A 54,829-nucleotide genomic window follows, 5' to 3' on the forward strand; every position below is an offset into this window, starting at 1 on the left:
AAAGTTGCGCCGCATGCATCGATGGTTTGTCGATCGTCTTGCCTTTCGCGAACTCTTCCGCGAACTTCTCATGCTATGAGTTTTTCAGGACTGGCGTAGGTAGTCTTGGGAGCAGCACATGCATAACGATGAAGATCTAATGGCATCGATCATAACGAGAGCGGCGCGTCTAAAAGAGCGTGGGCTGGGGACAATTAACGTGCTGCATGTAGCACAAGAGCTGCATGCGCTTTTTCCTCATTGCTCCGAAGTTGAGATCAAAGAGAAAATCAAAGAAGTCTTTCGGGCAGAAGGCATTCGCTGCATCGACAAGCTGTAGCCCTACTCCGCGACATGGTGTCCGGCTACCCAAATAGAATCGGGCACATGTCCGGGTGTTGGGAAAATGAAAACCGGGTATCAAGCCATCGCCCACATGCCGCACGAAATATATTCCACGATGCTCTCGCCTGTGCGAGAGATTCGGCATCGATTGCCTGGAAGGACATCGCTCTCGCCTATGACACTCGACGATCAACCCCTGTCGCTCGGTTCCAAGCCCCTCGCTGGCCCCGCCCTCTCTGCCTTCTTCGACCGTGATGCCGTCGCCGTCGCATCCGATCTCATCGGCGGGCGCTTTGCGGTCGCCGGCATTGGCGGACGTATCGTCGAGACGGAGGCCTATCGGCCCGATGATGAGGCTTCCCATGCCTATCGCGGTCCGACGCCGCGCAATGCGGCCATGTTCGGGCCGCCGGGCCACGTCTATGTCTACCGCTCCTACGGCATTCACTGGTGCCTGAATTTCGTCTGCCTGACCGGAAGCGCGGTGCTGATCCGGGCGCTGGAGCCGGAGAGCGGTATCGATGAGATGATCAGGCGGCGCGGCATGGCCGACATCGTCTCGCTGTGCAATGGGCCGGGAAAGCTCTCGCAGGCGCTGGGCATCGATATCGGTTTGAATGGCCTGTCCCTGGATAAGCCGCCTTTCTCATTCTGGCTTTCCGAGCCGGTGGCGATCGTTTCCGGCAAACGCATCGGGATCACCAAGAATATCGATCCGCTGTGGCGGTTCGGCGCCGCGGGCTCGCGCTTCGTCAGCCGCCGCTTTCCCTGATCGGCGAATGAAATGGCCGCCGGGGTGGTGCCCGGCGGCCTTGCTGCCGCACAGTGAAACTGGAAAGACTGCGCGGCTATTCTATCGCGACGCTGTGATCGACCGCCGGGGGCGCCTTTGGTTTGCGCAGAAGCACAAGCAGCGGTATGGCGCAGATCGACATCAGCATCAGCAGTTTGAAGTCATCCATATAGGCGATGATTGTCGCTTGCGTCGTGATCATGCCGTCGAGCGTGGCGCGGCCGATCGCCGTCAGCGGGCTGATGCCCTGGGCGGTAGCCGCTTCGAAATGGCGGTTGAAGGGCGTCACATAGGCGGCGATGTTCGCGTGGTTGACCTGTGTGTTCTCCGTGATCAGCATCGAGACGACCGATATGCCGACGCTCGAGCCGATATTGCGCGAGAGATTGTAGAGGCCGGTGCCCTCGCCGCGCATCTGTGCCGGCAGCGTCGCAAAGGCGATCGTCGTCAGTGGCACGAACAGAAAGCCGAGGCCTGCCCCCTGCACGAAGCCGACGGAGACCAGCGTCCATTGCGAAACATCGGGCGTCCAGCCGGTCATGTCGTACATGGCCCATGCGGTCAAAGCGAGACCGAGGAACAGCAGGAGGCGCGTATCCACCTTGCCGATCAGCCGCCCCACGAGGAACATGCAGAACATGGTGCCGAGACCGCGCGGTCCCATGACGATACCGGCCGTGACGACTGGATAGCCCATCAGCGTCTGCAGATAGGGTGTCATCAGGGCGAGCGAGGCCAGATAGGTCACGCCGACGATAAAGATGAACAGCATGCTGACGGCAAAGTTCTGGTCGAGGAAGAGCCGCGGATTGACGAAACTTCGCTCGGCCGTGAACGTATGCACGATGAAGAGATAGAAGGCGCAGGCGCAGACGAGCGCCTCGATGATGATCTCGCTCGAATAGAACCAGTCGAGCTGCTCGCCGCGATCGAGGAAGAGCTGCAGTGCCGCAATGGCGATCGAGAGCATGCCGAAGCCGAACCAGTCAAGCTTGGCGAGCGCATCCAGCTTGGTCTCCGTCACATAGACGACGATGCCGAAGAAGGCGAGCGCCCCGATCGGGACGTTGATGTAGAACACCCAGCGCCAGCTGATATTGTCGGTCAGCCAGCCGCCGATGACTGGCCCCAGAACGGGGCCGACCATGACAGACACGCCGAACAGCGCCATGGCGCGGCCGCGCTCCTCGACATTGTAGATGTCGAGGAGGATGCCTTGCGACAGCGGCACAAGCGAAGCGCCGAAAAGACCTTGCAGCAGGCGGAAGCCGACGATCTGCGGCAGGGACTGCGAGAGGCCGCAGAGAACGGAAGCGGCGACGAACCCCGCAATTGCCGTCAGCAGCACGCGTTTGCGGCCGAACTTGGCCGAAAGGAAACCGGAAGGCGGCGTCATGATGGCGGCCGCGACGATATAGGACGTCAGAACCCAGTTGATCTGGTCCGCGCTAGCGGAAACATCGCCCTGAATATGCGGCAGGGCGACGTTGGCGATGGTCGTGTCCAGCGCCTGCATGATGACCGAGAGGATGACGCAGGCGGTGATCGCACCGCGATGGGCGATCGGTGCCGATGGCGAAGCGGTGGTGGCGTTACTCATGATCCTGACCGCGGGAATGGCCCAGCAGGCCGGTGACAAAATCCGGCAGGCCACGGGCATGGCCGGTGTCGACATCGGCAACGACGCTCATTCCGACGCGCAGCGGCGGCTTGCCCTGCATATCGTCGATGTTGATGATCATCGGTATGCGCTGCACGACCTTGACCCAGTTGCCGGTGGTATTCTGGGCGGGCAGCAGCGAGAAGCTCGAGCCGGATGCCGGTGCGATGCTGGCCACCGTTCCCTTCCAGGTGACGCCCGGATAGGCATCGACCGAGATCATTACCTTCTGGCCGGTTCGGACATAGGTCAGTTCCGTTTCCTTCGGGCTGGCGGCGATCCACATATGCGTGGTGGAAACCAGCGAGAAGCCCTGCTGCGCAGCCGTCAGATAGGCGCCGACCTGCAGCGAGGGAACATTGGCGGTGACGCCGTCGAAGGGCGCGCGCACGACCGTATCGTCAAGCTCGCGCTGCGCGTTGTCGACGGCGGCCTTGGCCTGCAGATAGAGCGGGTTCTGCTCGACGGGAAGGCTGGCGGAGCTCTCGCCTCCCAATTGTGCAAGCGTCGCCGCCGCCTGGGCCTGCGCGACGGATACCTTCTGCTGCGCGGCCTCCAGATTGTGCTTGGCCTGATCGAAAGCCGCCTTCGAGGCAACCGAGCTGTTGATCAGGTTCTGCTGGCGCTCGAATTCCGTCTGGTAGTACGGAAGATCGGCCTGCGCCTGTGCGATTTCGGCCAGGGATTGCTTGTAGCTCGCCTGCAGGTTCAGGATCTGGTTTCTGGCGTTGCCGAGCTGCGCCTGCGCCCCTTCCAGCGTGATGCGGAAGGAATCGGGCTTCAGGCGGAAAAGCACCTGCCCTTTCTTCACCACCTCGTTCTCGTGGACATCAACCGAAATCACGGTGCCGGAAACATCGGTGGAGACGCCGACCATATCGGCCTGGATATAGGCATTGTCGGTGGACATGATCTGTCCGCCGGTGACGTAGTAGTAGCCACCGACCACAAAGGCGACGGGCAACAGCGCAAAGAGGATGGGCCGTGTCAGTTTACGGCGTTTGCGCGGCGTTTCGGGTGGCGAGACCGAAGCGGCAGCAGCGGTTGCCGCAGCCTGTGGCGTCGGATTGGAGGACGGCGCCTCGGCTACGGGAGCCTGCTGGTGTTCTGAAGAATTTGCGTTTGCGGGTACGCGAAGCGGAGAAGATGCGTCAGCCATGTTGTATCTCTTTATCGACTGCCTTCGAACGGCAGGCGTTAATCAGGTTCGATTTCATAAGGGTAAGCAATTCGTAGAGGCGGTCGCGATCTTCCGCGGAGACGCCGTCTAACGCCTCCTTGCGGGTCTCATCGCCTATGTCGCGCATGGCGTCGATCAGCGGCCGGGCTTCCTCGCGCATATAAAGCAGCCAGCTGCGGCGATCGCTCGGATGCTGCCGGCGCTCCACCAGGCCGCGCTCGCTCAGCTTGTCGAGGATGCGAACCAGCGTGATCGGTTCGATCTCCAGCATCTCGGCCAATCCGGCCTGATGGATGCCTTCATTGTTGGCAAGATAGGCGAGCGTCTGCCATTGCGAACGCGTCAGCCCCAAATCCTTCGCGCGCTGCTCGAACCGCTTGCGAAGAAGGCGGGCAACGTCGTGGAGAACAAAGCCGAGGGTAGGTGTCGAATTCATGTGTGAGAAGCCTGCTATTGATAAGCAACCTTATAATTGTTGCTACATATAGTAAGCATCCATGCGATACAAGAGGTTGGCGATCAACAAATGGCGATAATGGAAGATGCCGCAGGGGTGTCGCAAAGATGCCGCAGTGCGACGCCAGGCCCAAGCGCAGAGGTAGGTTCGGCGGGAATGGCATCCGTGCCGGCAGCTGACGATTGAAAAACTGCGCAACTGAAAAGGCGCGGACGATTGATTCGTCCGCGCCCTTTCGTCCATTCCGCTAGGAATTCTGCGTGAAAGCTAACGCCTGCTCAGCAGGCCGATCAGATAGCCAATGCCGGCTGCGGCGGCGACCATGAAAAGCGGCTCCTCGCGAACTCGTTCGCGCAGCCGCTCCGTGATCTCCTCGGCTTCCTCCGCGACGACGGACTTTGCGCCCAGTCCCACGGCTGCTATGCTCTGCGACAGCTTTGCCAGATCTTCGCGCAACGCGGCAACCTGAGCGGCCAGATCATCCATTGCCGTCTCTGTTTGTGTTCGCGCCGAAGAGGACTGAGCGGAAGCTGATTTCGTCTCGGCCATCGTGTGCTCCTTGTGTTTAGTTGATCAATAAAACGTCATTGCACGCCAAAGGTTCCGGCACTTTTGCGCCTCGCCCGGTGATTTCCCCTCTGGCTCTTCAATTCCGGTTCGGATTGTTCTAAGGAACTCCGATTGTTTCGCCTACGGGTGAAGACTTGATGATGACGAGGTTTGCTTTCCTATGTTCGACGTGCTGAGAAAAATCGCCCAGACCTGGGTTGCCAAGGGTTTGTTGCTTCTTCTTGCGGCAGCTTTCGGCATATGGGGCGTCGAACGTTCACTCATCACCGGCGGTAACAGCAATACCGTGGTGACTGTCGGCGATCAGCACATCGATATCAATGAATTCCGCCTTGCCTATCGCCGCCAGATTCAGGCGATCAGCCAGCAGTTGCGCATGCAGATCACGCCGGACCAGGCGCGCGCCTTCGGCATCGGTCAGCAGACCGTCGCACAGCTCGTCGCCGGCGCTTCGCTCGATCAGCTCGCCGCCGACATGAACCTGGGCCTCTCCCAGGATCGTCTGGCCAAGCTCATCGGCGACGATCCGGCCTTCAAGGCGGCGAACGGCGCCTTCGACCGCCAGAAATTCGAGATGCTGCTCCGCAACAGCAACATCACCCCGGACGATTACATCAAGGAGCGCAGCAAGGTTGCGATCCGCAGCCAGATCGTCGAAGCGGTGTCGAACGGTTTCGTCGCGCCGAAGGTTCTGGTCGATGCGGTCAAGCAGTATCACGTCGAAAGCCGCAGCATCGATTACCTGCTGCTCACCAACGCCAACATCGATCCGGTCAAGGCTCCGGCCGACGACGTGCTGTCGAAGTGGTTTGATGGCGTCAAGTCCAAGTATCGCGCTCCGGAATACAGGAAGTTCGCCTATGTGAAGCTGCAGGCCGAGGATCTTACCGATCCGGCGAGCGTTTCGGACGACGAGCTGCGCGCCCAGTACGACAAGCGCAAGGACAGCTTCAAGACGCCGGCAACGCGGACGATCGAACAGCTGACCTTCGCCAACAAGGATCTTGCCAATGCGGCCGCTGATGCGCTGAAGACCGGCACGACCTTCGACCAGCTCGTTTCCGATCAGGGCAAGAAGCCTTCCGACGTGCTGCTCGGCACCTTCTCCAAGGATCAGGTCCCGGACAAGACGATCGCCGAAGCCGCCTTCACCGTCGCCAAGGATGGCGGCACGACGCCTGTCGTCGACGGCTCGTTCGGCCCGGTCATTCTGCGCGTGACCAATGTGAAGAACGAGACGGCGAAGAACTTCGACGACGTGAAGGAAGATATTCGCAAGCAGATCGCCCTCGCCAACGCCGCCAACGAAATCACCAGCGTTCACGACAAGTTCGAGGATCTGCGCGGCTCCGGCGTCTCGCTGCAGGAAGCAGCGTCCCAGCTCAAGCTGAAATTCGTCGCGGTCGACTCAATCGATGCGACCGGCCTCGATAAGAACGGCAACGACGTCAAGGATCTGCCGGTTCGCCAGCAGCTGCTGGCGGAGGTCTTCAAGGCCGATCAAGGCGGCAACCCGGCGCCGCTGACTGTCGGCAATGACGGCTATGTCTGGTACGACATACTGAACGTGACGCCGGATCATGATCGCACGCTCGCAGACGTCCGTGAAAAGGCCGTTGCCGACTGGACGGCCGCGCAGCAGAAGATCGCGCTTGCCGCCAAGGCAGCAGAGTTGAAGCAGGAGGCGCAGAAGGGCAAGTCGCTTGCCGATATCGCCACCCCGCTCGGCATCGCCGTCGAAAACAAGGCCAACATCGTGCGCTCGACGGACGATCCGGTTCTCGGCCGCGGTGGGATAGCCGCAGCCTTCTCCGGCCCTGTCGATACGGCCGCCAGCGCCGTGGGTGCGGATGACACGACGCAGATCCTGCTGAAGGTTACCGGCGTCAACGACAACCCGACCACGGATGCCCTGAGCAACGACGATCAGCAGGTGGCCCAGATCGCCAATGCCGCCGGCGACGACATCCTCGACCAGATGGTCGGCCAGCTGCAATCCAAATACGCCGTCACGGTCAACCAGAGCCTCGCCGAACAGGCGATGTCTCGCTAGACCCGATCGGGAGGATGGATAGTCAATGAGCGAATTGAAACCTTTCCTCGCCAAGGTCGCCAATCGCGAGGCGTTGACGCGGGATGAATCCCGACAGGCATTCGAAATCCTGATGTCGGGCGAAGCGACGCCGTCGCAGATCGGCGCTTTCCTTATGGCGCTGCGCGTGCGCGGCGAGACGGTCGACGAGATCGTTGGCGCCGTCACTACGATGCGCGCCAAGATGCTGCCGGTGGAAGCACCGGCGGATGCGATCGACATCGTCGGCACGGGCGGCGATGGCGTCGGCACGTATAACATCTCGACGTTGGCGGCATTCATCGTTGCCGGCGCCGGCGTGCCGGTTGCCAAGCACGGCAACCGCGCCCAGAGCTCCAAGGCCGGCACTGCCGACACGCAGTCCGTTTTGGGCATCAAGCTCGATATCGGGCCTGATGTGATTTCCCGCTGCATTCGTGAGGCCGGCATCGGCTTCATGTTCGCGCAATTGCACCATTCGTCGATGCGCCATGTCGGCCCGTCGCGGGTGGAGCTCGGGACGCGCACGATCTTCAACCTGCTGGGACCTTTGTCGAATCCGGCCGGCGCCCGCCGTCAGCTGCTCGGCGTCTTCGCGCCGCAATGGGTCGTTCCGCTCGCGGAAGTGCTGAGAGACCTGAATGCCGAAAGCGTCTGGGTCGTGCACGGCAACGGTCTCGACGAGATCACCACGACCGGCACGACTTCGGTTGCCGCGCTCGAGAACGGCAAGATCCGCACCTTTGAGCTGACGCCATCAGATTTCGGTCTGCCTCATGCGGATCTGGCCGACCTCAAGGGCGGCGATGGCGTTGCCAATGCGGCCGCGCTCCGCGATGTGCTGGGTGGTGCGAAAAACGCCTATCGCGACATTGCCCTTGCCAATGCCGCCGCATCGCTTGTCATTGCCGGAAAGGCGGAAACGCTTCATGATGGCATGAAGCTCGCGACCCAGTCGCTCGACAGCGGCGCGACGGCCGTCGCATTGGAAAAGCTGATCGCTGTCTCCAACGACGAAGAATAGGTTCAGGACGTCATGACCGATATCCTTCGCAAGATCGAAGCTTACAAGCGCGAGGAAATTGCCGCGGCCAAGGCCAAGGTTTCGCTCGCTGATCTCAAGGCGATGCAGGCGGATCAATCCGCGCCGCGCGGCTTTCACAAGTCGCTTCTCACCAAGCAGAGTGCAGGCATTTTCGGTCTGATTGCCGAAATCAAGAAGGCAAGCCCGTCAAAGGGGCTGATCCGCCCCGATTTCGACCCGCCTGCCCTGGCCAAGGCTTATGAGGCCGGCGGTGCGGCCTGCCTTTCGGTGCTGACGGATACGCCGAGCTTCCAGGGCGCTCCCGAATTCCTGACGGCTGCCCGCGCAGCCTGCTCCTTGCCGGCGCTGCGCAAGGATTTCATGTTCGACACCTATCAGGTACAGGAAGCCCGCGCCTGGGGTGCCGACTGCATCCTGCTGATCATGGCGTCTCTTTCCGATGACGATGCGCAACGCCTGCAGGACGAAGCCTTCGGCCTCGGCATGGACGTGCTGGTCGAAGTGCACGATGCGGAAGAGATGGAACGGGCCTTGAAGCTGTCTTCTCCGCTGATCGGCATCAACAACCGCAATCTCCGCACTTTCGAAGTCAGTCTCACGATCAGCGAGGCCTTGTCGCCCATGGTGCCGAAGGGCCGCCTGCTGGTCGGCGAAAGCGGCGTCTTCACTCACGAAGATTGCAAGCGTCTCGAAGCCGCCGGCATCACCACCTTCCTCGTCGGCGAAAGCCTGATGCGCAGGGATGACGTGACGGCGGCGACGCGGCTGTTGCTGAACGGCGAAGCCGGCATTCTGGCGGCCGAGTAACATGACAACGACGAAGGCCGGCCTCACGCATATCGACGCTTCGGGCGAGGCGCATATGGTCGATGTCGGCGACAAGGCCGAAACGGCGCGCAGTGCCACCGCCACAGGCTATGTCAAGATGAAGCCGGAGACATTGGCGCTGATCCGCGAAGGCAACGCCAAGAAGGGCGACGTCATCGGCACGGCGCGGCTTGCCGGCATCATGGCTGCGAAGCAGACGAGCAATCTCATCCCGCTATGCCATCCGTTGATGCTGACCAAGGTTGTCGTCGATATCGAAGAGGATTCCGCCCTGCCTGGCCTGCGCGTAAAGGCGACGGCCAAGCTGACCGGTCGCACCGGCGTCGAGATGGAGGCGCTGACGGCAGTTTCCGTTGCCTGCCTGACGATCTACGACATGGCAAAGGCCGCCGATCGCGGTATGGAAATCGGCGGCATCACTCTATTGGAGAAATCCGGCGGCAAATCGGGAGATTTCCGCCATCCGGGGGCCTGATCCATGAGCCTATTGCCCGTCGCCGAAGCACAAGCGCGCCTGCTTGATAGTGCTGCGCCCATTCATCGCTTTGAAAGCGTTTCGCTCGATATGGCCGAGGGCCGGGTCCTGGCCAGGGATTTGACGGCCCGCCTCACGCAACCGCCCTTCGACGCCTCGGCGATGGACGGCTATGCGCTGCGCTTCGAGGACGCGGCGACGCCGGGTTCTGAATTGCAGGTTATCGGCGCCTCCGCCGCCGGCCATGCCTTTGAGGGAACCGTGGGCAAGGGCGAGACGGTCCGCATCTTCACCGGCGCACCCGTTCCCGCGGGTGCCGATTCGGTGCTCCTGCAGGAAGACACCGGGCGACTCGACGGCGATCGCATTCGCACCTCCTATCCCTTGCGCAAGGGACAGCACATCCGTCCGCAAGGCCAGGATTTCCTCGAAGGCGAAACCGTGCTTCCCCTCGGCACCGTCATGGATTTCTCGCGGCTTACCGTTGCCGCAGCGATGAACCATCCAACCCTGGATGTCTACCGCCGGCCGCTCGTGGCTATTCTGGCGACCGGTGACGAGCTTGTGGCGCCGGGCAGCGAACCGGGGCCATCGCAGATCATTGCATCGAACACCTTCGGCATCGCAGCGCTCGCACGCAGCGCCGGAGCTCACGTCCTCGATCTCGGCATCGTCGCCGACGACAGCGATGCGATCACCGCTGCCGTCGGCCGTGCGCAGGTGGCGAAGGCAGATGTCATCGTCACGCTGGGCGGCGCCTCGGTCGGCGATCACGATCTGGTGCAGGCGACCATGGTTGCCGCCGGTATGCAGCTGGATTTCTGGCGTATCGCCATGCGTCCCGGCAAGCCGCTGATGGTCGGCAGCCTCGGCGACATGCATGTGCTTGGCCTTCCCGGCAATCCCGTTTCCAGCCTCGTTTGCGGCCTGCTCTTTCTCGAACCACTGATAAGAAAGCTCGCCTCGCTGCCGCCGATCAAGCGCGAGGGCGCTGCACGCACTGCCGTGGCTTTTGCCGCGAACGATCAGCGGCAGGATTATGTGCGCGCGACGCTGACGAAGGCCGATGATGGCAGCTGGCTCGCCGAGCCCTTCTCCAAACAGGATTCGTCGATGATGAAGGTCTTTTCGCGTGCCGATTGCCTGCTTGTCCGCCCGCCGCATGCGCCCGAGCTTGAGGTTGGTTCGCCCTCGCAGGTCATCTTCCTGCGGCCCGACCTGCTGGGCTAAGCCGGGCAAGCAAAAGCCGGGAGGTCTGACCCACCCGGCTCATATTTCTTCCGATCGATAGACCGATTACTTGACTGGCTTCTCGTGATGGCCGCCGAAGCCGGCGCGCATGGCAGAGAGAACCTTGTTCGCATAGTCGTCGTTACCGCGCGAGGCGAAACGGCCGTAAAGCGCGGCACTCAGCACCGGTGTCGGAACGCCTTCGTCGATCGCAGCCGAGATGGTCCAGCGGCCCTCGCCCGAGTCGGAAACGCGGCCGGCATATTGCGAAAGCGCTGCATCGCCATGCAGCGCGTCGGCGGTGAGGTCGAGCAGCCAGGAGGTGATCACGCTGCCGCGGCGCCAGACTTCGGAGATTTCAGCAATATCGAGATCATACTGATAATATTGCGGATGCGAGAGCGGCGCGGTTTCGGCGTCTTTCTCGGCGTCCTGCTTGCCGATATTGGCGTGGCGCAGAACGTTCAGGCCTTCGGCATAGGCGGCCATCAGGCCGTATTCGATGCCGTTATGGACCATCTTGACGAAATGGCCGGCGCCCGACGGGCCGCAATGCAGGTAGCCCTGCTCTGCCGTGCTGTTCCTGGCGGCTTCTTCCGAGCGCATCGCCGACGGAGCGACGTCACCGATGCCGGGAGCAAGCGTTGCGAAGATCGGAGAGAGATGCTGGACAGTTTCCTTCTCGCCGCCGATCATGAGGCAATAGCCGCGCTCGAGGCCGAAAACGCCGCCGCTGGTGCCGACGTCGACATAGTGGATGCCCTTCGGCTTCAGCTCTTCGGCACGGCGGATGTCGTCGTGATAATAGGAGTTGCCGCCGTCGATGACGATGTCGCCTGCTTCCAGAAGCGGAACGATCGCCGCCAGTTCCTGATCGACGATGGCGGCCGGCAGCATCATCCAGACGACGCGCGGCTTCGCGAGCTTCGACACGAAATCTGCGAGAGACTTGCTGCCGGTGGCGCCGAGCTGCTCGAGCCCAGCGACGCTTTCCGGACGCGCATCGAAAACAACCGCGCTATGACCGCCTCTCATGAGGCGCTGCACCATGTTGTTGCCCATACGGCCAAGGCCAATCATTCCGATTTGCATATGTCAGTCTCCTAGGACGGTTTTAATCGTTTGAATATTCAATAGAGATATTTCGCAGCATTTTCCAATGAACAAATGACGGGCGAGCTATGCACAAGCCAAGCAGCGTCGAAAAATTGCGCATTCACGCATCTGTGATGACGCCGACAAAAACTGCCCGCCTTTGCCAGGATCGCGCTTTGCCGCTCTCGGGGAAAGCGTCGATGAATTCCATCGAGTCGCGATCCTGACCGGCGGCACCTATGCCGGCGCTCCCGGTCTTCGTCCACATTACCACCCGAACTACTACGGCGCCTTCATTCTCGATCCGGACGGCCACAATATCGAAGCCGTTTGTCACCTTTCGGTGATGTGAGCAGAGTGCGCTGCCTTTTCACTGCACCGGCGGACCGACATAGCGAGCACGTGGGCGAATGAGCCTGCCGCTGGTCGCCTGTTCCATGGCATGCGCAAGCCAGCCCACCGTGCGCGCCAGCGCGAAGATGATCAGCGGTGCTTCTTCCGGCAGATGATAGGCATGGGTCATTGCCGTCAAAGCGAAGTCAACATTGACGCGTTCCCCGACCAGTTGCTCGCCGACATCGCGAACCCTGGCAAAGAGCGGAGGCAGCGTGAAGCAGCCGAGCAACGCCTCGCCGCGAATATCGGCGTCCGGGTAGAGCTGGTGACCGAAGGCCGGCAATGGCCGCCCTTCCGCCAGATAGCTGCGGACCGCCTCATCCACCCCGATCGCGGCAGCCCGGGCAATCAGCGAGCGCACGCTCTGCCATGCGCCGCCATGCAGCGGACCCGTTAGCGTGGAAAGGCCGGACAAGGTGGCCGCCGACAATGTTGCCCCTGCCGATGCCGTAATCCGTGCGGTAAAGGTCGAGGCATTCAGCTCGTGATCGGCAAGCAATACAAGACTGCGGCGTATGACGTCGCCAGCGTCGGGACGATTCCAGGCAGCGGCAAGACGTTGATGCAGCGGCTGGTTCCACGCGCCTGGAGCTAAGGCTTCAGCCACCGCACTGAGCACGCTTTCGGCCTCATTCTGCAAGGCTGGAAGCGAGCGTCCGAGTGATGGCAGGTCGTTTGCTATGCGCGCCGCAAGCCCCGAGAACGCAGCATTCAAGGATGGAGGTCTTTGCCGCGCTTCGCTTTGCTCGAACCGTAGCGGCCGCTTCATGTCCCAGAGCAGCAGCGCGACATCTTCGAGCGCAGCGTTTTCTGCGAGCATTGCCGCATCCCTGCCGCGATAGAAAAGCCTGCCGTTCGAAACCGTCGATAGCGCCGACGGCAATACGGGATCACCCCATTGAATGGCTTCGGCGGCCACTGCCTCGGTCTTGCGCCGGCCGGAATGACGGGCGGCCAGTCGTTTCACGTCCTCGGCAAAATAAAGGCTGCGTCGCGTATCCGCTGGATCGGCCTTGGCGCGAATGCGCCCGCGGCTGACATTGGCATAGAGCGTCTGTGATTTCGTTCCCAGCAGGTCGAGCGCCTGCTCCGCCGTCAGCCAGCTCATAGCCCCTCATATTGATCAATTACATCAAGATTGACGTCAATAGAAACAGCCACGATCTATTCGTAGAGTCAAAGGAGAACAATGATGAAAAGTGGTCTTGAAGATGTCATCGCTGCAGAAACCAAGCTGTCCGATGTCGATGGCGCTGCCGGCCGTCTGATTATCCGCGGCGTGTCGCTGGATGATCTGGTCGCGACCAGCCGCTTCGAGGATGTCGCCGCACTGCTGCTTGATGGCCTGTTCGACGAGCATATCGATGCAGCCTCCATCCGCAAGCAGCTCGGTATGGCCCGCGCAGCACTCTTTGCGCATGTGGAAACTGCCGATGCCGCTCTGCTCGCTCTGCCGCCGGTGGATGCCGTGCGTGCCTTGCTGGCACGCGTTGCAGACGGTGAGGATTTTGCCACGGCGATCCGCCTGATGGCGGCACCTGCCGTCTTCCTGCCGGCCGTGTTGCGCTTGCAGAAGGGCGAAGCGCCGATCAGGCCGGATGCGTCGCTCTCGCAATCGGCTGACATCCTGCGCATGCTGACGGGCCGCGTGCCGACGGCCGAGCAGACAGCAGGGCTCGACGCCTATCTGGTGACAATTTCCGATCATGGCCTCAACGCATCGACATTCGCCTCACGCGTCATCGCCTCGACCCATGCCGGCCTGACATCCTCCGTCCTTGCGGCAATCAGTGCGCTCAAAGGCCCCCTGCACGGCGGCGCTCCCGGCCCGGTCCTCGATATGCTCGATGGTGTCGGCAAGCCTGAAAATGCGCGCGCATGGCTGTCGCAGGCGCTCGATCACGGCGAGCGGCTGATGGGCTTCGGCCATCGTATCTATCGCGTCCGCGATCCGCGCGCCGATGCCCTGAAGACGGCGTTGAAGCCGATCTTTGCCAGCGGACAGGCGGATGCCGGGCGCATCGCCTTGGCGGAAGCGATCGAGGCGGCAGCACTGGCCTTGTTGAAGGAGCGCAAGCCGGATCGGCCCTTGGACGTCAATGTCGAATATTACACCGCGCTGCTGCTCGACGCCCTCGGCTTCCCGCGCAACTCTTTTACCGGCGTCTTCGCGATCGGCCGCACGGTTGGCTGGATCGCCCATGCACGCGAGCAGACGCTCGACGGGCGCCTGATCCGCCCGCAGTCGCGCTATGTCGGCCCGCTACCGAACGCGGCATAGGCAGGTTTCTCAACTGAGGGAACTCAAGCGGCCGCGGACTGGCGCGGCCGTGTCATCCCCTCGCGGATGTAGCGGGCAAGTTCCAGCGCCTGCGGCGTTGCATAGGCTTTCGGCAAATGCAGGTTGATCGCAAAGACCGGCAGTTCGGGCAGGCCATGCTCGACGGTGAGGATATCGAGATCGGCCGGCACGGTGGAGGCGAGCCAGGCGGTGATGGCCAGGTCCGTGCGTACCGTCGCCGTGGTTGCCTCGATATTGCCGTTCTCGAAGACCGTCCGCCAGCGCAGCCCGTCCTTGCTGAGTGCCGCAAAGACCGATGCGCGGAAGGCACAGGTATCGGTCACCATCGAGATCGGCAGCGGCACCTTGCGATGAGCGTTGCCTGCCTTGGCGCCAACCCAGACAAGCCGCTCGACGGCAAGGCATTCGCCCTGCGAAACACCATACGGTTCCTCGACGACGCAAAGGTCGATGGTGCCCTTCCCCAGCTCTTCCAGCAACTCGGGAGACGAGGCGCAAACCAGCGAAATCTCCACCTGCGGATGACGCCCGGCGTAGGATTTCAGCACGGGCGCCAGCGTTGCTCCGACGAGATCGTAGGGAACGCCAAGCCGAACGCTGCCGCGAACGGTCCTTTCCGTCATGTCGTTCCAGATCTCGTCATTCAAGACCAGCAGGCGGCGAGCATTGCCGAGCAGCCGTTCGCCTGCCTCGGTCAATCGCAATCCGCGTTTGTCGCGCTCGAACAGAGCACAGCCGAGCATGTCTTCCAGCCGCTTGATCTGCTGGCTGATGGCGCCTTGGGTCATATGCAGCATATTGGCGGCAATCGTCATGCTGCCCTGGTCGGCAACGGCGACGAAGGTTCTGATGAGGGCAATGTCGAAGTTTCGGATCATGCCGGCATTATAATTGCTAATGCCGCAATCCTTCAATATTCGATTTCATGATGCAAAAGTGCCGTCTATGCCTTTTCTCGATATGGAGAAAAGCTGGATATGACGATCGAATCCCTGCTGCCGCTGATCCTCTTCGCGCTCGTTTCCACCATAACGCCGGGCGGTGCGACGACACTCGCGACCGCGTCCGGTGCACATTTCGGATTCCGTCGCTCGATACCCGTCATGGGCGGTTTTGCTTTTGGCTTGGGCTCCATGGCCTGTGCTGCCGCTGCTGGGCTCGGCGGCGTCTTGATGGCGCTGCCGATGTTGCAGATCGCCATGAAGACGTTGGGTTCCCTCTATCTGATCTGCCTCGCCGTTCGGATCGGCAGAAGCGGCCAGCCGCGCGCGGCCGGGCAAATGGCGCGGCCGACAGGCTTCCTCGCCGGCGTCTGGATGCTTTGGCACAATCCCAAGGGCTGGGCCATGACGATGGGCGCCGCAGCGTCCTTCGCGGCACTCGCGAACAGCCCGCTGACGCTCGCGATGCTACTGGGTCTGACCTTCTGTGTGATGGCGGCGTTCTCGCTGACATTATGGTGCGCTCTGGGCCAGCTGTTTGCCCGAACGCTGAACGCGCCGCGGCAATGGCGCGTCCTCAATATCGTGCTCGCCTGCCTTCTCGTGGCCTCGATCATCCCGATGTGGCTAGATTGACGTCAGGAATGATTGATCTGTAGGGTGTCATACCCCTTAGCCTTGTAGAGCACGGTCGAGATCAGCCAGCTCAGCAGGAAAATACCGACGACGGCGAAGCCGAAATTGGCGAGATTGTCGTTCATTTCGCCGATGAAGCTCCAGAAGCTGCCTTGAAGGCCGAGCTTGTCGGAAATCAGCCCAAGCACCTCGATGCCGCCGATAAAGATGGCAACCAAGACCGAAGCGGCCGTGATCGTCAGATTGTACCAGAGCTTGCGTACCGGCTTGACGAAGGCCCAGCCATAGGCGCCCGTCATCAGCGTGCTGTCGAGCGTATCCATCAATGACATGCCGGCGGTGAAAAGCGCCGGGAAGACGAGGATGGTCCAGAAGGACATGCCCTGCGCGGCTTGAGCGGCGGAGATGCCGAGCAGCCCGATTTCGGTTGCGGTGTCGAAGCCGAGGCCGAAGAGAAAGCCGATCGGATACATGTGCCAGGAGCGCGTCACGACCTTGAACATGGGGCGGAAGATACGCGCCAGAAAGCCTCCGCCGGCAAAAAGGGCATCGAGATCCTCATCGGCGATCCTCTCCCCTCGCTGCGCCCGCTTGAAGGCGGACCATACGCCCTTGAGAACAAAAAGATTGGCGATACCGATTAGCAGCAGGAACGCCGCCGATACCGTCGTCCCGATGACGCCGCCGATATCGTGGAAGGAATCGAGCTGGTTCTGCATGGCGGCGGCGGTCGCCACAATCAGGATCGAGGCGATCACGACGATCGAGGAATGGCCGAGCGAAAAGAAGAGGCCGACAGCATAGGGCTGCTTCTTTTCCTGGATGAGCTTGCGCACGACATTGTCGATCGCGGCGATATGATCGGCATCGAAGGCGTGGCGAAGGCCGAACATATAGGCAAGCATCGCAATACCCAGCAGCGATGGCCGGTCGGCGAAGGTAACCCAGGCCCAGATCCATGCGGCAACATTGAATGCGATCAGCAGCGTGAACGTGATGACGATCTTGGCCCTCGGCCTCTCCGCGCAATCGTCGAACGGATTGAGGATCATACTTTTGTTCCCATTATGCTTACTCGCAGAGTGGCACGGAAACGGAAGCAGCGCGACAGTCAAACAACGTAGATGCGGAAGCTTTCGCAGATCGCTCGAATGGACAGACCCGGGGTGTGCCGGGTCCGCCTTGTACTCTAGCCAATTTCGAAGGGATGACCCTCATCGGCCCAGCCGATCATGCCGCCGATCATCACCTTCACGCGCTTGCCGAGCGTGCCGAGGCGCCAGGCGGCCTTGTCGGTGCCGTTGCAATGCGGTCCGGCGCAATAAACGACGAACAAGGTATCCTCGGGCCACTCCGCCATCTTCCGGGCAGTCATCTTGCCATGCGGCAGGTTGATCGCGCCGGGAATGTGCTGTTCCTGGAACATGGCCGGACCGCGAACATCGAGCAGAACGAAATCGGCATTGCCTGATGTCATGGCCTGGCGCACGTCGGAACAATCGGTCTCAAAGGCAAGCCTGCGGGCATAATGCTCGGCGATGAGGCTTGGGGATGCAGCGGGGACTTCACTGACTAGGGACATGGAACGCTCCTTCTTGGTTCGGTGCATTCATGCCCGAGCGATCCAGTTGTTGAAATTGGCCGAAATGCCATATAGCGTCAAAATCATGCCAAACTCAGAAAACTCCGATCTTCTCGGCCCGCATGTCATCACGCTGGTCTATGACGGGCTCTGCACCTTCGAATTCGGCGTCGCCTACGAAATCTTCGGCCTGCCGCGCCCGGAAATGGGCAACGACTGGTATCGGTTTTCCGCCTGCGCGATCGAGGACGGTCCTTTGCGCGCCGCTGGCGGGTTGACGGTACAGGTCGATCACGGGCTGGAAGTTCTGGCCGATGCCGACCTGATCGTCGTCCCCGGTTGGCACGGCATCGGAGCGCCCGTCCCTGCCCCGCTGATTGCCGAACTGCAAGCCGCCAGCCGGCGCGGCGTTCGCATCATGTCGCTCTGCTCGGGCGTCGCGGTTCTCGCCGCCGCGGGATTGCTGGCCGGCCGCAAGGCGACGACCCATTGGCGCTATGTCGATTCCATCGCAGCGCGCTATCCGGATATTACCGTCGATGCCGATGTTCTCTATGTCGATGAAGACCGCGTGCTGACCGCTGCCGGCAGCGCCGCGGCTATCGACCTCTGCCTCCATGTGGTGCGGCGGGATTTCGGGCCTGATATCGCCAACAGCGTCGCGCGCCGTCTGGTGGTGCCGCCGCATCGCGAAGGCGGCCAGGCGCAATATATCGAGACCCCGGTTCTGCGGCAGCGTGAGGGAGCCCGCCTGGGTCCGTTGCTTGAATGGATGCGCGAGCGCCTGCAGGAGGAGCAGCCGATTGCGACGCTTGCCGCGCGAGCCGGTATGAGCGTGCGGACCTTCCAGCGCCGTTTCGAGGCGACCACAGGTATGGCGCCGGGCGAGTGGCTTTTGAGCGAGCGGCTGCGGCGTGCCCGCGATCTGCTCGAAAAGCAGACTGCCGTTTCGCTGGACGATGTGGCCGTGGCAAGCGGATTTGGATCGCTTGCCACCATGCGTCATCATTTTCGGGAGAGACTTGCGGTCAGCCCGAGCGACTACCGCAAGCGATTTGCCGTTCTTAAGGCGCGTTGCGATCTTTCAGATCCGCTTGCTGCGCCTTAAGCCTTTCATTTGCGCATGTGGTTATCGCAAAACCGCTGCGCAGTTTTGCGCAACATACACTAAACCAGCCGGCTCTGTTCCGTCGCAGCTTCGATGAAGCTGGAGAACAGCGGATGCGGTTCCAGAGGGCGGGACTTCAGTTCCGGGTGATACTGGACGCCGATGAACCACGGATGATCCGCATATTCGATCGTCTCCGGCAGCACGCCGTCCGGTGACATGCCGGAGAAGGTCAGGCCGCAATTTTCCAGCTTGTCCTTGTAATCGACATTGACCTCGTAGCGGTGACGATGGCGCTCCGAAATATCGGTGGAATCGTAGATCTCCGAAATCTTCGTGCCCTTCTTCAACGCCGCCTTGTAGGCGCCGAGACGCATCGTGCCGCCGAGATCGCCGGAAGAGGTACGCTTCTGCAGTTCATTGCCCTTCAGCCATTCGGTCATCAGGCCGACCACCGGCTCCTTAGTGGGACCGAATTCGGTCGAAGAGGCGTTCTCGACGCCGGCCAGATTACGGGCCGCTTCGATGACGGCCATCTGCATACCGAAGCAGATGCCGAAATACGGCACCTTGCGCTCGCGTGCAAAACGGGCCGCCAGAATCTTGCCTTCCGAACCGCGCTCGCCGAAACCGCCGGGCACGAGAATGCCGTGAACCTTCTCGAGATAGGGCGCCGGATCTTCCTTTTCGAAGACCTCGGACTCGATCCACTCGAGATTGACCTTGACGCGGTTGGCAATGCCACCGTGATGCAGCGCTTCGATCAGCGACTTATAGGCATCCTTCAGTCCGGTATACTTGCCGACGATCGCGATCGTGACCTCGCCTTCAGGCGTGCGGATGCGGTTGCAGACCTCTTCCCACTGGTCGAGGCGCGGCTTCGGAGCAGGCTCGATGCCGAAAGCGGCCAGAACTTCGTTGTCCAGGCCTTCCTTGTGGTAAGCCATCGGCACGTCGTAGATATTGGCAACGTCGAGCGCCTGGATGACGGCAGATTCCCGCACGTTGCAGAACAGCGAAAGCTTGCGGCGCTCTGCTTCCGGAATCTCGCGATCCGCACGCACGAGCAGAATGTCGGGGTGAATGCCGAGAGCCTGCAGTTCCTTGACGGAGTGCTGCGTCGGCTTGGTCTTCAGCTCGCCGGCTGCCGGGATGTAAGGCATCAGCGTCAGGTGGACATAGATGGCCGTACCGCGCGGCAGGTCGTTGCCGAGCTGGCGGATCGCTTCCATGAAGGGCATGGCTTCGATGTCGCCGACGGTGCCGCCGATCTCGCAGATGACGAAATCATAGTCGTCATTGCCTTCGGTCACGAAATCCTTGATCTCGTTGGTGACGTGCGGAATGACCTGGACGGTGGCGCCGAGATAGTCGCCGCGGCGTTCCTTGTCGATGATGTTCTTGTAGATGCGACCGGTGGTGATGTTGTCGGTCTTGGTGGCCGAGCGACCGGTGAAGCGCTCATAGTGGCCAAGATCGAGGTCGGTTTCCGCACCGTCGTCGGTGACGAAGACCTCGCCGTGCTGGGTCGGGCTCATGGTGCCCGGATCCACGTTCAGATAGGGGTCGAGTTTGCGCAGGCGGACTCGATAACCACGAGCCTGCAACAACGCTCCGAGAGCCGCGGCCGCAATTCCTTTTCCGAGGGAAGAAACCACGCCGCCTGTGATGAATACATATCGCGCCATGGGAGTCACCGGATACCTTTTCACAAATGATTCCGCTAGCCCTAAAATTCGTTTCCGGAACTTTGGACGCACAAGACGGAATATAGACAAAACAAAACCGGCAGATCCGAGGACCTGCCGGGGATGATCTTTACGACCAGGCTTACTTGCCGGTCGGAACGTCGCCGCCGCTTTGTGCGGGTGCGGGCGTCGTTGCTGCCGGCGCGGTCTGCTGACCGGTTGCGGCCGGTGCCGTAACGGCAGGCTGAGTCGTCGTTGCTGCAGGCGGCGTCGCCTGCGACTGCGGAGCGACGGCACCACCGTTCGGAACGCCGCTATTGTCGGCCGGCTTTGCCGGGGTCGTTGCCGGAGCAGAACCCTTCTGGCCACCGAGCGAATCAAGGATGCCGTTGCCCTGGCCAGACGTGCTCGGGATACGGTTGAGAATATCGGTCGGGCGAGCTTCGAAGCGCGACAGCACGTTCATGCCGAGCGCGAGTACAAAAAACAGCGCGGCCAGAATGGCCGTGGTGCGCGTCAGCGCATTGGCCGTACCGCGCGCAGACATGAAGCCCGAGCCGCCGCCGATGCCGAGGCCGCCACCTTCGGAGCGCTGAATCAGCACCACACCGATAAGGGCGACGACAACCATGAGATAGATGACAAGCAGTACGGTTTGCATAGGTCCAGTCCTGCCCGCTGGCGGGCATCAAAAACAAAAGCTCGCGGCTCTTTACATGAGGCTCTCGCCTATTCCAAGTCCTTTTAAGACTGGAACTCCGGGCAAGTTGTTGCTTCAGGCGAACTGCCGTTCGAATGCGGCATAAATGGCAAGGAAGTCGGCGGCTTTCAAGCTCTGGCCTCCGACAAGCACGCCGTTGACGTGGGGAACCTCCAGAAGATCGCGCGCATTGGCGCCGCTGACCGATCCGCCATAGAGGATTCGCATGTTTGCGCCTTCCTTGCCGAAGCGCTGGATGAGCTCGGCGCGGATGAAGGCATGCGCCTCCTCGACGTTTTCCTGGGTCGGGACCACGCCGGTGCCGATCGCCCAGACCGGTTCATAAGCAACCACGGTGGTCTGCGCCGACGAGCCGTCTGGAATGGAGCCGATCAGCTCCCGCTTCAGTACGTCGAGCGTCTGGCCGCTGTTGCGCTCATAGGCAGTCTCGCCGATGCAGATGATGGCGATGAGCCCCGCATCATGCGCAGCCTGTGCCTTGGCACGCACCAGCATGTCGCTTTCCGCATGGTTCCTGCGGCGCTCGGAATGGCCGACTATGACATGGGTGCCGAAACAATCGGCGATCATTTCAGCCGAGATATCGCCGGTATGGGCGCCGCTGACCTGCTGATGACAATCCTGGGCGCCGATGGCGAGCGGACTGTCGTCGCAAAGCGCGGTCGCGACATAGAGCAATGTCGCCGGGGGGCAGAGCAGCGTATCGATTTTTTCCGATAGCGGCGCCTTGACGCCATCCGCGATCGCCTTGATCTGATCCAGGCTCGCACGCGTGCCGTTCATCTTCCAGTTTCCAGCCAAGAGCGGCCGTACGGTCTTCGTCATTCCGAGTGTCTCCCCCTTATTCCATTAGTCGGACTAACAAAAAGGAGGAGGAAAAGAAAGTTATCGAACGGGGGCGGAACCAGTTAAAATCGTTTGAAAAAATGCTTATCCGGAAAATAATCCGGTGCCGGAGCATTTTAGGATGCTTGCGGATCGACGATCCAGTTGAGCACCTTGCGCCAATCGGTCATGCGCACCGGCGTTCCGTGGTTTCCGGTTTCGAAAAGCGTGAAGCGCGTCGGATAGTGTTCCTTATAGAGCTTTTCGAACAAGGCCTGCTGACCCGCCGCGGCATAGACCGGGTCTTTGCTGCCATGCGTGAACCAGAGCGGCAGTTTTGCCTTGTAGAAGACACTCTTCGTGAAATCCGGATCGGTCACCCCGCTCAGGATCGCCATGCCCTTCAGCCGCTTGACGCTCTCGGCATCGCGGGTGATGCCCCAGCAGACGAAGCTGCCCATGGAGGCGCAGGTGAGGATGACGGGCTTGCCGCCCGACTGCTCATAGGAATAGCGGATCAGCGCGGCGACATCGGCAACCCCATTGCCGTCGAAACCCTTGACGCTCGGCGCATAATAAGTGCCGCCGTTTCTGTAGGCGAGGTTCTTCAGCCGGTTGAAATTGCCGCCGAACGTATAGTCGTTGGAGCCGAGGCGGCGGTCGCCGCCACGACCGTGGATGAAGATGACGGTGAAGGCCTGCTTCGATGCCGGACCTATGCGGGTGACATCCATTTTGCGGTCGCCGAGCTGCAGGGTTTCATCTTCCTGCGACTTCCAGCGCACGCCCGTGTCGACATAGGCCGGCTTGGCGCGCTTTTCCGGAATCTGGTCGCGGCCGTTGATATCCCGCATCTCCTGATAATCGATCGTCTGGAACGCACCGTTGTCGTGACTTTCGATAATGGTCTGATTGGAAAACAGCTCGTCCTTGAAAGGCTTCAGCATCTCGGCGGAAGCGCCTTGGGCGGTCGCCAGAAGCAAAATGCCCGAGATTGCGGACAGGATGGGCAAATGAGCTGTGGACATTCGCATGCGGATACTTCCTCCGATCGGCCATCGGGCTTGCCATTCGTCACCCGGCAACGCAAATCTCTTTCATGAATCTGCCCCGTGATGGGGCGCCATCGCTCTTGTGTGCCGTTTCTGGCAGAATCACGGTGATTCGCGAATACCGGCGACAAATGCGATAATAAAGGGGTCTGGCCCCACCAGAACAAATCTGAGCAGCTTGAAATTCTATGGACAACAGCAACGATCTCTTCTCCGGACTACCTCGCCCGCCGAAGCCGGAGGCAGCGGAAAAGCCCGATGTGAAGGTTGAAAAGCCCGCACCGGCGCCGCGCGCAGCACCGGCGACATCTTCCGCGGAAGAATATGGCGCAAGCTCGATCCGCGTTCTGGAAGGGCTCGAGCCTGTCCGCATGCGCCCCGGCATGTATATCGGCGGCACGGACGAAAAGGCGCTGCACCACCTCTTCGCCGAAGTCATCGACAACGCCATGGACGAAGCCGTGGCCGGCCATGCCAATTTCATCGAGGTCTATCTCGATCGGCAGGGATATCTGACCGTTACGGATAACGGCCGCGGCATTCCTGTGGAAAACCATCCGCAGGTGCCCGGCAAGTCGACGCTCGAAGTCATCATGACCAAGCTGCACGCCGGCGGCAAATTCGACGGCAAGGCCTACGAGACGTCGGGCGGTCTGCACGGCGTCGGCGTCTCCGTCGTCAACGCGCTGTCGGACGATCTGGAAGTCGAAGTCGCGCGCAACCGCAAGCTCTATCGCCAGCGCTTTTCGCGCGGCCTGCCGGTCGGGGGCCTGGAAGAGCTGGGCGATGTGCATAACCGCCGCGGCACGCGCGTGCGCTTCCATCCCGATCCGCAGATCTTCGGCGACCACGCCCGTTTCGAGCCGGCCCGCGTCTTCCGCATGGCCCGCTCCAAGGCCTATCTGTTCGGCGGCGTCGAGATCCGCTGGAGCTGCGATCCCAAGCTGGCGCCCGAAGGTGCCGATGTTCCCGAAAAGGCGGTGTTTCACTTCCCCGGCGGCCTGAAGGATTACCTCAAGGCGACGATGGGCAACGAGTTCACCGTCACGCGCGAGATCTTTGCCGGCAAGTCGGAGAAGGAAAGCGGCCACGGCTCGCTCGAATGGGCGATTACCTGGTATGGCGGCGACCCGCAGATCCACTCCTATTGCAATACCATCCCGACGCCTGAAGGCGGCACGCACGAGGCCGGATTCCGCATCGCGCTCACCAAGGGCCTGAAGAACTACGCCGACCTCACCCAGAACAAGCGCGCCGCCAATATCACGACCGACGACGTGATGATTTCGGGCGTCGGCATGTTGTCGATCTTTATTCGCGAGCCGGAATTCGTCGGCCAGACCAAGGACAAGCTGGCGACGGTCGAAGCCCAGCGCCTCGTCGAGAACACGTTGCGCGATCCCTTCGATCACTATCTTACCGACAATCCGGCCGAAGCCGAAAAGCTGCTGGAATGGGTGATCGAGCGTTCCGACGAGCGCATGCGCCGCCGCAAGGAAAAGGAAGTCAACCGTAAGACCGCCGTGCGCAAGCTGCGCCTGCCCGGCAAGCTGGCGGATTGCTCGCAGAGTGCTGCCGAAGGCGCCGAACTCTTCCTCGTCGAGGGCGATTCGGCAGGTGGCTCGGCCAAGCAGGCGCGAAACCGCACCAATCAGGCAATCCTGCCGCTGCGCGGCAAGATCCTCAACGTCGCCAGCGCCGGCCGCGAAAAACTCTCCGCCAACCAGCAGATCACCGACCTCGTCCAGGCACTCGGCTGCGGCACGCGCACGAAATACCGCGAGGAAGATCTCCGTTATCAGCGCATCGTCGTCATGACCGATGCCGACGTCGACGGCGCCCATATCGCCTCGCTGCTCATCACCTTCTTCTATCAGGAGATGCCGGAGCTGATCCGCCAGGGTCATCTCTTCCTGGCAGTGCCGCCGCTCTACAAGATCACGCAGGGCTCGAAATCCATCTATGCCCGCGATGACGCCCACCGGCAGGAGCTGATGCAGACCGAGTTCAAGGGCAAAGGCAAGGTCGAGATCAGCCGCTTCAAAGGTCTTGGCGAAATGCTGCCGGGCCAGCTCAAGGAAACGACGATGGATCCGGCCAAGCGCACTCTGCTGCGTGTCGAGATCGACGAAGTGGATTTCGAGGGCACGCGCGATGCCGTCGACAATCTAATGGGCACCAAGGCAGACGCTCGCTTCCGTTTCATTCAGGAACGGGCAGCCTTCGCCGACGATCTGGATATCTGACGGCGGACCAACCGTCGATTGCTGCGACCGGCGGAATTCGCGATATTTTACCGGATTATCCGATATCCGTTACGAAGGCGTCATGGATGAATGTGTAGATGGCGGCATTGCTCTCGATGCCGCCATTTCACTATCCGGGTTGACGATTTCGCCATGTTGAAACCATTTCTGACGACTGCCGCTGTTCTCCTTTTTGGCCATGCCGCCCAAGCGATGGATATCGGAACGACGATCGACGTTCCCTGCCCGTTTGGCGATTGCAAGGCGGGCATCAGCCTTTCCTATCTGGGTAGCTACGATATTCCCACGGGCTTCACGGAGAACGGAGTGGAAGTCGGCGGTCTCTCCGGTATCGAATTTGATCCGTCCAACGGCCGTTATGTTTCCATCAGCGACGATCGTTCCGAAAAAGCCCCGGCCCGCTTCTACAATCTCGACATCGATGTTGGCGCCAGCGGCCTGAAGGGCGTTACGATTCTCGATCATGTCACGTTGAAGGACAAGGACGGCCAGCCTTTTGCGATCAAGAAAGTCGATGGCGAATCCATCCGTCTCGGCAGGGACGGCATCTATTGGACCAGCGAAGGCGACGGCAAGGCATTGTTGCCGCCCTTCGTGCGGATCGCCAGTCGCGACGGCGGTTTCATGCGCGAGTTCGCGCTGCCGGCGGGGTTTGCTCCCACCGCCGACAAGAGCACAGGTATTCGCGACAATCTCGCCTTTGAAGGCCTGGCATTTCTCCCCGGCGGCGATCTGATCGTCGGCACGGAATCCGCGCTCTATCAGGATGGGCCTACCACGACGCTGACCGGCGGCTCGCTTGCCCGCCTCATCCGCTATGACGTGGCGACCGGCGAGCAGAAGGCGCAATATGTCTACCCGATTTCGCCCATCCCGCAGGCGCCGTCGACGGCGACCGGATGGAACGATTTCGGCCTGTCCGAGATCATGGCGCTTGATGATCGCCGTCTGCTGTCGATCGAACGCGGTTACGCCCAGGGGGTCGGCAGTTCGATTGTCATCAGCATGTTCGATCTTGATGGCGCCACAGATGTTTCCAACATCCCTTCCCTGGCCAAGACAGATCAACGGATCGTGCCGGTGCGCAAGACGCAGGTCATGGATCTGCGGGCTCTCGGTCTTGAACCGGATAACATCGAAGGCATTACTTTCGGCAAGGCAAAGGACGGCACCGATGTATTGATCCTGGTCGCCGACAACAACTTCAATCCGACGCAAAAGACTCAATTCTTCGCATTCAAGGTAATCCGTCGACCTGCCTGAGACCTTGTTCTTATTTGTCAAGCAGTCGTGTTATTGTCACGGCGGCGGAATAGAGAAGCTTTCGGGGCGATGCCCTTGAAAGAGCCTAGATCATACCCCATAAACGGGTGGTCTAGTAATGTGGGGCGAAGTAAGTCTGGTGGGTGTTTTTGAACGTCAAAAGCTGAAGGAGCATCGTTGGCTCGGGCCGAGCGCGCATGCGCGCATGCCGCTTATTCCATCCATCTCTGCCGCCCGCTGGCTCCTCATTTTGATTGCCGTCGCCGGCATCTACTTCTTCTATGGCTTTCTCGTTCCGGTTTTGGCCGCCGCGGTCATCGGTTTCGCCACCTGGCCGCTTTTTAGCGATCTCGTCCGCCGCACCGGCGGAAACACGACGCTTGCGGCAAGCATAGCCATTGCGTTCATCGTCACCTTCCTTGTGCTGCCGATCGTCCTTTCGGCGCTTTATATGGCCGGCGAAGTGCGGGATTGGTTCGCCTGGGCCGTGCATGTCAATCGTGACGGTGCGCCGCCGCCCCAGTGGATTTTGGCTCTGCCCGTCGTCGGCTCATGGCTTGGCGAACAATGGGTGCAGTATGTCGGTAGCCCCGGCTCTCTTGGCGAGTTGGCCCAGATCGTGAGCGGCGCGCATATCGGCAATATCTACAGGGCGGTGCTTGCGGCCGGCGGCAATGCGTTTCACGTCGTGCTGACCCTGCTGTTCATGCTGATCGCGCTGTTCTTCATCTATCGCGACGGCTCGACATTCGTGCGCCAGGTCGATCTGCTCGGCGAACGCATCCTTCCGAACCGCTGGGAACGCATCTCCCGCGTCGTGCCGGCGACAATCAGTTCGACGGTCATGGGCATGACGCTGATCGCCATCGGCGAAGGCATAGTACTCGGCGTCGCCTATTGGCTGGCCGGTGCCCCCTCGGCGATTACGCTCGGCGTCCTCACGGGCGTCATGGCCCTCGTGCCGGGTGGAGCTCCGCTGTCCATGTCGCTGGTGTCGATCTACCTCATCGCCAGCGGCTCGCTTTGGGAAGGCATTGCCCTTTTCCTCTGGGGCACGATCGAACTATTCATCGTCGACAAAACGCTTCGTCCCAAACTTGTGGGCGGCCCCATCAAGCTGCCGTTCCTGCCGACCTTCTTTGGCCTGGTCGGCGGCGTGAAAACCATGGGTTTCCTCGGCCTCTTCATTGGACCCGTGCTGATGGCAATCATCGTCGCCATCTGGCGCGAATGGATTCGCGAAGCCGAATTGACCGAAGAGCAGCCGGCGCAGGAACCGGAGTTGCAGCTGCAGCTTCAGGATAGCGCCAAGAAATAATCTGCCGCCTATGCCTGTGTCGGCCGTTTTTCCATGAACAGGCTGAGCGGATCCGGCTGATAGCTGCCGAAAGCCGGGATTTCGACGTAACCGAACCTTTTGTAAAGGCTGATGGCTTCAGGCTGATAGATGCCCGTTTCCAGCCGGATCGCTGCAAGCCGCTTTTCGAGCGCCGTCGCTTCGATCGTTTCCATCAGCTTGCGCGCAACGCTGCGCCCCCTGGCAGCGGGGTCGACGAACATGCGCTTGATCTCGGCAGTGCCATCGCCCGCTTCCACCAGGGCACAACATCCGACGATATTGCCCTCGATCCGGGCTACCCAAAAGGTCACGCCCGGCTTTTCCAGCGAAGCCAGATCGAGCATGTGGTTGCTCTGCGGCGGATAGAGCGATGCCGCATAGGCGTCCGACATATCGAGAAGACGGACGACGCCATTCTGGCGGGGAGATTCAACAGTGATACGCAGCGACAAGACACACCTCTGAAACAGGCCTGTCGCTGGATATCACGCGGCAGCAAGGGTCGCCAGTGCGGCGAAGTTCCTGGCCGCGTGCCGCCGTTCGGTGTTCGCGAGCTTCTCCACCATGTCAAGCAATTGCGTGGCAGCGGCAGGCTGCTCTTTCAGGCGGAACTTGCGCATCAGACGGGAGCAGACATTCTCCAGCATGGCCTCGCTGTTGAGGCGTGACGCGTCGCGCCAGACCAGCGTAGCCTCCACGAATACCGTACTGATGTCCCTGGATAGACCGATGCTCTCGTAAAGCGCTCGAATGGCATAGATGCGGCCCCGAGATATGATGGAGCGCACACGCCTTTCGCCGTAGCCGGAAAGATTGGTGATGGCACAGGCAAAGAAATCGACCTTGCCGGAGCAGAGCGCATGCATCAGGAAAGCGGGTGTCAGCCAGCCGCATTGCCGCAAATGTTCCACCAGCTCCGGCAGCTGCTCGTGTGGCGCCGAACCGGCGATGGCGACCGTTGCAGATTCGGTAGCTTCGCGTGTCACCTGCTGCAACCTGCCCGCACCAATCACGCTCTGGATGAGGTCCGATCCCGACAATGCCTCGCTGACCCGGCGCATCAATAGCTGCCGAGTGTCGGAAGACAAGGTATCGCGGGACAGGAGGAGGCCGCGTATGTCTGCACAGTCACCGAGGCGCTCGGCGATGCGCTTCAATGAGGCCTGCGAAAGCAATGCCCCATCATTTTCGAGAAGGCACGATATCTCGGTTTCCCCACCGATCTCGGCGAGCGCTGCACAAACCACGCGCGGCACCTGCCCGCGCGACGCAATCAAGATCCGTGTGACGTCACTGCCATGCAATGCAAGGTCTACGAGATCGGCGTCGGTGAAGACAGGTGAAAGCAGGATGATCTGTCCCGCAATTTCGGGCTGGTCCTCGGCAAGGGACAGAATCACATTGCGCGGGGCCTCGGGCGAACGGGCGACCGCTTCGGCGAGAGAAAGCCGTACGCGTGGCGATGGATCGTCGAGCAGATAGGTCATCGCCATCTCGGCGGCCAGGCGCTCCTCCTTCGGCATATCCGACTGCAGATAGGCACGGCCAAGCGCATTGGCCGCTCTTGCTCGGTTCTCTGCCTTTGCGGTCTCGGCCCAACGGAGGAATGCTTCTATGATCACGTAACGCCCCGATATCGGCGGGGCGATTCCCGCCCCGCGAACTCATACTGCCAACGTTATCGGGCAAAGGTTTACGGGTCGTTTACCGTGTTCGTTAACCCCTGAAAAACAATGGTGATTGTCAGGGAGCTTTGGGCCGCATCATTTCGAAGACATCGCTGCCTTCGCTATAGTCCATATAGCCCATGCGTGCGACCGGCCTCGCAAGCGCCATATCGAGCCTGCCATCATGGATGATCGCCTCGTCGATATGGATACCGACGACCTGGCCGATGACCATGAAGTTCTCGGAAGCCTGGCCATCGAGACCCTTGGGCTGGAAAATATCGGTCACACCGCATTCGAGTACCGCGAAGGCCTCGCCGACATAGGGTGCGTCGATCAGCCTGGCCGGCGCAGCCGTCAACCCGGCCAGCTCGAATTCGTTGACGCCATATGGCGCGGCAATCGATGAATGGTTCATCTTCTCAACGAGATTGCGGCTCACGAAGCTGGCGGTGAATACGCCGGTCTCCTCGACATTGCGCACGCTGTCCTTGCGGCCCGAAGACGAAAACATCACCAGCTTCGGCCGGTCGCTGACCGCATTGAAGAAGGAATAGGGGGACAGGTTCAGCGAACCGTCCCTGCCCTTGCTGCCGATCCAGCCGATCGGCCTCGGCGCGACGATCGCCTTGAACGGATCATGCGCAAGGCCATGAGCATCGGTGTCGGTCGAGTAGAACATCACGCGTCCCCGCCACCGACCCAGGTTACCGTTTCGGCCAGTTCCGGGCGCGGGCGCTCTACGGGCGGGAAGCTCGATGAGCCGACATGGATGAAGCCGGCGACCTTCTCGCCCGGCGCAACGCCGAGCAACGGATAGGCGCGCTCGTCATAGGCAAACCATTCGGTCAGCCAGTTTGATACCCAGCCATAAGCATTCGCGGCGATCAGCAGGTTGAGGCAAAGCGCGCCTGCCGACATCAATTGCTCCCATTCCGGAATCTTGACGTGCGGCGCTGCCTTGCTGACCACGGCGATCACAACTGGCGCGCGCGTGAAGCGCGTACGCTCCACCTGGATCATCTCTTCCGACAGATCGGGCTTTGCCTCCAATGCAAGCTTCAGCAATTCCTCGCCGAGGCGCACGCGCTCCTCGCCGCGGTAGACGATGAAACGCCAGGGGGCGAGCTTGCCGTGATCGGGCACCCGCGAGGCCAATCGGATAATCTCTTCGATCTCGGCCTTATCCGGGCCTGGCTCTGCCATCTGAAATGCAGGAATGGATCGGCGCACCGCGAGATAATCGATGAGCTTGATATCGGTTTTCATGGAGTGATTGCTTTCATTTTACAGATAGAAGGATGTGGGTCTTGAATTTGCCACCGCGTTGGTTTTGAAGTGGCGTGTGTCTTATCGGAAGTCAATCGGTTCGGAACCCATGTCAGGCATTTCATCCGCTCGTCGGTTGAGCGTGGTTTTCGCTATTGTCGGCTGCCTTGGCACGACCGCCTCGGCACAGGAAGCGTTCAAGGAGTTCAAGCAGCTCGACGGCAGCGTGAAGATGCCGAAGCTCAATGCCTTCGCGGCGCCCGATGGCGAAAACTCCGCCTCCCGCAACTTGCGTGACGTTTCGCTCGAAGCCAAGCTGTCTCCCCAAAGCGGTCCGCAGCAGCAGGGCCTGTCCTGGTATGTCTTCAGCCCGATGGCCGGCGCCGACGGCAAACTACCGCTGGTCGCAAGCTCGAAGGGCGGCTCCGCCTCCTTCCATCTCATGCCCGGCGATTATTTCGTCAACGTCTCCTTCGGCCGCGCCGGCGTCACCAAGAAGCTGAGCGTCTCGGCAACCGCCGATCCCCAGAAGCAGACGATGGTCCTCGATGCCGGCGGTATGGTTTTGAATGCCGTATCCGGACCCGATGTCCGCATCCCGCTCGATGAGCTGAGCTTCTCGATCTATTCGAGCGAAGCCAAGGAAGACGGCGAACGCGGTCTCGTCATGGACGATGTCAAGCCGAACACCCTGGTCGGCCTCAGTGCCGGCACCTACCATATCGTTTCCGAATATGGCGACGTCAACGCCGTCATCCGTGCCGATATCCAGGTGGAAGCCGGCAAGGTAACGGAGGCAACCATCCAGCACAGGGCGGCAAAAATCACCTTCAAACTGGTGTCCGACGCCGGCAGTGAGGCGATCGCCGATACTGCCTGGTCGATCCTGACCTCTGCCGGCGATATCGTCGGGGAAAGCGTCAGTGCCTTTCCGACCATGGTGCTTGCGGAAGGCCGCTATACCGCCGTTGCTCGCAACAAGGACAAGATCTATCAGCGCGATTTCACGGTGGCGGCAGGCATGAATACCGATGTGGAAGTGCTGATGAAGCAGCAGCAGCCGTTGGATGTCGACAACCGGCAGCCGGCCCAGCAGCTTCCGCTCCAGATGCCGCAGATGCGGCAAACGCAAAATCCGCAGGCGCAACCGGCGACAACCACTCAGCAGCCGCTTCCGACCTACGAACAGCTGGCACCCACCGGCGGCAGCGAAGGCGACAGCATGGATTGATGCTCCGGTCCGCTTCTCTGCGGCTATGGTTGCCTCATGAGCTCGGGCTTCTCACCCTGCCCTTCGGCGCAGCATTTTCCGTGGTGGCGCCATCGAGAAGACGGCACTATAGAGTTTCGAGAGCAGGTCCTTGCGGTCGTTGCCTTCGCTAAGCGATTCCCAGCTCATCAATGCACCGATATGCGCCGTGATCGTGCTCCCCGAAAGGCGCCGGAACTCGCGGATCAATAGCGATATCCGCAGCGTCATCGAGATGCGGCTCGCCAGATGGAACAGGCGGCCGTTCTGCCCCTCGAAATAGATGGGAATGACGCTCGCGCGCGCCGCCTGGATGAGCTTGGCCGGAAATATCTTCCACGGGAGGTCTTCGGCGCGGCCGAAACCCTTCTTGGCGGTTGCGACGCCGCCGGCGGGAAAGACGATGATGGTCGTGCCTTCCTTGAGGAGGCGAACGGCCTCGTGGCGCGTCTTCATGTTGATCGCCATCGCTTCCTTGGTTTCCTCGAAGGAAACGGGAAGCGAATAATCGTTCATCTCCGGCACCTTCAACAATTCGTTGTTGATCAGCACCTTGAAAGGGCGGCCGAGCTGTTCGGCAAGCGCCAGCACCGCGATCCCATCGCCAATGCCGTAGGGATGATTGGCGACGATGACGATCGGCGCGTCCGGAACTTGCCGTAAGGGCCACTCGCCCTTGGCGAGCAGACGAACATCGATGAGATCGAGCATCTTGCCGAAGACGCGATCGCTCTTGCCGATGATATCCGTGCGCCAGATGTCATAGAGCCTGGCATAACGGTCGCGGCCGGACAGGCCTTCGATGGAGCGGATGAACCAGCGTTTGATGCGCGGATCCCGTTCATTGGCGTAGGATAGTTCTTTGAAATCCAAATGCGCGACGGGCTGCCCCGCTCCTATCGTTTCGCCGCGCCACATCTGACGGCCGCAGCAACGCTTTGATTTATCAAGTATATGAAAGTTCTATGTCAGTTCTCTGACGACACCCTGAAGGTGCCGTCAGAAATGATTTTCGCACTTAAGCGGCCTTGGAGCGCCGTGTTTCCCGCTTGCGCAGAATATCGGGCGCGGTCGCCTCGAGCGAAAGCGATGCGATCGCCTCGTCAAGCGACATCGAGGTCTGCGACTGGCTGCCGAGGCGGCGGATATTGACCGAACGCTCTTCTGCTTCCTTCTTGCCGCAAACGATGATCACCGGAACCTTCGTCACCGAATGCTCGCGGATCTTGTAGTTGATTTTCTCGTTGCGGAAGTCGGTCTCGACATCGAGGCCTGCATCGCGCAGCGCTTCGGCTACTTCTTCGCCATAAGCATCGGCTTCAGACGTAATTGTCGCGACGACCACCTGCAGCGGCGAGACCCAAAGCGGCATATGGCCGGCGAAATTCTCGATCAGAATGCCGAGGAAGCGTTCCATCGAGCCGCAGATGGCGCGGTGGATCATGACCGGTTGAGTCTTTTCCGAATGCTGGTCGATGTAGAACGCACCGAAGCGTTCCGGCAGGTTGAAGTCGACCTGCGTCGTGCCGCACTGCCATTCACGGCCGATGGCGTCCTTGAGCGTATATTCGAACTTCGGCCCGTAGAACGCGCCCTCGCCCGGCAGAATGCCGGTCTTGATGCGTCCTTCGGACTGCGCCTCGATGGTCTTCAGCACATCCATCATCACGCTTTCGGCGCGATCCCAGAGTTCGTCCGAGCCGACACGCTTGTCCGGGCGGGTCGAGAGCTTGACGACGATTTCCTTGAAGCCAAAGTCCTCATAGACCGACAGGATGAGATCGTTGATCTTCAGGCACTCGGCCGCCATCTGCTCGTCGGTGCAGAAGATATGAGCGTCGTCCTGCGTGAAGCCGCGCACGCGCATCAGGCCATGCAACGCGCCCGAGGGCTCGTAACGATGGACCGCACCGAATTCCGCAAGGCGGATCGGCAGTTCGCGGTAGGACTTCAAGCCATGCTTGAAGATCTGGATGTGGCCGGGGCAGTTCATCGGCTTCAGCGCGAAGACGCGATCGTCATCCGTATCGTCGCCGGCAACGGTGACCTTGAACATATTGTCGCGATACCAGCCCCAGTGACCCGAAGTCTCCCAAAGCGACTTGTCGAGCACCTGCGGCGCGTTGACTTCCTGATAATCGCCCTGCAACCGTCGGCGCATGTAGGACACCAGCGTCTGGAACATGCGCCAGCCCTTGCCGTGCCAGAAGACGACGCCGGGGCCTTCTTCCTGGAAATGGAACAGGTCCATTTCGCGGCCGAGACGGCGATGATCGCGCTTTTCGGCTTCGGCAAGAATGTGCAGATAGTTGTCCAGATCCGCCTGCTCGGCGAACGCCGTGCCGTAGATGCGGGTCAGCATCGGGTTGTTGCTGTCGCCACGCCAATAGGCGCCGGCAACCTTCATCAGCTTGAAGGCATTGCCAATCTGGCCCGTCGAGGCCATGTGCGGGCCACGGCAGAGGTCGAACCAATCGCCCTGGTAATAGATCTTCAGATCCTGGCCTTCCGAAATGGCATCGACCAGCTCGACCTTATAATTCTCGCCCTTGGCGGCAAAGACTTCCTTCGCCTTCTCGCGCGACCAGATTTCCTTGGTGAACGGCTTGTTGCGCTGAATGATCTCGCGCATCCGCTTCTCGATGACGGGAAGGTCATCGGGAGTGAAGGGCTCGTTCTTGGCGAAGTCGTAATAGAAGCCGTTTTCGATGACCGGGCCGATCGTCACCTGCGTTCCCGGCCAAAGTTCCTGTACGGCTTCGGCGAGAACATGGGCGGTGTCATGGCGGATCAGTTCCAGCGCGCGGTCGTCCGTGCGGGTGATGATCTCGATCTTGCCGTCAGCCACCGGATCGGAAAGATCACGCACGGTGCCGTCGATGGCAATGGCGACGGCCTTCTTGGCAAGCGACTTGGAAATGGATTCGGCGACATCGCGACCGGTCGTGCCGGCAGCGAAGCTGCGCACGGAACCATCGGGAAATGTCAGGGAAACAGATTGGGACATCGAAATTCTCCTTGTCCAGTCCCGCCAACGAATGCGGGTGGTTTCGTAAATACGGACCAAGTAATTGCTTACTTATGTCCGCGCGCCTGATAGCCGCATTTCGCTATTTAGTAAAGGAAAAGCGGCGCTAACGGCCGATCATGTCGGCCAAACCGCGCACGGTGTTCCAATTCCGCATCGTTCCGATGCCGAGCCGTTTTGTCGTCAGTGCGGGTAGCAGTTTCGTCTCGCTGGCCTTCAGGCCGAAATCAATCCAGAGGTCGCCGTCGACGACGGCCATGCGTTCGCTCTTCTGCCGATACTTCGCAAAAATGTCGAGAACTTCGGGTTCAAGCGGCTGGCGCATGACGCGAATGATGACTTCGCTGCCGATACCGTCGAGAAAGGGATTGCCGTCGGCGAGTCTCAGCCACGTCTCCGCATCGCGGGCGATGATATCGACATGCTTGCCGAAAGCTGTCGCAAACCCGGCTTCGAGCTGCCCCTCGATCGACGCGATCGGCTGAGCATCCGCTTCGAAAACCAGATTGCCGGTGGCAACGAGCGTCCGCACGTTTCGAAAGCCAAGCCCCTGTGCCATCGCCTTGAGATCGGCCATCACGACCCTGCGCCCGGCACTAAGCACGATGCTGTAAAGCAGCGCCACGTAGACGGCCATGCGGATCAGGCTGCCTTCTGTCCGAGGCGGAAATAGCGCCAGGGCGTCCACCAATGATAGCGTGGCTCCAGCTCGCCAGGCACCGGATCGAGCCCGCTCGTGCCGCCGGGTCCGCAGCGCGCGACGCGAAACAGCGTCATCCAGCCACCGGCCCAGAGCCCGTGGCGAGCGACAGCCTCATAGCCATATTCCGAACAGGTCGGGATATGGCGGCAGGAATTGCCGACGAAGCCGGAAAGCGTGAGTTGATACAGGCGAATGAGGCCCATGCCGAAAAGCCGGTCCGGTGTCTTGCGGAAGGCGCCGGAATAGTTGCGCGATTTCACCACCCTGTCTCCAGCCGGCGACGTGTCGCGCCGCGCTCGATTGGATGGGGCCGCACCGCCCTCGTCTTCATCGTCATCCTGCATGAGACAGAATTGGCACATGGTCAGCGCCCGCTCAGACGGTTTCGGCCGTTTTGGCATTTCCGCCTTGACGCGCCGCCTCGATCTGCCCGATCGCATCCACGACGGCATCGAAGGTCAGCATGGTCGAGGCGTGCCGCGCCTTGTAGTCCCGGACGGGCTTCAGATAACGCATATCCTCGAACCGGCCGTCCGGCCCCTCGCCGTCCGCCTTGAGCATGGCAAGCATATCTTCCCTGGCCTTGCGCACTTCTTCCGCCGAAGCGCCGACGACGTGGCGGGCCATGATCGACGATGAGGCCTGACCGAGCGCGCAGGCCTTGACGTCATGGGCAAAATCGGTCACGACATCGCCGTCCATTTTCAGCCAGATTTTTACGCGAGAACCGCACAGTCTGGAATGGGCCTGGGCACTGGCATCGGCGTCAGGAAGACTGCCGATGCGGCCGATATTGCCGGCAAACTCCAAAATTTTGCTGTTGTAGATGTCGTCCATCACAGATTTTGCTCCGATGCACCCGTCAGTGTTTCGTAACAAAAAACACAGCGTGTCCGTTTAGGACACTTTCACAGGGACAATGCCATACTATATGTATGTCGTTCGAAGACCATAGAAATGCAATGGTCTTCTGTAAGTTTGATGGGAAACCGTGCAGGACGGCAGGCTTGTCCGCCAGCCAGAACGCCCCGGAGCCCGCCAAAGGTACAAAATCTCCGCACCTCGGGGAATGCCAGTGGCGAGTCCGATAAGATGATATCCGCGTAGCGGGTCAGGAGATCCACAGGTAATGGACGCCATTGTAAAGAACTTTCCGCAAGTCGTTGATTCCGATCGTCCGTCGCAGAAAGAAGCCGAAGACGCCGTCCGCGTTCTGCTTCGCTGGGCTGGCGACGATCCGCAGCGCGAGGGGCTGCTTGATACGCCTGCGCGCGTCGCCAAGGCCTATCGCGAGCTTTTCGGCGGCTACGACCTGAACCCCGAGGATGTTCTTGGCCGCACCTTCGAAGAAGTGTCCGGCTATGACGACATCGTGCTTGTGCGCGACATTCCGTTTTTCTCTCATTGCGAGCACCACATGGTGCCGATCATCGGCAAGGCCCATGTCGGCTATCTGCCGAACGGCCGCGTACTCGGTCTCTCCAAGATCGCCCGCGTCGTCGATATCTTCGGCCGCCGCCTGCAGACGCAGGAAGCCATGACGGCGCAGATTGCCAACGCGATCGACGACACGCTGCGCCCGCGCGGCGTTGCCGTCATGATCGAGGCAGAGCATATGTGCATGGCCATGCGCGGCGTGCAGAAGCAGGGTTCCACGACGCTGACGATGACCTTCACGGGTGCCTTCAAGGCCGATGCCGCCGAACAGGCCCGTTTCATGTCTTTGGTCCGGGGTCGCTAACCGGGCTTCAACGAAAGAGCCTGAAATGAATCTGATTTTCAATGCGCCTTCAGAGGATAAATCCGAGCTTGAGGACGCCGGCGATTTCACGCCGCGCTTCGATGACCGCGGCCTGATCACCGCGATCGTGACCGATGCGCATGACGGCGAGCTCCTGATGGTCGCGCACATGAACGCGGAAGCGCTGGCTTTGACGATCAAGACCGGCACGGCTCACTATTTCAGCCGCTCTCGCGGAAAACTTTGGAAGAAGGGTGAAACCTCCGGAAACCTCCAAACGGTGAAGGAGATCCGTACCGATTGTGATCAGGATGCAATCTGGCTCAAAGTACAGGTCGCGGGACACGACGCAACGTGTCACACTGGGCGCCGTTCCTGCTTCTATCGCACTGTTCAGCTGGAAGATGGAAAGCCGGTGTTGAGCGTGGTCGACGAACACCTGCATTTTGACCCGGAAGAAGTCTACAAGCAGTAGACCTATCGGCGAAAACGCGCCAGCAAGCTTCAACCAGTATACGATTTGGAAACGAAAAAGGGACAGTATTTTAGCAAGAGGCACAGGGGGCCTCGGAGGAGGCTTTAAATGCTGAATTGGGGGTTGAATCGTCTTAACGGCGGCCAGAACTCGACCGGTTTGAGCACCTCGCAAGATACATCCACACCGCTTCTCGCTCCAGCTCCTCCCAAACGGGTCAAGATCGCGCTGGCGCTCGGCGGCGGCGCGGCGCGCGGATGGGCGCATATTGGCGTGTTGCGCGCCCTGGACGAGGCGGGCATAACCGTTGGCATGATCGCAGGCACGTCGATCGGTGCGCTGGTGGGCGGCTGCTATCTCGCCGGCAAACTCGACGAACTGGAGGCCTTCGCCCGTTCGCTGACCATGCGCCGTATCGCGAGCCTTCTTGATCTGACCATCGGCGGCAGCGGTCTGTTCGGCGGCATGCGGCTGACCAAGCGTATGCAGGAGCATCTTGAAGGCCTGTCGATCGAGGATCTGGAGCACCCGTTCGTCGCCGTTGCTTCTGAGCTGACCACCGGTCACGAAGTATGGATCGCCAATGGATCGCTGATCACGGCATTGCGCGCTTCCTACGCCCTGCCCGGCATTTTCGAGCCGGTGCGCTCCAACGGACGAACGCTGGTCGATGGCGCTCTGGTCAATCCCGTTCCGGTTTCCGTGTGCCGCACATATGAGCAGCCGCTGGTGGTTGCCGTAAACCTGCATTACGACCTCTACGGCAGGTCCGCCGTGATTAAACACAATGTCAGCCCTCCCAACGGCGATCATCAACGTCGCGACGATACGCCGGCCACGAAACTCGGCATGACCGGCGTGATGGTGCAGGCTTTCAACATCATACAGGATAGAATTGCGCGCGCGCGCCTTGCCGGCGATCCGCCCGACCTGGCGCTGAATCCACGCCTGAGCGATGTCGGTCTCTCGGAATTTCATCGTGCCGGCGAAGCGATAGAGCGCGGCTATGAGGAGGCTTCGGCGAGGTTGACCGAAATCCGCCGCATGCAGGAAGCCTATGCGCGGTAAGAGGTGTGCTTGAGGGCCGCAATCGAATTGAGCCCCTCTCCGCTCTGGACGTGAGAGGCTCTACAAGCCGGATGTTCCGTCCCTTGCTTTGAGTTCAGGCGTACGTCGTTGCAATCGACCCACCGGATCGATTGCTCGAACTCCGCCCGATCGTCCGTCAGCCGGCAATATAGGCCTTGATCTGCTCGGTCTCGAGTTCGATCTCGCGGATGCGCCATTTGACGACGTCGCCGATCGAGATGATGCCGGTAAGCTTGCCCTTTTCTTCGACGGGAACGTGGCGGAAGCGACCCGACGTCATCAGCCCCATCAGCTCGTCTGTCGTGGTGTCTTCCTTGCAGCGCTGAACTTTCGCGGTCATGAGCGACGCGATCGGTTTATCGAGGGATTCCGAGCCATGCTTGGCAACGGCATTGACGATATCCCGCTCGGTGAAGATGCCGGAAATCTTGCCGTTCATGCCGACGACGACAATCGCGCCGATGCGTTTCTGATTGAGTATCTTGGCGGCCTCGGCAACCGTCGTATTCCCTCCGGCGGTAACGACGTCGCGGCCTTTGGCATCAAGTATGGCCTTCACGGAAACTGACATTCGATCCTCCCATCTCGAAAGCATGTGAACACTTGAAGCATCCGATATGTTCCGAAATTACCCCCGGAGCTCAAACCGGCGCTTTGCCCGTCGGTCGAGTCGATCTCCTCTGTTCCGCGACCGACGGATAGCAATCGTGCGCTTGTGTCAGCGAGAAAGCAACAGCTTCATTCGTCCAATGGAGCAGCTTCTTGCTCTTCCATGCGCGGCTGCCGATCAAACAGCGCAAAGAGCAGAAAACCGAAGAGAAAGCCGCCAATATGGGCATCCCAGGCGACGGGCTGCGAGCTGTCGCCGGCAAGTGTGATGCCGAAGGCGACGAGCGCATTACCCGCAATCCACATGACGATATAGACAACGACCGTGCGGCTGCGCAGCGCGCCGAGAATGCCAAGGCGCGGATTGAGATGCGCCTCCCGCATGGAAATCCGGCGTCCGTCGGCGACGGGAAAGGCGAAGCGGCAGGCGGCACCCATCAGCGCCGACACGACCCCGGACGCGCCGATCAACAAAGTTTGATCGCCCCAGAAGAGGGCCGCGTGCATGAAAGCTGAAGCGGCGGAAGAGAGAATCCAGAATATCACATAGCGTACGGCCCCGATGCGTCGGGCCACCGGCGCCGCAAACACCATCAGCCAAAGGCTGTTGAAGACGATATGCTCGACGCCGCCATGCAGCAGCGAATAGGTGACAGGCGTCCAGAGCCATTCGAGGCCCTGCTGCGCCAGCGGAAATGCGTAGCGGGCAGGCATGAAGCTGAAGGTGAAGTAGATCCAGTTCAGCCTATCGTCCGACCATGACGGCACGTTCATAAGCGCGAAGACGGCAACCAGCACCGCGAGGCTGGCGAGAATGATCGGCGGCAGATTGAAGGCCGGAACGCGCTGCGGCCGCGGATCTTTCGGCTCTTGGCGCGGCGGCTGTTCATCGTCCATGTGTTGCTCTGCTTTTCTTTAGATGTGCTCGACACATAGCGCAGCGAAACTCAAAAAAAAAGCCGCCCGGATGACGGGCGGCGTATCGGGCGCTTCTCTTCGGGATTGGCCTGATGAGCCGGTCCCGCGCCCTCTAAGTTCGTGCTGAAGGTCACTTGGTGAAGTGATGAGTAATTTCTTTCATTTGCCGCCACCAAAGGCAATCGAAACCATCTATTAACCCTAATGCCCCGGTTCTGGCATGAAACTGGCAGGGCTTAATGTGAGGGCAAAGAACGCCCTCGGAATTGAACTGTATTGGGACACCGACGTACCATGTGCCAGAAAACCAGCGCTGAAATATTTACTTACTGGGAGCGGATCCGAGGCAATGCAGACGCGCCCCTGCGCAGTTTGATACAACCGTCGGCCGTCAGTCATATTCTCCCGGAGCTGTTCATTTTGGAAAATACGGCCGACAACAATCCGCGCTTCCGCCTGGCCGGCACGACGATCTGCAATCTCATGGGCCGCGAGATCCGCGGCGAAGACTTTGCTGTCCTCTGGGCCGGCAGCCAGCGGGAGGACCCGGTACACATCGCTGCCGGCGTAATGAGGCATGTCGTTCCCGCCGTAATCAGGGCGACCGGTTATTGCATCAGCGGCCGCAGCGTGGCTTTCGAAATGATGCTGATGCCTTTGCGCAGCTCCAGCGATATCTGCGACAGATTGCTGGGCTGCCTGACACCTGCAGCTCCGGCGCCCTGGCTCGGCAACGAATGCCTGGAGTTTCTTGCGCTCGACCGCAGCCGTCTGCTTTACGACCGCCCTGTCCGCGTCCCCGAACCATCGCCTCAACTGGATATGACCGATCTTCTGGCGCCTCGGGAAAACACCCGCTTGGGTGAATGGATGCGCAGAAAGTTAAATCTTGCAATACTCGGTCAAGATGCCGGCGAGAGTGAACCGCCGCGGGACAAAATCGGCTTGCGCCCCCAGGTTACACCTTGAGGAAAGACAACAATACCTTAAGAAGTTTCGGCTAGTTATTGCAGCGGACGCAATCGGTAAAGAAGCTCTTCCATGCATTCATCCCAGCCGGCCCAAGCGATGCGGTCAAATCAATTCGCAGGCAATGCCCCTCGCGGCGATCAAAGGACCTTTCAGCGGGTCCCGATCAATATGCAGGGTCGTCTCATGCTGGCAAATTATGAAGAGTTCGAGTGCCTGGTAACGGAAATGTCGCCCGGCGACATGTATGTCATCTGCGCGGGACGTCCGCGCGCCGACGAGCGTGTCATCGCCTATATCGACCATCTCGGCCGCGTCGAAGGTCACGTCGTCGCCGTTGACGGGCGCGGCTTCAGCATGTCGATCAACGCGACCGAACGGAAGCGCGAAAAGCTTGCGGCACAGCTCACCTGGCTTGCCAACAAGCATGAGCTCGGCCTGCCGGAAGATCGCCGCCACGATCGCCTGACGCCGCGCAACACCCGCAGCGACCTCACCCTTGACGACGGCACGGTATATAGCTGCCGCATCATGGACCTTTCGCTTTCCGGAGCTGCCGTCGACGTCGAAGTGCGGCCCGCCCTCGGCACTCCGGTCCGCCTCGGCAATATGCGCGGCCGCGTCGTGCGCCACTTCATGGAAGGCGTGGCGATCGAGTTCCTTTCGCTGCAGTCGCGCGAGACCTTGCGCGAATTTCTCTGATCCGTCATCCGCCTGTCACGCAACGTCGGGAAATAGCGACGCTTGTTCCTGTCTGCGATGCGTGGCCGCGAGATGCTTTATCCCGACATAACTCCTTTCGACGAGGGCTTGCTGGATGTCGGTGACGGCCAGCGGATATTCTGGATGCAGTCCGGCAATCCCGCAGGCATGCCCGTCCTCGTCCTGCATGGCGGGCCCGGCTCGGGGAGTTCAGCCGGAACGCGACGCTATTTCGATCCGCAGCATTACAGGATCATCCAGTTCGATCAGCGCGGTTGCGGTAATAGTCTCCCGCATGCGTCCGAGCCTGGAATTGATCTGTCTGACAATACGACATGGCACTCGGTTGCCGATATCGAGCAGCTGAGGCTTTTGCTCGGCATCGACCGCTGGATCGTATTCGGCAATTCCTGGGGCTGCACGCTTGCCCTCGTCTATGCCGAGACCCATCCGGATCGCGTTTTATCCCTGCTCCTCGTCGGCATCACGATGACAAGGCAGTCGGAGATCGACTGGCTCTATCGCGGTCTTGGCAGTTTCTTTCCCGAGCAATGGACGCGATTCCGAGCATCAGCTGCGGCAGAGGATCGTGGCGGCGATCTGGTAGGCGCCTATTATCGTCTCCTGAGCAATCCGGAACCGGCAATCCATGTCAAGGCGGCAAGGGACTGGCACGAATGGGAAGCCGCCTCGATCCTGGTCGACCCCCGCGCTACCCTGTCGGCACGCTGGTCCGATCCGCGCTATCTGACGGCACGGGCCCGCATCATAACGCATTATTTTCATCATCTGGCCTGGCTGGAGGAAAACCAGATCCTGCGTGGTCTCCACCGGCTCTCCGGCATCCCCTGCACACTGATCCAGGGACGCCTCGATCTCGAGGCCCCCATCGTCACCGCATGGGAATTTTCACAGGCATGGCCAGATGCAAATTTGATCGTCATTCCCAACGCGGCCCATTCGCCCGCTCTATCGGAAATGGCCGCTTCCATCGTCGGCGCGGCAGACGCATTGCGCACGCTCGGCCCACAATAAAAATCAAAAAATATTTTTCGGCCGTTTTTCCCGAAATGGCACAGGACAGGGTGAATTTGCCGATTTCGCCGGCTCCGCCATGCGCCAGCGCAGATTGCCTCTTTCAGTATGGGATGATTCTTGGCCGCAAGAGCTGCTTCGTTGTTAAGAATCCGATTGGCGAGAAGCCATTTAGAGCAGTACATCTCTCCGTTTTTCCGTCCGGGAACACATACCGAAAACATTCAAATTTTAATCGAATTTGCCGAAAAATTGAGTCAAGTTTTCTGCGTGTTTTATGAAAGTTTGATCCAGATTTGATTCAACTAAGCCATTAATTTGACTGTGCAATTTTGCGCCAGATAAAAGCATGCGTGTCATTCTGATCCCAACAAAATAAGCAGGGACAGGGACATGAACTTTCAATTCGTACTTCGCGGTTGCGCCGCGCTGGCACTCTTCACTCTCGGCTTCTTCGGCCCCGCTCAGGCCGCACCCGCCAATATGACGATCACCGGCGACGCCGCTCCTCCGATCGGTCACTACGAGTTCTGCAAGGAGAATCCGCGCGAGTGCGCCTTTGCCGGTGGCGATGCCGGTCCGATCATCCTTACTCAGGATAGCTGGAAGACGATCCTGAAGATCAACTACACGGTCAACACCACGATCAAGCCGATGACCGACATGGAGCTCTACGGCGTCGAAGAAAAGTGGGCGATTCCGACCACTGCCGGCGACTGCGAGGACTTCGCGCTGCTCAAGCGCAAGGAATTGATCGACGCGGGCTTCTCCCCCTCCGACCTGCTCATGACCGTCGTCCTGCAGCCGAACGGTGACGGCCACGCTGTTCTGACGGTTCGCACCGACCGTGGCGATTTCGTCCTCGACAACATGCGCGACAAGGTGAAGCTCTGGTCCGAGACCGAATATACCTTCCTCAAGCGTCAGTCCGTCGAGCACCCGGCCCGCTGGGTCAAGATACAGGATGGCCGCGCCGTCGCAGTCGGTAGCTTGAAGTAAACACGCAATACAGGATCGTCGGCGGCCTAGCGCCGGCGATCAAGATCAGAGGCCCGGTCTTGTCCCCTGATTTCTGTCCAGGCCGGTGCCTCTGAGCCGTTCCCACTGTCCCGGGAACGGCTCTTTTCGTTATTGCTGGATCTCTTCCTGGGCGAGCGCGAAGAAGTTCCGCAAGCGAGGCGACAATAGAACGTCGACCGATATATTTTTAAAGCTTCATTAACCATGAAGGCGCCAATCATTTTCCCGACAAGACTCATCGAAAGTCTGACGCTTCTGCGGATCCGCCATCGCTGGAATCGGCGAGAACTCCAGGGCGGAAGGAAATGAAGGCAAGGGCATGGTTTCTCCTCCGTCATCCGCCTCAATGATCGACGAACGGCCACTGATATCGAGCGGCCTCGTCTATCGGCTCACATCAGGCATCGCCGTTCTGGCCGCCCTCACCGTCGCCATCTCTCTCGGCGGCCATTGGCTCGGCGAGCGGATCTCCCTGGGCGGCCACACAACGGATACCAAGCCTGTTTCCGTGACGATCGGCGAAGATATGGTGCGCCTTGCAGCAAATACCATCCGCTTTCCGAGCGAGCGCGTGGATGGCGTGGCCGAGCGTGTCGATCTCTATCTCACATGGCCGCAGATGCAGGGATTCAGCGAGCCGGAGCGCCTGCGCTTCGACGATGTCTCGCAGTCATCTTCGCTGATTTTCCTGCAGCTCAGCCAGAGCACGATGTCGCGCGACATGTCGGGCAGGCTGGAGCCGATCTATTCCCATATTATGGATGGCGCCCCCTATGCGGCCCCCTATGGTCTGACGGCACATCGCCTGCGCACCGATGCCGGTTACAACAACGAGATCCTTCTGACCGCGCCGCGCTCGGGTGAACCGGACTACGTCGTGCGCTGTATCATGCCCGCTTCGCCGGCCGCAGCAACGAGCGGCGACTGTCAGAGAGATGTCAAGCTCGGCAAGGATTTGAGCGTCCTCTACCGCTTTTCCAGCAATCAGCTTGGGGACTGGCGAACCATGGATGCCGCCGTCCGGAACTTTGTCGGCGCGCACCTGGTGAATGTCTCAGCTGCTTCGACACCGGCAGCTGGAGCTCACTAAAATGACACGGAAACCTGAAACCAACCGTTCATCATAAACCGATTGGTAACGCTAAGCCTTTAGTCTCAAGCGCAACGGGCGTTCGTGGAAGGCGGCGAACCGGATCATCGAGAATGTAAATGCAAGCAGAGAGTGATTTAGTGTCCAGATCAACCCTTCCCGTATCGTCGTCTCAATCCGGTAAGATTCTGGCGAAAATGTTTCTCGGTTTCTCGGTCGCGACGGCTTCGATCACGGTGGTTGCCGTGGATGCTTCCGCCGCCGGTCCGAAATATGCCGGCATCGTCATCGATGCCAATACGGGCAACGTTCTCTACAGCGAAAACGCCGACACGCTTCACTATCCCGCTTCGCTGACCAAGATGATGACGGTCTACCTGACCTTCGAGGCGCTTGAGGCCGGACGCATCACTCTCGATACCCCCGTCGTCTTCTCCAGGAATGCCGCCATGCAGGCACCGACGAAGCTCGGCATCGGCACCGGCCGCTCCGTCACGGTTCGCGAGGCGATCCTCGGTATCGTCACCAAGTCGGCCAATGACGCCGCCATGGCGCTGGGCGAGATGCTCGGCGGCTCCGAGGAAGGCTTTGCGCGCATGATGAACGACAAGGCGCGCGCGCTCGGCATGACGCGTACGACCTATCGCAACCCGAACGGTCTGCCGAATACGGCACAGATGACGACGGCGCGCGATCAGGCGCGCCTCGGCGTTGCCCTTCGCGAGCATTTCCCGCAATATTACGGCTTCTTTTCCGAGACGAGCTATCGGCTCGGCAACAGGGTCATCTTCGGGCACAACCGTCTCATAGGGGCGGTGCGCGGCGTGGACGGCATCAAGACAGGCTATACACGCGCTGCGGGATACAATCTCGCAACATCGGTGAAGGTCGATGGCCGTTCTATCGTTGGCGTCGTTCTCGGAGGCGCTTCGACCCCTGCCCGCGACAATCAGATGCGCAAGCTGATCGCGGCCTATCTACCGCAGGCGTCGACACGCCATATTGCTTCGAATGTCATCGCCCACGCGCCCGCCGCGACGCCCGATGTTCAAGCCGCCAGCGCCCGCTTTGCCGATGTCAGCCACGGAAAGATCAAGAACGATGAGACGGCGGAAGCGGCCGAGGTCCGGCAGCCGTCCAGCGCCGCGGCTTTTGCAGCCATAGCGCCGAAATCCGTCAACCCTTTGCTTGCCGTCAAGCCTACTCAGCAAAGCCCTGCCTCTGAAGAGGCTGCTGCGGCCGATCCCTCCGATGACCGTGATGAGGACGAGATCGATACCGTCACCACGGCTTCGACCTCCAAGGCCGATACCAACATCGTCAAGCTGCAGCGGGCCGAGAAGGCTGATAAGACGGAGAAGGTCGCAAAGGCAGGCAAGGCCGAACGTGATCCTAGCGGTTGGGTCGTTCAGATCGGCGTCTCCTCCAGCAAGGATGGCGCTACCGATCTCCTCGACGCCGCCAGAAGCAAGGGCGGCAAGGCATTGCGCTCGGCCAAGTCTTATACCGTCGCCTTCGACGGTGGCTATCGCGCCCGTTTCGGCGGTTTCGAAGATCAAGGCGAAGCACTGAATGCCTGCAAGGCTCTCAAGCGTGCCGGCGTAAAATGCTGGGCGAGCATGGAATAGAACGGCGGCTCAATGTGTTTCGTGTCGCCTAGTTTGAAAATCGGTTGGGCTTCCCTTGCTGATGCCTGACCCTCCGGCTCCGGATGTCTGTCGGACCGGCCCTGAGTTTGTAACGTGTACGGGGATTTGAAATGGCAATGAACGAGAACTTTCCCGGATTCTCGCTCGATGGCGGGGGCAAGATGAAACAGAAGAGCTTTGCTCTTCATCCGCTACATGAGGCAGCGATGCGGCTCGCGGAGCTGGGTCTCAGCCGTTCGCGCTCGCGCAGCAAGACGAAAGACCTGATCGGCGTTCTGCTTTGCCACGGCGCACGCGCCTGGCGCTACTCGCAGCCGGACGCCCATATCCACCTGCATATCACAGCCCCGAGCGGCCGGGCGCCGGTCATGATGCGGTTGCGCTAGAATAATGAAATGGAGCGGTTCGGAGATTCCGTGAAAATCTGAACCGCTCTGAAAGGCTGCCTTACAACAGTCCGAGTTCGGAAAGTTCCCGCCGTAGATCGGCGGGTAATTCGGCGGCATCGCCGAGACTATCGAGATCGCGCGGCACATCATCCTGCGGCAGGTAGCGCCAGCCTTGAAACGGCCGCCGAGGCTGCCCTGTCGTTTCGACGACGCTCGGGTCGAGAATAAGCCGGCAACGCTGAATGCCTTCCGCATCGGTGAAGGTCTCGATACCAAGCAGCTTCTGCCTTGCCTGCACCTGCCCCTTGATCACCCAGTAAAGCGAGCCGCCATCCAGCAGCTCCTCGATCCGTTTCGGCACCATCCGCGTCGTATGGGTCGTATGCGGCTCCAGCCCAGCCGCGATCGCATTCATCGCTCGCTCGGAAACCCACTCGCGCAGATCATCGAGCGAATCCGCGCCGACGCATAATTTGATGAGATGTAAAGCCATGGGTTTCGTTGAAGTCCTTTTGACCGAGGACGTCAAGCTCTTAGATCAGGCGTCCACACTCAGCACTCCACGACATTCACGGCAAGGCCGCCCGTCGACGTTTCCTTGTATTTCTCGCTCATGTCGTGGCCGGTCTGACGCATGGTTTCGATGCAGGCGTCGAGCGGCACGAAATGCTGACCGTCTCCCTTGATGGCAAGCGAAGCGGCGGTCACCGCCTTGACGGCGCCAAGTGCGTTTCGCTCGATGCAAGGCACCTGAACGAGGCCGGCGATCGGGTCGCAGGTCATGCCGAGATGATGTTCCAGCGCGATTTCAGCGGCATTCTCGATCTGCTCCGGCGTGGCACCCATGACGGCGGCGAGCCCCGCGGCCGCCATCGCGGCTGCCGAACCCACCTCGCCCTGACAGCCGACTTCGGCGCCGGAAATCGACGCATTGTGCTTGATGATGCCGCCGACTGCGGCGGCGGTCAGCAGGTAGTTGTGAATGCCTTCCCGATCCCAATCCTCGTGGAAGTGCTGGTAGTAACGGATCGTCGCCGGAATGACGCCGGCCGCGCCATTGGTCGGTGCGGTCACCACGCGGCCGCCCGCGGCATTCTCTTCATTGACGGCCATCGCATAGACGCTGAGCCAGTCATTAGCGAGCAGCGGATTGATACGGTTGCTGCGCCATTCCTCCTGCAGCTTGTCGTGAATGGCGCGGGCTCGCCGGCGCACCTTCAGCCCGCCGGGCATGATGCCGTCGACCTTGAGGCCGCGATCGATACAGCTGCTCATGGCAGCCCATATGCGGTCGAGGCCGGCATCCAGCTCTTCGGCGCTCATCCGCGTCTCTTCATTGGCACGCTTCATCTGCGCGATCGTGAGACCGGAGCGCTCGGACATTTCGAGCATCTGCTTGGCGCTGGCAAAGGGGAACGGAACACGTTCGCCTGCCGCGGCCGGCTTCTTCTTGTCGGCCCGCATCTGCTCCAGCTCGGTATCGGTCACGACGAAACCGCCGCCGACCGAATAATAGATGCGCTTCACCAGCAGGCGCTCATCCTTGTCGAAGGCGGAGAAGCTCATGCCATTGGCATGGCCCGGCAGAGGAACCTTCTTGTCGAAGATGAGATCGGCCTTGGGCTGGAACCGGTAGCCCGGATGGCCGGGGGGCGTGATGCGGCCGCTGCGCTCGACCTCGTCGATGATAGCATCCATCCGGTCTGGATCGACCGTATCTGGCCGCTCGCCCATCAGGCCTAGAATGACGGCCCTGCCCGTGCCGTGGCCGATGCCGGTATGGGCGAGAGAGCCGTGCAGGCTGACCTTGATCGAGTCGACATGCACGTTTGAGGACGGACGCGGCCACTCGTTCGATAGCACCAGCTCCAGGAAGCGATTCGCGGCGGACATTGGCCCCATGGTGTGCGAGCTGGACGGTCCCACACCGATCTTGAAAACATCGAAAACTGAAAGAAACATGGACCTTTATTGCCTCCTCGGCAAATCGACTGTGGGCAAGGCTACGCTATCGAGACGAGCTTGCACGGCGATCGACCGACATCGGATTTCATGGCAGCGACATTATATCTAGGCATTCGGCGACGCAAACAGAAGGGCATTGCGCCAGGCCGGCGCTGCGCTACAGTCCACATCGGAATGTTCCTGGGGAATCTGCCTTTATGACGACTGCCGACTACGTCGCCCTCGCCCTGTTCATCTTTCTCTGGGTTGCGCTGAACTGGATCACCACCAGCGCCCGCTTCTTCAATCGCACCAGCCTGACGCTGGCGATGAATGAGCGCCGGCGCGAATGGATCTATAATTCATTGCGCCGCGATCTGAAGATGATCGATACGCAGATCCTTTCCGGCCTGCAGAACGGCACGGGCTTCTTCGCCTCCACTTCGATCTTCGCCATCGGCAGCTGCTTTGCGCTGCTCGGCGCCACCGACAAAGTCAACGCGTTTTTCTCCGACCTGCCGTTCATCCTCAATGGCGGCCGCGCCGCTTTCGAGATCAAGGTGGCGGGGCTGGCTTGCCTGTTCGGCTATGCCTTCTTCAAATTCGGCTGGGCCTACCGCCTGTTCAACTATTGCACCATTCTTTTCGGCTCGCTGCCGATGCTCGAAGATGCCATCCGCGATCCCGTGCGCGCCGAACGCGCCGCCGAGCGGGTTATCCGTATGAACATTATCGCCGCCCGGAATTTCAACGCCGGCCTCCGCGCCATCTTCCTGTCCATCGGCTACCTCGGCTGGTTCCTCAGCCCCTATGTCTTCATAGGCACGACGATGTTCATCATCATCGTGCTGATCCGCCGACAGTTTTTTTCCGATGCCCGTCTGGCCATTATGGATAGCGATATGCCATGACAGGCCCGCGTCGCTCGAACAGAGCGCGCATGTTTTGAGTCCATGCCTGGAAGGACCCCTTAATGGTCGCTATCGCCGAGAGCGCCGATGCACCGCAAAAGACGCCCCGCATCGGCCTTCTGGATACGGCGCGCGGTGCCGCGCTTCTGGCGATGGCAAGCTATCATTGCACCTGGGATTTCGAGTTTTTCGGTTACCTCGATGCAGGTACTGCGGAAACGGGCTGGCTGAAAGCCTATGCCCGTCTCATCGCCAGCACTTTCCTGTTTCTGGCCGGCTTCAGCCTCGTCCTCGCCAATACGCCGGAGATTCGCTGGCGCTCCTACGGCCGCCGTCTCGCAATGATCGTCGTCGCTGCAATAGCGATTTCCGTCGTGACGAAATTGTTTATCGGCCCTGGATGGATCTATTTCGGAATCCTTCACGCGATCGCGGCCTCCAGCATCATAGGCCTGCTTTTCCTGCGGCTGCCGGCTTTCGCCACATTGCTCGTCGCCGCATTGCTGGCCGCAGGCATTGTCGTCGACAACGTTATCGCACCCTTCTCCCTGCATTCTTCTGCCTTCGATACGCCGTGGCTTTGGTGGATCGGCCTGTCGCAGACGCCGCAGCAATCGAACGACTACGTGCCGCTCTTTCCCTGGCTGACGCCCTTTCTGTTCGGCCTCGGTGCGGCGCAGCTGGCAATCTCTTTCGGCTGGCTCGCGCGGCTGGCGAAATTCGGTCCGGGCCGCAATCTGATCGCCCGCGCCGGCCGCCACAGCCTCGCCTTCTACCTGGTTCATCAGCCGGTGCTCTTCGGTCTCGTCTATCTTCTGTCGGTGGTCGCCCCCGCGCCACAGCAGGATCCGTCGGTCGGCTACATCAGGCAATGCGTGGCGTCCTGCACGCGCTCTGGCAGCGAAGCCATGTGCCGCAGTTTCTGCCAGTGCACGCTCGACAAGTTGCAGGCACAAAATCTCTTCAAGGCCCTGGAATCTGGAGCAATCAAAGCAGATAGCGATGAACGCGTGAGCCGAATCGCGATACAGTGCACGGATGAAGCGCAATGACAGGGTTATTCTATGAATGCCTATCGTTCGAAGTCGCTGAGTTTTCCGTGGCCGCCGCTGCTCTATAGCATCGCCGTCATTATCGCGCTCTGTCTGCAGCGATATTATCCATTGCCGCTGCCGTTCCTCTGGTCGATCGTCGCATGGGCCGCCGGGGCCGCTCTCACCGCCTTTGCGGTGACGCTGAACGTCTGGGCCGTCAAGACATTGCTAGAGAGCCGAACGACGGTGCTGACGCAGCGCTGCTCCGCCTATCTGGTGACGACGGGCCCGTTTCGTTTCACCCGCAATCCGACCTATCTCGGCTATACGCTGCTGACGGCCGGGCTCGGCCTGCTGATCGGCAATCTCTGGTTCGTGGCGATCGCAGCCTTGGCAGCCGCGCTGACCACGTTGCTCGTCATCCGCTGCGAGGAGATGCATCTCCTCTCCCGCTTCGGCTGTGAATTCGAATTCTACTGCAAGCACACGCGCCGCTGGGTTTGATAGTTGGAAGCCTGATAGCGATCAGGTCCCGACCCCGATATCGGCGAGGCGTCCGAGGCAGGCTTCCTCGACATTGTCGAGTTCGCTCAACGTGTCGTCGATATCCTTGCGCTTCTGGCGCAGCTCGTCGCGCTTTTCGTCGACACGCTTCATCAGCAGCTTCAGCTGGCCGATTTCGCCCGGAGGCTCCTTGTAGACCTGGATGATCTCGCGAATCTCGGCGATGGTGAAGCCGATGCGGCGGCCGCGGAGAATTTCTGAAATGAGGCGCCGGTCGGCCGGCCGGAACAGACGCGTACGCCCTCTGCGCTCGGGGTGAATGAGGCCTTCGTCCTCATAGAACCTCAAAGTCCGGGTCGAAACGCCGAATTCCCGCGTGAGCTCCGTTATGCTATAGTATCCGTCTACCAAGAATCCGCCCCTATCTAATGGACTCCATAATATTGACTTTTACGTAATAGTCAATTTCTGCAGGGCTCGGGACTGTTTCTGCGCTCGCGATGCGCAGATCAACGCGTCACGAATCCCGAAACGCGATATGATCCTTTTCTATCCGTGACGGCATGTAGAGTGACCGAGGAAAAGAACGCGGATCAGCGACAGGTCAACGCGGATACCACTCTCTTCGAGAGCAATAAAAATAATTATTAACAAATAGATAGGTAAAGTTCCTCATAGGCCCTATCTTTTCAACGTGGCGACGGTATCGCAACCTTTCCGCCCTCATTCTCGCCTTTCAACGCGTATCGCTTTATCGACGGAGAATCCCGTGCCGGTCCGCCCCATCATTCGCTTCCCCAATCCATTGCTGCAAACGGCCTGCACCTCGGTTACCACGTTCGACGACGATCTGCGTGCCCTTGCGGCGGATTTGCTGGATACGATGCGCAACGCACCCGGCGTCGGAATCACCGCCCCCCACATCGGTGTGCTCAAGCGCGTCGTCGTGATCGAACTTAGCCGGGAAGACGGCATACGTACCTACATCAATCCGCAGCTCCTTTGGTCGTCCGAAGAAACCATGCGGCATATGGAAGGCAGCGTTTCGATGCCAGGCGTTACCGAAGAGATCGCGAGGCCAAAGGCCATTCGTTTTTCATATCAGGATATCCATGGCGCGGGACACGAGGAGCAAGCCGAAGACTTTCTCGCGATCTGCATTCAGCACGAGATCGACCAGCTCGACGGCATTTTCTGGCTGCAGCGCCTGTCAAAGCTCAAGCGCGACCGCTTGATAAAGAAATGGGAAAAAGTCCGGCGCTGATCCATTCAAAAACGAAACGGGCGCCACGAAGGCGCCCGTAGGATTGTCCAATCGGACTGCAAGTCAGCCCTTGAGCTTGGAGTTGCAGAGGCTGTAGTAGCCGCCGCCCTTCTGGATCCACTTCAGGCCGCCGAGCGAATTCTTGGCCTTGTTGGCATTGTAAGCATCGACGCAAGTGTGGAAGCGGCTCTTGCCCGGGGTTTCGCTCGCATACTTGGCATCGACCTTGGCCGGGAAGGTTACGCCGGCCGGAGCGACCGTCGTCGGCTTTGCCGGTTCGGCTGCCGGCGGCTTGGTGGCGTCGGGCTCGCTGGCATCAACCTTGGCGGCTGCAGTCGTCTTCGCCGTCTTGGATGGCGTCGTAGCAGCCGGTGCGGTCGCTGCCGGGGCCGTTGCGGCAGGGGCAGTTGCCGCTGGTGCAGTTGTCGCGGCACCTGCATCGGCAGCGCACTGCGTGGCGCGGAAGTCATTCCACTTCTGGCCGTTCAGAGTGCCGGCAGTTTTAGCTGCCTGATATTTGGCGCTGCACTCTTTCATGGTTAGCGCAGAAGCCGAAGAAGCTAGGCCCATCGAGCCTACAACTGTGAGAGACGCAAGGGACATCAACAGAATGGCACGACTAGTCATTGGCATTTCCTCCGCTCTATGACGAATGTCGAAACTATTAATCGTGTCGTCCTCAGCGCTTGTCAATCGACACGCGATTTCGGGGCGACGGATGACACCATATGCGGACGAATATGAACGTAAACTGTACGAAAGCAGCCATTAAAAAGTGCAATCACGCACGATAGACAATCATTGATGGCAGTTCGCCGCAGCCGCTAAACCTGCCGAAAATGGCAGAGGTCGTCGTGCCGAATCGGCACAATGGCAACCTCGCTCTTGCTGTTTGCAGCCTAGCGACACGCTTGGATTGCCGTTTCGCGAGACAAAGGCAAAATTGCGGACACAATGCTACCTGTCGCGAGGGCGGCCCCTTGACGTGTGGCGCCGCCGCTCTACCCTCTTTCCGGCAGTTCCCCTCCCTATGCCCTGGATGCTCTCCCTTCCAGGGCATTTTTCTTGGGCAGATGCAATCACGGCATGCAATCGCCCGCGGAGGTCAAGGAATTGCCCACATGATCTCGCGTGATAATGGCGCCGACATTGTCAGCAACCAGAAGCCGCACTATCTCTAGCTGGAAGACGAGACAGAACGCCTGGTGAGAACGAATCGCTCCCATGAATGCAGGTGCGCCTCGGCAATCGATCGCGGTCGCAAGACAGCATCCGCGACCCTTTGGCTGTTGCCATACAAGCCGAAATATCAGCCGTCGTTGACCGTTTGTCCGAAAACCTGCTCGAAAGCGTCGCGGAGGCGGATATCGACATCCGCCATCATGACCGGCAGGCCGAGATCGACAAGGCTGGTGACGCCGTAGGCCGAGATTCCGCAGGGAACGATGCCGGTGAAATGACCGAGATCGGGATCGACGTTCAAGGAGAGGCCGTGGAACGTCACCCATTTGCGCACGCGGATGCCGAGGGCGGCGATCTTGTCTTCGGCGACGGTTCCGTCCGGCAGCACCGGCTTTTCCGGACGCCGCACCCAGACGCCGACGCGATCCTCGCGCCGTTCGCCGCGCACGTTCATCGAATCGAGCGTGCGGATGATGACTTCTTCGAGCGCGCCGACAAAGGCGCGGATATCCTGCCGACGACACTTCAGGTCCAGCATGA

The 54,829-nt window shown here is 60.2% G+C and carries 57 protein-coding genes and 1 pseudogene (1 of these 58 cut by a window edge); 29 read left to right on the forward strand and 29 right to left on the reverse strand.

Translation table 11 applies throughout. The features are described 5' to 3' along the window. Positions 1-118: 118 nt before the first annotated feature. Entirely contained in the window at positions 119-319 is a 201-nt protein-coding gene (locus tag RHSP_RS21860; protein WP_037153726.1) for a hypothetical protein, read from the forward strand. 180 nt (positions 320-499) lie between these two features. Beyond that, positions 500-1,096 (forward strand): DNA-3-methyladenine glycosylase, encoded by a 597-nt coding sequence (locus tag RHSP_RS21865; protein ID WP_004123175.1) that lies wholly within the window; start codon positions 500-502, stop codon positions 1,094-1,096. Positions 1,097-1,172: 76 nt separating this feature from the next. Here the strand turns inward: RHSP_RS21865 and RHSP_RS21870 are convergent, their stop codons facing one another. The 4 genes from RHSP_RS21870 to RHSP_RS21885 all read right to left on the reverse strand — a co-directional run bounded on the left by RHSP_RS21870 (position 1,173) and on the right by RHSP_RS21885 (position 4,963). After that, the gene (locus RHSP_RS21870) at positions 1,173-2,717 is read right to left on the reverse strand and encodes a DHA2 family efflux MFS transporter permease subunit (protein ID WP_004123182.1); all 1,545 of its coding nucleotides are present in this window, start codon (positions 2,715-2,717) and stop codon (positions 1,173-1,175) included. Then, positions 2,710-3,936, reverse strand: coding sequence for an HlyD family secretion protein (locus RHSP_RS21875; protein WP_004123184.1), 1,227 nt, complete (start codon positions 3,934-3,936; stop codon positions 2,710-2,712). Before RHSP_RS21875 ends, RHSP_RS21870 begins: the two co-directional genes overlap by 8 nt. Further along, positions 3,929-4,393, reverse strand: a complete 465-nt coding sequence (locus tag RHSP_RS21880; protein ID WP_004123186.1) for a MarR family winged helix-turn-helix transcriptional regulator — start codon at positions 4,391-4,393, stop codon at positions 3,929-3,931. Before RHSP_RS21880 ends, RHSP_RS21875 begins: the two co-directional genes overlap by 8 nt. Positions 4,394-4,681: 288 nt before the next feature. Then, positions 4,682-4,963: a hypothetical protein gene (locus tag RHSP_RS21885; RefSeq protein WP_004123188.1), complete on the reverse strand. Its 282-nt coding sequence runs from the start codon at positions 4,961-4,963 to the stop codon at positions 4,682-4,684. 181 nt (positions 4,964-5,144) lie between these two features. On the opposite strand from RHSP_RS21885, the gene RHSP_RS21890 reads away from it, so the two are divergent. Genes RHSP_RS21890 through RHSP_RS21910 form a run of 5 tightly spaced genes read left to right on the forward strand, consistent with a single transcriptional unit; the run spans position 5,145 to position 10,633 of the window. Beyond that, the gene (locus RHSP_RS21890) at positions 5,145-7,037 is read left to right on the forward strand and encodes a peptidylprolyl isomerase (RefSeq protein WP_004123191.1); all 1,893 of its coding nucleotides are present in this window, start codon (positions 5,145-5,147) and stop codon (positions 7,035-7,037) included. 25 nt (positions 7,038-7,062) lie between these two features. Further along, positions 7,063-8,079 (forward strand): anthranilate phosphoribosyltransferase, encoded by a 1,017-nt coding sequence (gene trpD, locus RHSP_RS21895; protein ID WP_004123192.1) that lies wholly within the window; start codon positions 7,063-7,065, stop codon positions 8,077-8,079. Between the two features lie 12 nt (positions 8,080-8,091). Beyond that, positions 8,092-8,907, forward strand: coding sequence for an indole-3-glycerol phosphate synthase TrpC (trpC, locus tag RHSP_RS21900; protein WP_004123195.1), 816 nt, complete (start codon positions 8,092-8,094; stop codon positions 8,905-8,907). 1 nt (position 8,908) lies between these two features. Continuing rightward, positions 8,909-9,403 carry a cyclic pyranopterin monophosphate synthase MoaC gene (moaC, locus tag RHSP_RS21905; protein ID WP_004123198.1) on the forward strand — a complete coding sequence of 165 codons (495 nt, stop codon included), beginning with the start codon at positions 8,909-8,911 and terminating at the stop codon, positions 9,401-9,403. 3 nt (positions 9,404-9,406) lie between these two features. Beyond that, positions 9,407-10,633 carry a molybdopterin molybdotransferase MoeA gene (locus RHSP_RS21910; protein WP_037153731.1) on the forward strand — a complete coding sequence of 409 codons (1,227 nt, stop codon included), beginning with the start codon at positions 9,407-9,409 and terminating at the stop codon, positions 10,631-10,633. Between the two features lie 66 nt (positions 10,634-10,699). Here the strand turns inward: RHSP_RS21910 and gnd are convergent, their stop codons facing one another. Further along, complete coding sequence (gene gnd, locus RHSP_RS21915; RefSeq protein WP_004123204.1) at positions 10,700-11,725, reverse strand: phosphogluconate dehydrogenase (NAD(+)-dependent, decarboxylating); 1,026 nt, start codon at positions 11,723-11,725, stop codon at positions 10,700-10,702. Between the two features lie 196 nt (positions 11,726-11,921). On the opposite strand from gnd, the pseudogene RHSP_RS33915 reads away from it, so the two are divergent. After that, a pseudogene (locus tag RHSP_RS33915) lies at positions 11,922-12,080 on the forward strand (VOC family protein); the annotation flags it as partial. Positions 12,081-12,098: 18 nt separating this feature from the next. Here RHSP_RS33915 and RHSP_RS21920 read toward each other — a convergent pair. Beyond that, a complete protein-coding gene (locus RHSP_RS21920; protein WP_004123218.1) occupies positions 12,099-13,232 on the reverse strand; it encodes a citrate synthase in 1,134 nt (377 codons plus the stop codon). Positions 13,233-13,316: 84 nt separating this feature from the next. Between RHSP_RS21920 and RHSP_RS21925 the strand changes: the two genes are divergently transcribed. Beyond that, positions 13,317-14,405: a citrate synthase/methylcitrate synthase gene (locus RHSP_RS21925; protein WP_037153734.1), complete on the forward strand. Its 1,089-nt coding sequence runs from the start codon at positions 13,317-13,319 to the stop codon at positions 14,403-14,405. Positions 14,406-14,428: 23 nt separating this feature from the next. Here the strand turns inward: RHSP_RS21925 and RHSP_RS21930 are convergent, their stop codons facing one another. Beyond that, entirely contained in the window at positions 14,429-15,304 is an 876-nt protein-coding gene (locus tag RHSP_RS21930; protein ID WP_200863288.1) for a LysR family transcriptional regulator, read from the reverse strand. A gap of 99 nt (positions 15,305-15,403) precedes the next feature. On the opposite strand from RHSP_RS21930, the gene RHSP_RS21935 reads away from it, so the two are divergent. Further along, positions 15,404-16,003 (forward strand): LysE family translocator, encoded by a 600-nt coding sequence (locus RHSP_RS21935; protein ID WP_004123221.1) that lies wholly within the window; start codon positions 15,404-15,406, stop codon positions 16,001-16,003. Positions 16,004-16,005: 2 nt separating this feature from the next. On the opposite strand, the gene RHSP_RS21940 is transcribed toward RHSP_RS21935, so the two are convergent. Together RHSP_RS21940 and RHSP_RS21945 are read right to left on the reverse strand one after the other, a co-directional pair. Continuing rightward, complete coding sequence (locus RHSP_RS21940) at positions 16,006-17,055, reverse strand: HoxN/HupN/NixA family nickel/cobalt transporter (RefSeq protein WP_037153740.1); 1,050 nt, start codon at positions 17,053-17,055, stop codon at positions 16,006-16,008. A 137-nt stretch (positions 17,056-17,192) separates the two neighbouring features. Then, positions 17,193-17,585, reverse strand: coding sequence for a rhodanese-like domain-containing protein (locus RHSP_RS21945; RefSeq protein ID WP_004123227.1), 393 nt, complete (start codon positions 17,583-17,585; stop codon positions 17,193-17,195). A 64-nt stretch (positions 17,586-17,649) separates the two neighbouring features. On the opposite strand from RHSP_RS21945, the gene ftrA reads away from it, so the two are divergent. After that, a complete protein-coding gene (gene ftrA / locus RHSP_RS21950) occupies positions 17,650-18,693 on the forward strand; it encodes a transcriptional regulator FtrA (RefSeq protein ID WP_051074122.1) in 1,044 nt (347 codons plus the stop codon). Between the two features lie 59 nt (positions 18,694-18,752). Here ftrA and RHSP_RS21955 read toward each other — a convergent pair whose 3' ends face one another. The 4 genes from RHSP_RS21955 to RHSP_RS21970 form a co-directional block, all read right to left on the reverse strand. After that, positions 18,753-20,381, reverse strand: coding sequence for a CTP synthase (locus RHSP_RS21955; protein ID WP_037153743.1), 1,629 nt, complete (start codon positions 20,379-20,381; stop codon positions 18,753-18,755). Positions 20,382-20,523: 142 nt separating this feature from the next. Continuing rightward, on the reverse strand, positions 20,524-21,042 hold the full coding sequence (gene secG / locus RHSP_RS21960) for a preprotein translocase subunit SecG (RefSeq protein WP_037153747.1): 519 nt from the start codon (positions 21,040-21,042) through the stop codon (positions 20,524-20,526). Positions 21,043-21,156: 114 nt separating this feature from the next. Beyond that, positions 21,157-21,927 carry a triose-phosphate isomerase gene (gene tpiA / locus RHSP_RS21965; protein WP_037153750.1) on the reverse strand — a complete coding sequence of 257 codons (771 nt, stop codon included), beginning with the start codon at positions 21,925-21,927 and terminating at the stop codon, positions 21,157-21,159. Positions 21,928-22,064: 137 nt separating this feature from the next. Next, positions 22,065-22,961, reverse strand: coding sequence for an alpha/beta hydrolase family protein (locus RHSP_RS21970; RefSeq protein WP_037153754.1), 897 nt, complete (start codon positions 22,959-22,961; stop codon positions 22,065-22,067). 206 nt (positions 22,962-23,167) lie between these two features. Between RHSP_RS21970 and parE the strand changes: the two genes are divergently transcribed. From parE to RHSP_RS21985, 3 genes are all read left to right on the forward strand, one after another. Continuing rightward, positions 23,168-25,225 carry a DNA topoisomerase IV subunit B gene (gene parE / locus RHSP_RS21975; protein WP_004123242.1) on the forward strand — a complete coding sequence of 686 codons (2,058 nt, stop codon included), beginning with the start codon at positions 23,168-23,170 and terminating at the stop codon, positions 25,223-25,225. A 153-nt stretch (positions 25,226-25,378) separates the two neighbouring features. Then, positions 25,379-26,509 (forward strand): esterase-like activity of phytase family protein, encoded by a 1,131-nt coding sequence (locus RHSP_RS21980; RefSeq protein WP_037153757.1) that lies wholly within the window; start codon positions 25,379-25,381, stop codon positions 26,507-26,509. A gap of 139 nt (positions 26,510-26,648) precedes the next feature. Continuing rightward, on the forward strand, positions 26,649-27,827 hold the full coding sequence (locus RHSP_RS21985) for an AI-2E family transporter (protein ID WP_037153760.1): 1,179 nt from the start codon (positions 26,649-26,651) through the stop codon (positions 27,825-27,827). Between the two features lie 8 nt (positions 27,828-27,835). On the opposite strand, the gene RHSP_RS21990 is transcribed toward RHSP_RS21985, so the two are convergent. From RHSP_RS21990 to RHSP_RS22005, 4 genes are all read right to left on the reverse strand, one after another. Next, positions 27,836-28,300, reverse strand: coding sequence for a GNAT family N-acetyltransferase (locus RHSP_RS21990; protein ID WP_004123251.1), 465 nt, complete (start codon positions 28,298-28,300; stop codon positions 27,836-27,838). 33 nt (positions 28,301-28,333) lie between these two features. Further along, on the reverse strand, positions 28,334-29,485 hold the full coding sequence (locus RHSP_RS21995) for a DUF2336 domain-containing protein (RefSeq protein ID WP_037153763.1): 1,152 nt from the start codon (positions 29,483-29,485) through the stop codon (positions 28,334-28,336). A 106-nt stretch (positions 29,486-29,591) separates the two neighbouring features. Then, on the reverse strand, positions 29,592-30,197 hold the full coding sequence (locus RHSP_RS22000; protein WP_004123258.1) for a flavin reductase family protein: 606 nt from the start codon (positions 30,195-30,197) through the stop codon (positions 29,592-29,594). After that, entirely contained in the window at positions 30,197-30,784 is a 588-nt protein-coding gene (locus RHSP_RS22005; protein ID WP_004123261.1) for a nitroreductase family protein, read from the reverse strand. The genes RHSP_RS22000 and RHSP_RS22005 overlap by 1 nt, the downstream gene beginning before the upstream one ends. A gap of 109 nt (positions 30,785-30,893) precedes the next feature. Between RHSP_RS22005 and RHSP_RS22010 the strand changes: the two genes are divergently transcribed. Beyond that, entirely contained in the window at positions 30,894-32,015 is a 1,122-nt protein-coding gene (locus RHSP_RS22010) for a hypothetical protein (protein WP_037153766.1), read from the forward strand. A gap of 51 nt (positions 32,016-32,066) precedes the next feature. Here RHSP_RS22010 and RHSP_RS22015 read toward each other — a convergent pair whose 3' ends face one another. The 5 genes from RHSP_RS22015 to RHSP_RS22035 form a co-directional block, all read right to left on the reverse strand. Then, positions 32,067-32,906, reverse strand: a complete 840-nt coding sequence (locus RHSP_RS22015) for a lysophospholipid acyltransferase family protein (protein ID WP_037153791.1) — start codon at positions 32,904-32,906, stop codon at positions 32,067-32,069. Between the two features lie 145 nt (positions 32,907-33,051). Beyond that, on the reverse strand, positions 33,052-35,040 hold the full coding sequence (thrS, locus tag RHSP_RS22020; protein WP_004123271.1) for a threonine--tRNA ligase: 1,989 nt from the start codon (positions 35,038-35,040) through the stop codon (positions 33,052-33,054). A 127-nt stretch (positions 35,041-35,167) separates the two neighbouring features. Beyond that, positions 35,168-35,698 carry a DUF1697 domain-containing protein gene (locus RHSP_RS22025; protein ID WP_004123273.1) on the reverse strand — a complete coding sequence of 177 codons (531 nt, stop codon included), beginning with the start codon at positions 35,696-35,698 and terminating at the stop codon, positions 35,168-35,170. 5 nt (positions 35,699-35,703) lie between these two features. Continuing rightward, positions 35,704-36,126 (reverse strand): membrane protein insertion efficiency factor YidD, encoded by a 423-nt coding sequence (gene yidD, locus RHSP_RS22030; RefSeq protein ID WP_004123275.1) that lies wholly within the window; start codon positions 36,124-36,126, stop codon positions 35,704-35,706. A gap of 13 nt (positions 36,127-36,139) precedes the next feature. Beyond that, positions 36,140-36,604 (reverse strand): iron-sulfur cluster assembly scaffold protein, encoded by a 465-nt coding sequence (locus RHSP_RS22035; protein ID WP_086005373.1) that lies wholly within the window; start codon positions 36,602-36,604, stop codon positions 36,140-36,142. Positions 36,605-36,893: 289 nt separating this feature from the next. Here RHSP_RS22035 and folE point away from each other — a divergent pair, with 289 nt between their 5' ends. The 3 genes from folE to RHSP_RS22050 all read left to right on the forward strand — a co-directional run bounded on the left by folE (position 36,894) and on the right by RHSP_RS22050 (position 39,048). Beyond that, positions 36,894-37,505, forward strand: coding sequence for a GTP cyclohydrolase I FolE (folE, locus tag RHSP_RS22040; RefSeq protein WP_004123280.1), 612 nt, complete (start codon positions 36,894-36,896; stop codon positions 37,503-37,505). Positions 37,506-37,530: 25 nt separating this feature from the next. Further along, complete coding sequence (hisI, locus tag RHSP_RS22045; RefSeq protein ID WP_037153769.1) at positions 37,531-37,980, forward strand: phosphoribosyl-AMP cyclohydrolase; 450 nt, start codon at positions 37,531-37,533, stop codon at positions 37,978-37,980. Positions 37,981-38,088: 108 nt separating this feature from the next. Further along, positions 38,089-39,048: a patatin-like phospholipase family protein gene (locus RHSP_RS22050; RefSeq protein ID WP_037153772.1), complete on the forward strand. Its 960-nt coding sequence runs from the start codon at positions 38,089-38,091 to the stop codon at positions 39,046-39,048. A 157-nt stretch (positions 39,049-39,205) separates the two neighbouring features. Here RHSP_RS22050 and RHSP_RS22055 read toward each other — a convergent pair whose 3' ends face one another. Both RHSP_RS22055 and RHSP_RS22060 read right to left on the reverse strand, forming a co-directional pair. Beyond that, positions 39,206-39,640: a CBS domain-containing protein gene (locus RHSP_RS22055; RefSeq protein WP_004123286.1), complete on the reverse strand. Its 435-nt coding sequence runs from the start codon at positions 39,638-39,640 to the stop codon at positions 39,206-39,208. Positions 39,641-39,807: 167 nt separating this feature from the next. After that, positions 39,808-40,575, reverse strand: coding sequence for a rhomboid family intramembrane serine protease (locus tag RHSP_RS22060; RefSeq protein WP_004123289.1), 768 nt, complete (start codon positions 40,573-40,575; stop codon positions 39,808-39,810). A 315-nt stretch (positions 40,576-40,890) separates the two neighbouring features. Between RHSP_RS22060 and RHSP_RS22065 the strand changes: the two genes are divergently transcribed. From RHSP_RS22065 to RHSP_RS22095, 7 genes are all read left to right on the forward strand, one after another. Then, complete coding sequence (locus RHSP_RS22065; RefSeq protein WP_081615345.1) at positions 40,891-41,565, forward strand: PAS domain-containing protein; 675 nt, start codon at positions 40,891-40,893, stop codon at positions 41,563-41,565. Between the two features lie 72 nt (positions 41,566-41,637). After that, positions 41,638-42,267 carry a PilZ domain-containing protein gene (locus RHSP_RS22070; protein ID WP_004123294.1) on the forward strand — a complete coding sequence of 210 codons (630 nt, stop codon included), beginning with the start codon at positions 41,638-41,640 and terminating at the stop codon, positions 42,265-42,267. Positions 42,268-42,339: 72 nt separating this feature from the next. After that, entirely contained in the window at positions 42,340-43,302 is a 963-nt protein-coding gene (pip, locus tag RHSP_RS22075; protein ID WP_200863289.1) for a prolyl aminopeptidase, read from the forward strand. A 393-nt stretch (positions 43,303-43,695) separates the two neighbouring features. After that, positions 43,696-44,301 carry a transglutaminase-like cysteine peptidase gene (locus RHSP_RS22080; protein WP_004123299.1) on the forward strand — a complete coding sequence of 202 codons (606 nt, stop codon included), beginning with the start codon at positions 43,696-43,698 and terminating at the stop codon, positions 44,299-44,301. Positions 44,302-44,641: 340 nt separating this feature from the next. Next, the gene (locus RHSP_RS22085) at positions 44,642-45,412 is read left to right on the forward strand and encodes a hypothetical protein (RefSeq protein ID WP_004123301.1); all 771 of its coding nucleotides are present in this window, start codon (positions 44,642-44,644) and stop codon (positions 45,410-45,412) included. Between the two features lie 119 nt (positions 45,413-45,531). Then, complete coding sequence (locus RHSP_RS22090; protein WP_004123307.1) at positions 45,532-47,040, forward strand: D-alanyl-D-alanine carboxypeptidase; 1,509 nt, start codon at positions 45,532-45,534, stop codon at positions 47,038-47,040. A gap of 131 nt (positions 47,041-47,171) precedes the next feature. Beyond that, positions 47,172-47,447 (forward strand): hypothetical protein, encoded by a 276-nt coding sequence (locus RHSP_RS22095; protein WP_004123310.1) that lies wholly within the window; start codon positions 47,172-47,174, stop codon positions 47,445-47,447. Between the two features lie 61 nt (positions 47,448-47,508). On the opposite strand, the gene RHSP_RS22100 is transcribed toward RHSP_RS22095, so the two are convergent. Next, positions 47,509-47,943 (reverse strand): DUF1489 family protein, encoded by a 435-nt coding sequence (locus RHSP_RS22100; protein WP_004123313.1) that lies wholly within the window; start codon positions 47,941-47,943, stop codon positions 47,509-47,511. Between the two features lie 59 nt (positions 47,944-48,002). Continuing rightward, a complete protein-coding gene (locus RHSP_RS22105) occupies positions 48,003-49,412 on the reverse strand; it encodes an L-serine ammonia-lyase (protein ID WP_004123316.1) in 1,410 nt (469 codons plus the stop codon). 200 nt (positions 49,413-49,612) lie between these two features. Between RHSP_RS22105 and RHSP_RS22110 the strand changes: the two genes are divergently transcribed. The 3 genes from RHSP_RS22110 (at position 49,613) to RHSP_RS22120 (ending at position 51,843) form a co-directional block, all read left to right on the forward strand. Beyond that, positions 49,613-50,305, forward strand: coding sequence for a DUF599 domain-containing protein (locus tag RHSP_RS22110; RefSeq protein ID WP_004123318.1), 693 nt, complete (start codon positions 49,613-49,615; stop codon positions 50,303-50,305). A gap of 62 nt (positions 50,306-50,367) precedes the next feature. Then, complete coding sequence (locus RHSP_RS22115; RefSeq protein WP_004123326.1) at positions 50,368-51,357, forward strand: acetyltransferase domain-containing protein; 990 nt, start codon at positions 50,368-50,370, stop codon at positions 51,355-51,357. Between the two features lie 12 nt (positions 51,358-51,369). Next, positions 51,370-51,843 (forward strand): methyltransferase family protein, encoded by a 474-nt coding sequence (locus RHSP_RS22120; RefSeq protein ID WP_004123329.1) that lies wholly within the window; start codon positions 51,370-51,372, stop codon positions 51,841-51,843. Between the two features lie 21 nt (positions 51,844-51,864). Here RHSP_RS22120 and RHSP_RS22125 read toward each other — a convergent pair whose 3' ends face one another. Continuing rightward, positions 51,865-52,254: a MerR family transcriptional regulator gene (locus tag RHSP_RS22125; RefSeq protein WP_004123331.1), complete on the reverse strand. Its 390-nt coding sequence runs from the start codon at positions 52,252-52,254 to the stop codon at positions 51,865-51,867. A gap of 358 nt (positions 52,255-52,612) precedes the next feature. Between RHSP_RS22125 and RHSP_RS22130 the strand changes: the two genes are divergently transcribed. Beyond that, positions 52,613-53,107 carry a peptide deformylase gene (locus RHSP_RS22130; RefSeq protein ID WP_004123333.1) on the forward strand — a complete coding sequence of 165 codons (495 nt, stop codon included), beginning with the start codon at positions 52,613-52,615 and terminating at the stop codon, positions 53,105-53,107. 63 nt (positions 53,108-53,170) lie between these two features. On the opposite strand, the gene RHSP_RS22135 is transcribed toward RHSP_RS22130, so the two are convergent. Both RHSP_RS22135 and lipB read right to left on the reverse strand, forming a co-directional pair. After that, complete coding sequence (locus RHSP_RS22135; protein ID WP_420820102.1) at positions 53,171-53,740, reverse strand: hypothetical protein; 570 nt, start codon at positions 53,738-53,740, stop codon at positions 53,171-53,173. A 676-nt stretch (positions 53,741-54,416) separates the two neighbouring features. After that, a protein-coding gene (gene lipB, locus RHSP_RS22140) for a lipoyl(octanoyl) transferase LipB (protein ID WP_004123339.1) crosses the window boundary here: on the reverse strand, positions 54,417-54,829 show its 3' portion. 304 nt of this gene lie beyond the right edge of the window; the window shows 413 of its 717 coding nt (coding positions 305-717); the start codon falls outside the window, past its right edge — the gene reads right to left on this strand; its stop codon occupies positions 54,417-54,419.

The organism is Rhizobium freirei PRF 81 (assembly GCF_000359745.1).
GTDB lineage: Bacteria > Pseudomonadota > Alphaproteobacteria > Rhizobiales > Rhizobiaceae > Rhizobium > Rhizobium freirei.

Bases quoted from the DNA above. Each gene is read 5' to 3' on its own strand.
- RHSP_RS21860 (WP_037153726.1), top strand. From the start codon at position 119: ATGCATAACGATGAAGATCTAATGGCATCGATCATAACGAGAGCGGCG.
- RHSP_RS21865 (WP_004123175.1), top strand. From the start codon at position 500: ATGACACTCGACGATCAACCCCTGTCGCTCGGTTCCAAGCCCCTCGCT.
- RHSP_RS21870 (WP_004123182.1), bottom strand. From the start codon at position 2,717: ATGAGTAACGCCACCACCGCTTCGCCATCGGCACCGATCGCCCATCGC.
- RHSP_RS21875 (WP_004123184.1), bottom strand. From the start codon at position 3,936: ATGGCTGACGCATCTTCTCCGCTTCGCGTACCCGCAAACGCAAATTCT.
- RHSP_RS21880 (WP_004123186.1), bottom strand. From the start codon at position 4,393: ATGAATTCGACACCTACCCTCGGCTTTGTTCTCCACGACGTTGCCCGC.
- RHSP_RS21885 (WP_004123188.1), bottom strand. From the start codon at position 4,963: ATGGCCGAGACGAAATCAGCTTCCGCTCAGTCCTCTTCGGCGCGAACA.
- RHSP_RS21890 (WP_004123191.1), top strand. From the start codon at position 5,145: ATGTTCGACGTGCTGAGAAAAATCGCCCAGACCTGGGTTGCCAAGGGT.
- trpD (WP_004123192.1), top strand. From the start codon at position 7,063: ATGAGCGAATTGAAACCTTTCCTCGCCAAGGTCGCCAATCGCGAGGCG.
- trpC (WP_004123195.1), top strand. From the start codon at position 8,092: ATGACCGATATCCTTCGCAAGATCGAAGCTTACAAGCGCGAGGAAATT.
- moaC (WP_004123198.1), top strand. From the start codon at position 8,909: ATGACAACGACGAAGGCCGGCCTCACGCATATCGACGCTTCGGGCGAG.
- RHSP_RS21910 (WP_037153731.1), top strand. From the start codon at position 9,407: ATGAGCCTATTGCCCGTCGCCGAAGCACAAGCGCGCCTGCTTGATAGT.
- gnd (WP_004123204.1), bottom strand. From the start codon at position 11,725: ATGCAAATCGGAATGATTGGCCTTGGCCGTATGGGCAACAACATGGTG.
- RHSP_RS21920 (WP_004123218.1), bottom strand. From the start codon at position 13,232: ATGAGCTGGCTGACGGCGGAGCAGGCGCTCGACCTGCTGGGAACGAAA.
- RHSP_RS21925 (WP_037153734.1), top strand. From the start codon at position 13,317: ATGAAAAGTGGTCTTGAAGATGTCATCGCTGCAGAAACCAAGCTGTCC.
- RHSP_RS21930 (WP_200863288.1), bottom strand. From the start codon at position 15,304: ATGATCCGAAACTTCGACATTGCCCTCATCAGAACCTTCGTCGCCGTT.
- RHSP_RS21935 (WP_004123221.1), top strand. From the start codon at position 15,404: ATGACGATCGAATCCCTGCTGCCGCTGATCCTCTTCGCGCTCGTTTCC.
- RHSP_RS21940 (WP_037153740.1), bottom strand. From the start codon at position 17,055: ATGATCCTCAATCCGTTCGACGATTGCGCGGAGAGGCCGAGGGCCAAG.
- RHSP_RS21945 (WP_004123227.1), bottom strand. From the start codon at position 17,585: ATGTCCCTAGTCAGTGAAGTCCCCGCTGCATCCCCAAGCCTCATCGCC.
- ftrA (WP_051074122.1), top strand. From the start codon at position 17,650: ATGCCATATAGCGTCAAAATCATGCCAAACTCAGAAAACTCCGATCTT.
- RHSP_RS21955 (WP_037153743.1), bottom strand. From the start codon at position 20,381: ATGGCGCGATATGTATTCATCACAGGCGGCGTGGTTTCTTCCCTCGGA.
- secG (WP_037153747.1), bottom strand. From the start codon at position 21,042: ATGCAAACCGTACTGCTTGTCATCTATCTCATGGTTGTCGTCGCCCTT.
- tpiA (WP_037153750.1), bottom strand. From the start codon at position 21,927: ATGACGAAGACCGTACGGCCGCTCTTGGCTGGAAACTGGAAGATGAAC.
- RHSP_RS21970 (WP_037153754.1), bottom strand. From the start codon at position 22,961: ATGCGAATGTCCACAGCTCATTTGCCCATCCTGTCCGCAATCTCGGGC.
- parE (WP_004123242.1), top strand. From the start codon at position 23,168: ATGGACAACAGCAACGATCTCTTCTCCGGACTACCTCGCCCGCCGAAG.
- RHSP_RS21980 (WP_037153757.1), top strand. From the start codon at position 25,379: ATGTTGAAACCATTTCTGACGACTGCCGCTGTTCTCCTTTTTGGCCAT.
- RHSP_RS22000 (WP_004123258.1), bottom strand. From the start codon at position 30,197: ATGTTCTACTCGACCGACACCGATGCTCATGGCCTTGCGCATGATCCG.
- RHSP_RS22005 (WP_004123261.1), bottom strand. From the start codon at position 30,784: ATGAAAACCGATATCAAGCTCATCGATTATCTCGCGGTGCGCCGATCC.
- RHSP_RS22010 (WP_037153766.1), top strand. From the start codon at position 30,894: ATGTCAGGCATTTCATCCGCTCGTCGGTTGAGCGTGGTTTTCGCTATT.
- thrS (WP_004123271.1), bottom strand. From the start codon at position 35,040: ATGTCCCAATCTGTTTCCCTGACATTTCCCGATGGTTCCGTGCGCAGC.
- RHSP_RS22025 (WP_004123273.1), bottom strand. From the start codon at position 35,698: ATGGCCGTCTACGTGGCGCTGCTTTACAGCATCGTGCTTAGTGCCGGG.
- yidD (WP_004123275.1), bottom strand. From the start codon at position 36,126: ATGTGCCAATTCTGTCTCATGCAGGATGACGATGAAGACGAGGGCGGT.
- folE (WP_004123280.1), top strand. From the start codon at position 36,894: ATGGACGCCATTGTAAAGAACTTTCCGCAAGTCGTTGATTCCGATCGT.
- hisI (WP_037153769.1), top strand. From the start codon at position 37,531: ATGAATCTGATTTTCAATGCGCCTTCAGAGGATAAATCCGAGCTTGAG.
- RHSP_RS22050 (WP_037153772.1), top strand. From the start codon at position 38,089: ATGCTGAATTGGGGGTTGAATCGTCTTAACGGCGGCCAGAACTCGACC.
- RHSP_RS22055 (WP_004123286.1), bottom strand. From the start codon at position 39,640: ATGTCAGTTTCCGTGAAGGCCATACTTGATGCCAAAGGCCGCGACGTC.
- RHSP_RS22060 (WP_004123289.1), bottom strand. From the start codon at position 40,575: ATGGACGATGAACAGCCGCCGCGCCAAGAGCCGAAAGATCCGCGGCCG.
- RHSP_RS22065 (WP_081615345.1), top strand. From the start codon at position 40,891: ATGTGCCAGAAAACCAGCGCTGAAATATTTACTTACTGGGAGCGGATC.
- RHSP_RS22070 (WP_004123294.1), top strand. From the start codon at position 41,638: ATGCATTCATCCCAGCCGGCCCAAGCGATGCGGTCAAATCAATTCGCA.
- pip (WP_200863289.1), top strand. From the start codon at position 42,340: ATGCTTTATCCCGACATAACTCCTTTCGACGAGGGCTTGCTGGATGTC.
- RHSP_RS22080 (WP_004123299.1), top strand. From the start codon at position 43,696: ATGAACTTTCAATTCGTACTTCGCGGTTGCGCCGCGCTGGCACTCTTC.
- RHSP_RS22085 (WP_004123301.1), top strand. From the start codon at position 44,642: ATGGTTTCTCCTCCGTCATCCGCCTCAATGATCGACGAACGGCCACTG.
- RHSP_RS22090 (WP_004123307.1), top strand. From the start codon at position 45,532: ATGCAAGCAGAGAGTGATTTAGTGTCCAGATCAACCCTTCCCGTATCG.
- RHSP_RS22095 (WP_004123310.1), top strand. From the start codon at position 47,172: ATGGCAATGAACGAGAACTTTCCCGGATTCTCGCTCGATGGCGGGGGC.
- RHSP_RS22100 (WP_004123313.1), bottom strand. From the start codon at position 47,943: ATGGCTTTACATCTCATCAAATTATGCGTCGGCGCGGATTCGCTCGAT.
- RHSP_RS22105 (WP_004123316.1), bottom strand. From the start codon at position 49,412: ATGTTTCTTTCAGTTTTCGATGTTTTCAAGATCGGTGTGGGACCGTCC.
- RHSP_RS22110 (WP_004123318.1), top strand. From the start codon at position 49,613: ATGACGACTGCCGACTACGTCGCCCTCGCCCTGTTCATCTTTCTCTGG.
- RHSP_RS22115 (WP_004123326.1), top strand. From the start codon at position 50,368: ATGGTCGCTATCGCCGAGAGCGCCGATGCACCGCAAAAGACGCCCCGC.
- RHSP_RS22120 (WP_004123329.1), top strand. From the start codon at position 51,370: ATGAATGCCTATCGTTCGAAGTCGCTGAGTTTTCCGTGGCCGCCGCTG.
- RHSP_RS22135 (WP_420820102.1), bottom strand. From the start codon at position 53,740: ATGCCAATGACTAGTCGTGCCATTCTGTTGATGTCCCTTGCGTCTCTC.